Below are 56,640 nucleotides of genomic sequence, written 5' to 3' on the forward strand. Positions count from 1 at the left end.
ACGTAGACGATGCCGCCGACCCGAGGACGCCAGTCGCCCAGGACCTCGACGACCGCCTTCACCAGCGGGACCGGGACCGGGCCGTCCTGTGCCGACTCGGCCGACGGGGGGTGACTTCTCGGCTAGATCTGCCACCAGACGGTCGTGTCGCCGGGGAGGTCGGCGGTGGCGTCGGTGACGGATACGGCGCCCGAGGAGGAGAGGAGTACGCGGCCGGGGGCGGCGATGCGTACGGGTTCCTTGGTGGTGTTGACCGTGCAGGCGAAGCCGTCACGCTCGAACCAGAGGACACCGGCGGGGGCCTCGTCGTGCCAGGTCACCGCGTCGCCGGCGCCGAGGCCGGGGACCTCGCGGCGGGTGCGGATGGCGGAGCGGTAGAGCTCGAGGGTCGAACCCTCGACGCCCGTCTGGGCCTCGACGCTCAGCTGACCCCACTCCGCCGGCTGCGGCAGCCAGGAGCCACCGTCGCCGAAGCCGTAGGACGAGCCGGAGCGGGTCCACGGCAGCGGCACCCGGCAGCCGTCGCGGAAGCCGTCCTGGCCGTTGGCGCGGTGGAAGGACGGGTCCTGGCGGACCTCGTCGGGCAGGTCGGTGACGTCGGGGAGGCCGAGCTCCTCGCCCTGGTAGACGTACGCCGATCCCGGCAGCGCGAGCATCAGCAGCGTCGCCGCGCGTGCGCGCCGGAGCCCGAGCTCACGATCACCGGCCGTCCGGATCTGGGTCCCCGACCCCGGCGGGTTCGCGAACCGGGTGGCGTGTCGGGTGACGTCGTGGTTGGACAGCACCCACGTCGCCGGAGCGCCGACCGGGCGCATCGCGTCCAGGGAGCTGTCGATGACCTTACGCAGCGCCGCGGCGTCCCAGGCGGTGTCGAGGTACTCGAAGTTGAAGGCCTGGTGCAGCTCGTCGGGGCGTACGTAGTTCGCCGACCGTGCCACCGTCGGCGTCCACGCCTCGGCGACGAAGATCCGGCCCGGGTAGTCGGCCAGGACCCGGCGCCACGAACGGTAGATCTCGTGGACGCCGTCCTGGTCGAAGAACGGCATCTCGTCGTTGCCGAGCAGGTGGAGCTGCTCCGCGTGGCCGATGGACGGCAGGCCCTCGGCCTTGACCAGGCCGTGGGCGACGTCGATGCGGAAGCCGTCGATGCCGAGGTCGAGCCAGAAGCGGAGGATGTCCAGGAACTCCGCGTGCACCTCGGGGGAGTTCCAGTTGAAGTCGGGCTGCTCGGGGGCGAAGAGGTGGAGGTACCACTCGCCGTCCGGAACCCGCGTCCACGCCGGACCGCCGAAGATCGAGTCCCAGTCGTTCGGCGGCTCCTCACCGTTCTCACCCCGTCCGGGCAGGAAGTGGTAGCGCGACCGCATCGACGACCCCGGCCCTTCGGCGAGCGCCTGCTGGAACCACACGTGCTCCGAGGAGGAGTGGTTGGGGACGATGTCGGCGATGACCTTCAGACCCAGCTCGTGGGCAGCAGAGATCAGCGCGCGAGCGTCGTCCAACGTCCCGTAGCGAGGGTCGACCGCCCGGTAGTCGGACACGTCGTAGCCCCCGTCGGCCTGCGGTGAGGCGTAGAACGGGCTCAGCCAGATCGCATCCACGCCCAGGTCACGGAGGTAGGGGAGTCGGGACCGAATCCCGGGAAGGTCACCGGTGCCGTCGCCGTCGCTGTCGGCGAAGCTGCGGGGGTAGACCTGGTAGATGACGGCGTCACGCCACCATTCGGTGCTGCTCATGGAGAAAGTTGCCCTTTCAGCCCTTGACGCCGCCGGCGGTCAGACCGGTGACGACGTGTCGTTGGACGAGGTAGAAGAAGATGGTCACGGGGATGGCGATGAGGACAGCGGTGGCGGCCATCAGGTTCCACTGCGCGTCGTGCTCGCTGACGAAGCTCTGCAGTCCGACCGCGAAGGTGTACTTCGAGTCGTCGAGCAGGAACGTCGAGGCGAACGCGACCTCCGCGAAGGCGGTGATGAAGGCGTAGAACGCGGCCACCGCGAGACCCGGGCGAGCCAGCGGCAGGATCAGCCGCCAGAACGTACCGAACGGGGTGAGCCCGTCGATCATGCCGGCCTCGTCGAGCTCGACCGGGATGGTGTCGAAGTAGCCCTTCAGCAGCCAGGAGCAGTATGGGACGATCGTGGTGCAGTTGACCAGGATCAGGCCGAGGTGGGAGTCGACCAGGCGGAGCTGGGAGAAGATCTCGTACATCGGCACGATCAGCACCGCGATCGGGAACGCCTGCGTCAGCAGCAGGACCCACATCAGCGGCCGGTGGCCCGGGAACCGCATCCGGGAGACCGCATAGCCGGTCGTCGCCGCCGACATCACGCCGAACAGGGTCGTGCCCCCGGCGACCACCAGCGTCGACCACAGCCAGTTGAAGAAGGCGGTGTTGGTCAGCACGAACGAGTAGTTGTCCAGCGTCGCCTTCGCGAAGATCCCGCCGGGGTGGAGGTAGTCGTCCTTGTCGGGTCCCAGGGACAGGTAGACGAGCCAGACGATCGGGAAGACCGCGATCAGCGACGCCACGGTGAGCGTCAGGTGCGTGCCCACCCGCGCGACCGGGCCGAGTTCTCCGCGGCGGCGCTGGGTCGTCCTGGGCGCGTTGAGGCTAGGCGAGCTGGTCATTGCGTTTCAACCACCGGTAGTAGAAGGACGTGAAGACGATCAGGATCGCGAGCAGGAGCACGCCGTACGCCGCCGACATGGCGAAGTCGCGAGGCTGCTGCCCGAATCCGAGTCGATAGGCCCAGGTGACCAGGATCTGCGCGTCCGGCGCGGTGTTGCCGAAGAGCAGGAAGATGATCGCGAACTGGTTGAAGGTCCAGATCACGCCGAGCAGCACGACGGTCGAGCTCACCGACGACAGCCCCGGCAGGGTGACGTGGCGGAACCGCTGCCAGGCGTTGGCGCCGTCGATCTCGGCCGCCTCGTAGAGGTTCTCGTCGATCGACTGCAGCCCGCCGAGCAGGGAGAGCATCATGAACGGCACGCCGCACCAGGTGTTGACCATGATCGCGGCCGTACGCTGCCAGGTCGGGTCCTCGAGCCAGCTCGGCGAGGCGAGCCCGATCGTGTCGAGCATCGAGTTGATGACGCCGGCGTCGGCCAGCATGATCCGCCAGGCGAAGACGGTGACGAACGTTGGCACCGCCCAGGGCAGGATCAGCAGCAGGCGGTACGCCACGCGTCCGCGCAGCCGCTGGTTGAGCAGCATCGCCAGCCCGAGGCCGATTGCGTAGTGCAGGACGACGCAGGTGACGGTCCAGACGATGGTCCACACGAAGTGGGACCAGAAGCGGTCGTACGCCGCCGGGCCCCACAGGATCTCGGCGTAGTTGTCCAGACCGATGAACTTGTACGTCGCGTCGATCGTGTTGACGCCGATGGTGCGTGCCGAGTTGAGGCTGTTGGCGTCGGTCAGAGTCAGGTAGAAGCCGCGCAGGAGCGGGTAGCCGACGAGCACGCCGAGCACGATCACGACGGGCGCGACCATCGCGTAGGCGTACCAGTAGCGGCGGTAGGAGTCACGCACGCGCTGGACGGGGCGGGGCGCCCGCCGCCGAGACCGCGGGGTCTCGGCGGCGGGCGCTGGTGCTGTCAGGGTCATGAGATGACGGGCTCTTCCCAGCTCACTTGGAGAATTCGGGCAGCAGGTCGGCGAAGGCCGTCTCCAGCGTGGCCAGACCCTCGTCGAGGGTCTCGGCGCCGGAGGCGATCTTCGGCAGCTCCTGGTCCATCGGACCCCACAGCGAGGAGTACTCGGGCAGCTCGGGTCGCGGCTGGGCGGCCGGGAGCACCGTCTGGAAGCCGGCGATGCCCGGGTCGGCCTTGACCTCGTCGGTGTAGGCGTCGTCGCGGGTCGGCAGCGTGGAGTTCTTGAGCGCGATCTGGGCCTGGGTCTCGGCCGAGGTCATGAACTTCACGAACGCCGCGGAGGCCTCCTGGTGCGCCTCGTCCGAACCGGCGTAGATCGACAGGTTGTGACCGCCGGTCGGGGCGCCGGCCTCGCCGGTCGAGCCGGCCGGGACGGTGGCGATGCCCAGGTTGTTCTTGTCCTGGAACGCCGAGCCCTTGTAGAAGTTCGTGATCTCCCAGGGACCCTGGATGATCGCGGCGACCTTGCCGTTGACGAAGGCGTCCTGGATGTGGGCGTACGCGTCGGCGGTGGTGTCCGCCTTGTGCAGGCCCTCGCCGTCGAAGAGACCCTGCCAGGTGCTCAGGCCCTTCTTGGCCTCAGGCGAGGAGATGGTGATCTTCTTGGCCTCGGCGTCGACGGTGTCGGTGCCCTCGCCGTAGAGGAACGGCTGCGCGTAGTAGGCGGAGGTCGAGCCCCAGTAGCCGTCGACACCGGTCTTGGACTTGATCGTGGCGGCGTCGGCCTTGAGCTCGTCCCAGGTCGTGGGCGCCTCGGTGATGCCGGCCTTCTCGAAGAGCGCCTTGTTGTAGACCAGCGCGAGGGTGTCGGTGACGAACGGGACGCCGTACGTCTTGCCGTCGAACTCGGCCTGCTTGATCAGGTTGGGCTGGAAGGCGTCCTTCTCCTCGAGCGCCTCGGTGTCGTCGAGGGGAGCGAGGAAGCCCTTCTGCGCGAACGCAGGCGTCCAGCCGACCTCGGCGCGAAGTACGTCGGGAGCGCCGCTGGCGCCGGCCGCGGTGTCGAACTTGTTCTGGGCCTGGTCGAAAGGCACGTTGACGTACTTGACCTTGATGTCCGGATTGGCCTTCTCGAAGTCCTTGACGAGGGCCTGGTACGTCGGCGCCTCGTTGGTTGCGTTCGAGGTGTCCCACCAGGTGATGGTGACCGGGCCGTCGCTGCTGTCGCCGCTGCCACCGCCACATGCCGTTGCCGCCAGGGCGAGCGATGCCGCCACTGCGGTGGCCACGATGCCACGTCGCATGAGTTCTCCTTCGATATGGGGCCGGGCGAGGAATCCGCCCGGTGGTGTGACGAAGGTAACCCCGCGTCGAGGAGAATGTAAGAGTCTTTCAGCAAAAGTTGCAAACTTGCTGAAAGTTCTTGCAGGCCGTGTAGGGAGAGGGCATGATGTGATCGTGCCCATAACACCAGCCTCTGCCCGACTTGCTGACATCGCGGCCCATGCGGGCGTGAGTGAGGCGACGGTCAGTCGCGTCCTCAACGGCAAGCCCGGGGTCGCCGCGGCCACGCGGGAGGCGGTGCTGGCGGCGATCGACGTCCACGGCTACGAGCGCCCGGTGAAGCTGCGCCAGCGCAGCGAGGGGCTGGTCGGCCTGATCACGCCCGAGCTCGACAACCCGATCTTCCCCGCGCTCGCGCAGGTCATCGCGCAGGGCCTGACCCGGCAGGGCTACACCCCGGTGCTCGCCACGCAGACGCCCGGCGGCTCGACCGAGGACGAGCTCACCGAGATGCTCGTCGACCGCGGTGTCACCGGGATCATCTTCGTCTCCGGCCTGCACGCGGACACCACCGCCGACATGACGCGCTACGAGAAGCTGCGCGCCCAGGGCGTTCCCTATGTCCTCCTCGACGGGTTCACCCCCGACATCAAGGCGCCGTTCATCTCGCCCGACGATCGCGAGGCGATGCAGCTGGCGGTCACCCACCTCGCCACGCTCGGCCACTCCAAGATCGGCCTGGCTGTCGGTCCCCGCCGCTTCGTCCCGGTCCAGCGCAAGATCGAGGGCTTCGTGACCACCATGGCCGACCGCTTCGGGCTGAGTGCCGAGGAGATCGAGAAGGGCCACATCCGCGACTCCTTCTTCACCCTCGAGGGCGGCCAGGCCGCGGCCTCCGCGCTCCTCGACGAGGGCTTCACCGCGATCGTGTGCGCGAGCGACATGATGGCGCTGGGCGCCATCCGTGCCGCCCGCTCGCGTGGTCTGCGGGTCCCGGAGGACGTTTCCGTGGTCGGCTACGACGACTCCCAGCTGATCGCCTTCACCGACCCGCCGCTGACCACCGTCCGCAAGCCCGTCCACGCGATGGGTCAGGCCGCGGTCCGCGCCATCCTCGACGAGATCGCCGGCACCGGCACCCCGCACTCGGAGTTCGTCTTCCACCCCGAGCTGGTCGTCCGCGGCTCCACGGCTTCCGGTCCCCGCGTCAACCCCTGACCGCCCGGAGCGGGTCGGCACGCGGCTGGCAGGATGGGCGCGTGACGATTGTGGCTGCTGCTGACGGTTCGGCGCTCGGGAACCCGGGGCCCGCGGGGTGGGGTTGGTATGTGGACGGGTCCACCTGGGCCTGTGGCGGCTGGCCGCACGGGACCAACAACCAGGGCGAGCTGACCGCGGTCCTCGACCTGCTGCGGCAGACGGCGCACACCGGCGAGCCGCTGCTGATCTACTGCGACTCCAAGTACGTCATCAACTCGGTCACCAAGTGGATGGCCGGCTGGAAGCGCAAGGGCTGGAAGAAGGCCGACGGCAAGCCCGTCCTCAACGTCGAGATCATGAAGGATCTCGACGCGGCGATGCAGGGCCGCGACGTCCGGTTCGAGTGGATCAAGGGCCACTCCGGACACCCGCTCAACGAGGCCGCCGACAGGCTCGCGAACGGTGCCGCGCTGGCCTACCAGGCGGGTCGTACGCCGGACCCCGGGCCGGGTTTCGCGGGGGCCGTCGAGGCGCCCGCCGTCGCGCCCCAGGTCGTGCGACCCGAGCCCGAGCCGGACGACCTGCTCGGGCTGCTGAGCGCGGAGCCGGCGACGAGCGAGAAGCCCGCGGCGTACTCCTTCTCTGCCGACCAGAGCCGGATCGACCCCGACTGGGTGCATCGGATGCTCGCGCAGTCCTACTGGGCCAGCGACCGGACGCGCGAGGTGCAGGACGCGGCCAACAAGGGGTCGCGCTGCTACGGCGTCTACGACGCGGCCGGGAACCAGGTCGCCTTCGCCCGCGTGGTCAGCGACTTCGCCGCCTTCGCCTGGCTGTGCGACGTCATCGTCGACCCGGGTGCCCGCGGCCAGGGGATCGGCAAGCTGCTGATCGAGGGCGTGGTCGCCGACCTCGAGCCGTACCGCATCCGCCGGACCCTGCTCGCCACCGAGGACGCCCACGAGCTCTACGCGAAGTACGGCTGGGAGCCGCTGCCCGCGCCCGAGCGCTGGATGATCCGGGAGGGCTGAGCCCGGTCGGGGGTCCCGCTCACCCCGCGACACTGTGCAGTCGACTGTGGTCCCGAGGGCACCTCAGAACCGACTCCGAGCGGCTGGCCGACCTGTGCGACACGGTCGAGGCACGGATGTCACGGGCGGATCTGCACCACGTCGAACTCGGTGCCGGGAGGTGCTCCAGGACCGAACGGCGGCGGGAAGCCGAGGTCGAACCGGCCGTTGACCACGGCGAGCGTGCTGCCGTGTAGGTCGACCGTGGTCGGCACCCGGAACAGGTCGGACTCGATCACCTCGACGACCTCGCCGCTGGTGAGGTCCGGCGAGAGCTTCACGCGGGCCACGGAGTTGGCGAAGTTCTGCACCACCCAGGCGGTGCGGCCCTCGAGCTGCAGCCCGTCGAGGGTGCCCGGCACCAGAGCGGGGCCGGTCAGCGGGATCTCCTGGCTCACGCCGGTCTCCGGGTCGACCAGCGCGAGGATGCCGAGCGCGCTGTGGTTGACGATCAACCACCCTCGGTGGGTCGAGTCGATGCCGTTGAGCCCGAAGCCGCCGGTCTGAGCGGCAACGCCGGTCACCTCGATCGGTTCCGTCGCGCCGAACGATCCGTCCGGAAGGATCGGGACCCGGTAGATTCGGGCAGCGAACGTGTCGGTGAAGTACAGCGCGTCCCTCGTGATCGCGACGTCGTTGCTGAAGGTGGTCGCGGCCGGGCCGAGCTCGAGCTCGGCGACGGTCGACCCGTCCCGGGTGTCGTAGACCCATGCACGGCCGGTCGCACCGCCGGCCACGACGAGCCAGTGGCGTGCCTTGTCGACCCGCATGCCGACCGCCACCCGGCCGTCCTCGGGTTCGAGGTCGATGAAGGTCGAGCCCTCACCGCTACGAAGGTCGCCGCGGTAGATGTCGCCGTCCAGCAGCGAGCCGACGTAGAAGGTGTTGCCCTCGCCGATCGCGATGCCCTCGGGCTGGAAGTCGTCGGGAAGGGGGATCGAGGACGGACGCGGCGCGGCCACGGCGGGCGCGACGAGGAGCATGACGAGAAGCGGGACGACTGCTACTGACAGCAGTCTGGTGGGGAGACGCATGGTTGAGCTCCGATCGCAGGAAGACCTCGCCTTCACGATGCGCCCCGCGAGCGGTGATGTGAATCCCCTATTCGGGGCACCCTGCTGCCGGAACGTCTAGCCGACCGCCACCGGCTCCGGTACGTCGCGCCGACGCCCGATGGCGACGACGCCCCAGGCGACGAGGGTGAACGCCGCCGCGATGCCGACGACGTAGAAGGAGATCACCAGGTAGCCGTCCTGCAGGTGCGGGTTGAGGAACGGGTACGGATACCACCAGTCGTCCCCGGTGAGCGGGGACACGACGTACTCACCGCGGATCAGGGTGTAGACCACCCACACGATCGGGAACGCGATGATCGCCGCGACGGCCCGCCAGGGCAGCCGTCGGCGCGGGGGAGCGAAGAGCAGGTCGACGACCAGGAACACCGGGCCGATCAGGTGGAGCACCTCGTTGGCCCAGGGTGTCGTGGCGAGCGCCAGCCCGCGCAGCAGCAGGTTGTATACGATCCCGGTGATGGCCATGAACGTGGTGGCCGCCGCGAAGAGCACCGCGATCCATTCCGGCTCGCGAGTCTTGCGGGTCAGCGCCCACACCGCGCCGGCGACCAGGGCGGCCAACGCGAAGAGGTTCGACTCGATCGTGAAGTAGCTGAAGAAGTTCACCAGGATCGTCGCGGTGCTGGAGCCTTCCGCCGGATCGGTGCTGATTGCGTTGCGGAACTCGGCCAGGACGGCCGCGAGAATGAGCGCCGCCATCACCAGGCGCAGGATCGACCAGGTCTTCGTCACCCGCTCACCGTAAAGCCACGGACGCCCGTTCGCGGCGCCATTCGGCGATGAGCGGAGCCGTGTCCCGTGCTAGCGTCGTCGCGATCGTGATCCGACAGCAGGAGGTGAGTCCCGTGTACGCAACATCCACCGCGGGTGCTCCCCGCCGTCCACGATCGCGCGACTGAGCCCAGTTCCGGGCGGAGTCGCCGGGAGCGCCTGAAGAACTCCCGAAAGGCGACTCCCATGAACGCGACAACGAACACGCCGACACGACCCCGGCCCACCGACGAGCGTGCACTGGTCCTCGGCGGTGGTGGATCGGCGGGCAACGCCTGGCTGATCGGCGTCATCGCCGGCCTGCTCGAGGGCGGGCTGGACGTGACCGAGGCCGATCTGGTCATCGGCACCTCCGCCGGCGCGACCGCCGCGGCCCAGATCAGCGCCGCGAGCCCGGCCGACCTGCTCGCCGGCGTCCTCTCGACACCGGTACCCCAGGCCCCATCAGGACCGCGCGGCCCCATCTCCTGGGCGCACCTCGACCGGACCGACGCCATCATCGCGGCATCGGCCGACCTGCCCGACATGCGGCGCCGGATCGGCGCGGACGCGATCGAGCTCGCCGCGACCGCGGGTGCGGCCGGGCGGGAGCGCTGGCGCGAGACCGTCGCGGCTCGACTGCCGCGCCCGCACTGGCCGGAGAGCAACATCCTCCTCACCGTGGTCGACGCCGACACAGGTGAGCCCGTCGAGCTCGACCGCGACAGCGGCGTCGACCTGGTCGACGCGGTCGCGGCCAGCTGCGCAGGTGGCCCGGCGTATGCGATCGGCGGGCGTCGCTACATCGATGGCGGCTACCGGCGCTCGAGTGAGAACGCCGACCTGGCGGCGGGGTACGAGCGAGTGCTCGTGCTCTCGCCGCTGGGCGGCCGGACGCGTCACCCGGCCCGATGGTGCAGTGACCTCGCCGCCCAGGTCGAGGAGCTGCGCGGAGGCGGGAGCACCGTCGCGACGGTTCTTCCCGACGCGGACTCGCTGGAGGCATTCGGCGACAACATGATGAACCCGGCGACCCGACCGCCCGCGGCTCGGGCGGGTCATCGCCAGGGCCTTCGTGCTGCCGAGAAGATCGCCGAGTTCTGGAGGCGATGAGGGCAGCCGCGGCGTACGTTCTTCCCGAGGACCTGTCGAAGTCGGCCGGACCCGTTCGTGGAGCGAGTGAGGGGTGGCGATCAGCGCTGCCCGAAACCAGGAGGTGGCTGATGAGCAGGTATCTGATCTCGTTCCGCGACGAGGCGATGGACTACCGCGAGGAGGAGGTGGCCGACATCGCCGCGGCCGCCTCCGAGATGACCCGTGAGGCCATCGCCGCCGGCGCGTTCGTCTTCGGCGGCGGGATCAAGGGTGGTCACGAGGACGCCTGGACGGTCGACGAGGCCGGCGTGGTCACCGACGGTCCCTATCCGGAGAGCAAGGAGCACCTCGGTGGTTTCATCGTCGTCGACGTCGACACCCTCGAGGAGGCACTGATGTGGGCGGGGAAGTGTGCCTCGGCGTGCCGCGCCACCATGCAGGTCCGCGAGATGCTCCCGGGGGCTGAGGCGCAGTGACCACGACCGGAGTCGTCGGCGGTGGGATCGTCGGGCTGGCGGTGGCGCGGGAGATCCTGCGCCGCCGCCCGGCCGAGACGGTGATCGTCTTCGAGAAGGAGGCCGCCCTCGGCACCCACCAGACCGGCCACAACTCCGGGGTCGTCCATGCCGGCATCTACTACAAGCCCGGCAGCCTCAAGGCCCGGCTCTGCACCCGCGGGCGTGATCTGCTCGAGGAGTTCGTCGCCGAGCACGAGATCCCCTACGAGGCGTGCGGGAAGCTCGTCGTCGCGGTGGACGAGTCCGAGATGGGGCGCTTCGACGCGCTGGAGAAGACGGCCACCGAGAACGGCGTGCCCGGCCTCAGGCGAGTCGGCCCCGAGGAGATCGAGGAGATCGAGCCGTACGCGGCGGGGCTGGCCGCCCTGCACTCGCCGAGGACCGCGATCATCGACTATGTCGCCGTCGCCGAGGCGCTGGGCCGCTCCATCACCGGCAGCGGGGGAGAGGTACGCCTCGGCGAGGAGGTCACCGGCATCCGCCGCGTCACGGGCGGGATCGAGGTCGAGACGCCCGCCGGCCGGACCTGGGTCGACCACCTGGTCGTCTGCGGCGGCTTGGAGTCCGACCGCCTCGGCGAGCTGACCGGCGGTCCCAAGGCGCCCCGGATCGTCCCGTTCCGGGGTGAGTACATGCAGGTCAGTGCCGCGAAACAGGATCTCGTGCGGGGCATGGTCTATCCGGTCCCCGACCCGCGCTACCCGTTCCTCGGGGTGCACTTCACCCGTCGGGTGAGCGGTGGTCTCGAGGTCGGTCCCAACGCGTTCCTGGCGCTCAGCCGCCGACGCTACGGTCGGACGTCGCTGACTCCCCGCGACCTCGTCGACACGCTGGCGTGGCCGGGGTTCTGGCGGTTCGCCGCGGAGCACTGGCGCACCGGATTCACCGAGCTTCGCGGCGTACTGTCGAAACAGGCCTACATGCGCGAGGCCCAGCGCTACGTGCCGGAGATCGGCGCGGAGGACGTCACCCGCGCGGGGCTGGGGCTGCGCGCCCAGGCCGTCGAGCGGGACGGCTCGCTGGTCGACGACTTCGTCATCCACCAGGCCGACGGCATCACATCGGTGCGCAACGCGCCGAGCCCGGCCGCGACCTCCAGCCTCGCCATCGCCGAGTACGTCGTCGACCGGATGTCCTAGTCGACGGTGTCTCCCGCGGGCCACTCGGCCGGGTAGTCCTTGGCCAGGCGGTCGTGCTCCTTGGTGAGCTTCTTGCGCGCCTTGGCGGAGATGCGGTCACCGAAGACGGTGCCGTTGGTGTGGTCGGTCTCGTGCTGCAGGCACCGGGCCAGCAGGCCGTTGCCCTCGAAGTGGACCGGCTCCCCGTCGAGGCCGAGACCGTCGACCGCGGCCCAGTCGGGACGGGCGCAGTCCACGAACGCGCCCGGGAAGGAGAGGCAGCCCTCCAAGTCGACGTCGAGGTGGCGGTCCTCGCCCTCGGGCAGGGTCAGGACCGGGTTGCAGACGACGCCGACGGTGCGCTGCCCGGTGGCGTCGGGGCAGTCGAAGACGAAGATCGCGACGTCCTCGCCGATCTGGTCGGCGGCCAGGCCCACGCCCTCGGCGGCGTACATCGTCGCGACCATGTCGGCGGCCAGCTCGGTGAGCGCGGCGTCGAAGACCTCGACCTGCTTCTTCGGCCGATGCATCACGGGCGTGCCCCAACGGGTCATCGGCCGCACCGTCCCGCCTTCGGGCAGGGCGCCGTGAGGCGCGAGGGGCGGAGCGGATTCGAGGGAGGAGTCGGCCATGTGCAAACCCTATAAAGAAGACGTACGTCGTTTGTTACCGCCATCACCACCCAGAGGTGTAGACCGCGTTGTAACTCCCAGTTACAGTTCTACCCATGAGTATCCTCCAAGGCCTACGTGGCGGGATCGCGCACGGCGTCCCGTCCGGCGAGTCGCGCGATCCGATCGGGTTCGCCGTGGCCGGTCTGCGCAAGCTCTCGCAGAGCCCCGCGCTCGACCGGCTCGGTGTCCGCAAGCAGACCGAGCAGGTCGTCTTCACGGTGACCCGCGGCGGGTTCAAGACGATCGCGGCGACCAGCCGGGCGTTCAAGAAGAAGGGCAAGCGGGGCGCCCCGGGCGTGCGCGTGCCCAACGCCATCCCCCAGGGCGTCTTCGACCTGACCCCGAGCGAGGACGAGCAGATGCTCGTCGACGTGGTCGCCGAGTTCGCCGCCGAGGTCGTACGTCCCGCCGCTGCCGAGGCCGACGAGGCCTGCGCCGCGCCGGACGAGCTGCTCAAGTCGAGCCTGGAGATCGGGCTGCCGATCCTGGGTGTCCCCGAGGAGCTCGGCGGCATCTCCGAGACCCGCTCCGCGGTCGCCGGCACGCTGGTAGCCGAGGCGCTCGCCAAGGGCGACCTCGGTCTGGCCGTCGCCGCCTTGGCACCTGGTTCGGTCGCGACCGCGCTGGGACTGTGGGGCACCGACGAGCAGCAGCAGACGTACCTGCCGTCGTTCACCGAGGGCAACGTGCCCGCGGCCGCGTTCGCCCTCAACGAGGACAAGGTCCTCTTCGACGTGCTCTCTCCGTCGACCACGGCGACCCGGACCGCCGACGGCTACGTCATCAACGGCGCCAAGTCGCTGGTCGCCCGCGGTGCCGAGGCCGAGCTCTTCGTGGTCGGCGCCGCCCTCGACGGCAAGCCGGTGCTGTTCCTCATCGAGTCCTCGACCGACGGCCTGATCATCGAGTCGGAGCCGGCGATGGGCGTACGCGCCGCCTCGCTGACCAAGCTGACGCTGACCGACGTGAAGGTGCCCGCCGCGGCGGTCCTCGGCGAGACCGACGGCTCGACCTACACCGAGGCCGTGCGGCTCTCCCGCCTCGCCTGGTGCGCGCTGTCCATCGGCGTCGGCCAGGCCGTCCTCGACTACGTGACGCCCTACGTCAAGGAGCGCGAGGCCTTCGGCGAGCCGATCGCCCACCGCCAGTCGGTGGCGTTCATGGTCGCCAACATCGCGATCGAGCTGCAGGCGATGCGGCTGGTGACCTACAAGGCCGCCAGCCGGGTGGCGCAGGGTATCGACGCGACCCGCGAGATCGCGCTGGCTCGCAAGCTGTGTGCCGACAAGGGCATGCAGATCGGCCTCGACGGCGTCCAGCTGCTCGGTGGCCACGGCTTCGTCAAGGAGCACCCGGTGGAGCGGTGGTACCGCGACCTGCGTGCGATCGGGATCATGGAAGGCACGGTGCTGGTCTGATGGCCATCAATCTGGAAGACCCCAAGAAGCTCAAGCCGCTGCGCGAGCAGGTGCACCAGGTCGCGATGAACATGCTGCGACCGATCTCGCGCAAGTACGACAAGGCCGAGCACGAGTACCCCACCGAGCTCGACATGCTCGCCGCCATGGCGGACGGCCTGGCCGAGTCCGGGCAGGGTGAGGGCGCGGGCGCCACCGGCGTACGCCGCGACTCCAAGCCCGACGACGGCAAGGTAAAGAACGGCGCCAACATGTCCTCGGTCCTCTCCGTCTCGGAGATGTGCTGGGGCGACGTCGGGCTCACGCTGGCGATGCCGCGCCAGGGCCTGGGCAACTCGGCCATCGCGTCGGTCGCCAACGACGAGCAGCACGAGCGCTTCGACGGCATCTGGGCCTCGATGGCGATCACCGAGCCCGGCACCGGCTCCGACTCGGCAAACATCAAGACCACTGCCACCCTCGACGGCGACCACTACGTGCTCAACGGCGAGAAGATCTTCGTCACGTCCGGTGACCGCTCCGACGCGGTCGTGGTGTGGGCGACGCTCGACAAGGAGCTCGGCAAGGCTGCGATCAAGTCGTTCGTGGTCGAGAAGGGCACGCCGGGGATGAAGGTGGAGCGTCTCGAGCACAAGCTCGGGATCAAGGCCTCCGACACCGCCACGATCACCTTCACCGACTGCCGGGTGCCTGCGGAGAATCTCCTCGGCAGCCCCGAGATCAACGTCAAGGAGGGCTTCGCCGGTGCGATGGCCACCTTCGACAACACCCGTCCGCTGGTCGCCTCGATGGCGGTCGGCTGCGCCCGTGCGGCGCTCGACTACACCCGCGACCTGCTCGAGAAGGCCGGCGTCGAGATCGACTACGACCGGCCCGCTCACCTGCAGTCGGCGGCCGCGGCGAAGTTCATCCAGCTCGAGTCGGACTACGAGGGCGCCTACCTCCTCATGCTCCAGGCCGCCTGGATGGCCGACAACCGCCAGCCCAACTCCAAGGAAGCCTCGATGGCGAAGGCCAAGGCCGGCCGGATGGGCTCGGACGTGACCCTGTCCTGCGTCGAGCTCGCCGGCACCATCGGCTACTCCGAGGGTGAGCTGCTGGAGAAGTGGGCCCGCGACTCGAAGATCCTCGACATCTTCGAGGGCACCCAGCAGATCCAGCAGCTGATCGTGGCACGACGGGTCCTCGGGCTCTCGTCGGCGGAGCTCAAGTAGAACCCGGGCCGAGTCGGCTCATCCTGACCGGAATTCATGCCGAGTCGGCGCGTTGGAACGCGCCGACTCGGCGTCTGGTTCTCGGGGCGACGGTAAGGTCAGCCGCCGTGAGCGTACTTGTGGTGTCGGCGACCAAGGCCGAGGCGACGCATGTTCCTTCCGGACTCAAGGTGGTGATCACCGGGATGGGGAAGGTGGCGGCCGCCTCGGCCGTCTCGCGTGTGCTGGCGTCCGACAAGACCATCCGGGAGGTCGTCAACATCGGCTCCTGCGGGGCGCTGCGCGACGGCCACACCGGCACCTACGAGGTTGGGACCGTGCTCAACCACGACTTCTCGTCCGCCGCCATCCGGGCGCTGGGTCACCCGGTCGAAGACGTGCTGGAGGTCGGCGAGTCGGACATCGTCTGCGCCACCGGCGACCTCTTCGTGACCGACACGGTCGTACGCGCCGAGCTCGCCCAGCGCGCTCACCTGGTCGACATGGAGGCCTTCGCCGTCGCCTGGGCCTCCCGGGAGGCCGGCGTCCCGGCACGCGTCGTCAAGCACGTCTCCGACAACGCCGACGAGTCCGCCCTCGACTGGGCCAACGTCGTCGACCGCTCGGCCCGCGACCTGGGAGCCTGGCTCGCCGCCAACGTGTGACGTGCGCCCCTGTCCGGGCGTGTCGGAGCGACCCGATGCCACGTCCTACTCCCCAGTAGCATCACAATCCAGGGGTGGACGCATTGCAATCGGGAGTGGTCGAGCTGCTCCGGTCCCGTCGTGGCGGGGACAGTCGGAACAAGGATGACGGGGCGACCCTGGCCCTCGTGATCGAGGGTGGCGGGATGCGCGGGATGCTGTCGGCGACGATGGCCGCTGTGCTCGCCGACCAGGGCCTGGTGGACGCGGTCGATCTGGTGGTCGGCACCTCCGCCGGCGCGGCCAACGCGACCGCGGTCGCGGCCGGGACGATCGGCGCCTTCAGCGAGTCGTACGCCTCGGTGTTCGCCTCGCCCGAGTACATCGGCGCCGGGCGGATGCTGCGGCGCAAGTCGATGGTGGACACCCGCGGGATCACCGCACGTTCGGCGGAGTTGTTCGAGTGGTCGCTGGCGCTGCGCGACGGGGCACCGCGGCTGGCCGCGGTGGCCACCGACGTGGTGACCGCGAAGGCGGTCCCGCTCACGGACTTCAGTGATCCCACCGACCTCGCCGACTCGGTGATCGCCTCGAGCCAGCTGCCCCTGGCCGGAGGGCTTCCGGTGACCGTACGCGGCCGCCGCTGGCTCGACGGAGGGCTGATCGAAGCGGTGCCGGTCGCCTCGGCGGCCGCGCTCGGGGCGACGCACGCGATCGTGCTGGTGACCCGCCCGTTCGGGACGGCGCCCAGCTACGGTCCGGCCGACCGGGTCATCGAGCGCTACCTGCGCCGGGTGAACCCGGAGCTCGGCGAGCTCTACCGGACCCGCCCGGAGCGCTACCGCAGCACGGTCGCCGAGATGAGGGCCGGGAACTGTGCGGGCGTACACACGCTCACCTTCGCGCCCGATGCGGGCGACCCGATCCCGGGTCGTACCGAGACCGACGTCGATCTGCTTCGCGCGGCCCGTCAGGCTGCGACCGGCACGGCGACCCGGATGCTGGCCGAGGCGGGGCTGGTCTGAGTCGGCGGGCGGGCCGGGATGCTCACCGAGGCAACCCGGTGAACATCGCGCCCGCCGACGGCTCGGCGATGAGGTGGCCCGGGGCGCCGTAGCCGGCCCCGGCGAAGGCCTTGTCGACGGCGGCACTGACCGCCTCGACCGCATCGCGGGGCAGGATCGAGACGATCGATCCGCCGAAGCCGCCACCGGTCATCCGGGCGCCGTCGGCGCCGGCGTCGACCGCGGTCGCGACGGCCAGGTCGAGCTCGGGGACGGAGATCTCGAAGTCGTCGCGCATCGAGGCGTGCGAGGCGGCGAAGAGCTCACCGATCGCGGCCCAGTCGCCGCCGCCGAGCGCGGTCACGGTCGGCTCGACGCGGGCGATCTCCGTGACGATGTGGCGCGCCCGGCGGCGTACGACCTCGTCGTCGAGGGACTCGACCTGGTCCAGGGTGGCCTCGCGCAACGAGCGCAGCCCGAGGTCGGCGGCGGCCTTCTCGCACTGGGCACGCCGGGAGGCGTAGCCGCCGTCGGTCAGCTGGTGCTTGACCCGGGTGTCGGTGACCAGGATCGTGCGCTCGCCGAGGGCGAGCGGGACGCTGCGGTGCGCGCCGGAGTCGAAGTCGATCAGCAGGGCACCGCCGGCCTCGGCGAAGACCGCGACCGACTGGTCCATCCCGCCGGTCGGCGCCTTGGCGACCTCGGTCTCGGCCCGGATCCCGGCCGCGACGACCGCCCGCTGCAGGTCCTCGTCGAGGCTCCGGCCGGCGATGCCGAGCGCCGCCACGGCGGTGGCGCACTCGACAGACGCCGACGAGGACAGGCCCGCGCCGAGCGGGACCGACGACTCCAGGTGCATGTCCAGGCCACCGGTGACGAGACCGGCCTCGCGCAGCGTCCAGAGCACTCCCGCGACGTACGCGGGCCAGCCCTCGATCTCCGGACCGAGCTCGTCGATGTGGCCGGTGAACAGCTCGGGCTCCTGGCCCGTGGCGATCCGGATGACGCCATCGGTGCGTGGCGCGGCCGCCGCGTAGGTGGCGTGGGGGAGTGCGACCGGCAGCACCAGGCCGGCGTTGTAGTCGGTGTGCTCGCCGATCAGGTTGACCCGTCCCGGCGCCCTCCCGACCACTGTTGCCTCGGCGCCGAAGGTGGTACGCAGCGCCTCGATCGCGCGCGCGGAGAGGTCGGTCGGTTCGAGCATGGGGGAAAGTCTGCCGCGTGTGCGCGGCCCGCGCGGACCCGGGTCGCTCAGTAGACCGCGATCACCCGGACGGTCGCGGTCCGGTCGGCCGTGCTGAGGTTGCGGAGCACGCCGACCACGACCACGTTGTCGCGGTGCTCGAGCTCGTCGAAGTCCTCCTGCTTCCCGCGACTGCCCACGTGCATGGTGATGGTCAGCCCATGGCTCTTCTGCTCCAGCGTCCCGGTGTTGTCGCGCCCGTCCGTGGCCGGCGCCGGGACCGCGAGGATCGCCTGGCGCACGTCCGGTCCGGCGACGGTGAACTGCAGGAACTGGTCGTCCGAGGCGGTCTGCGCGACCAGGCCGGCGACCCGGTCGAGCTCGCCGTCGGGCTCGTGCAGCAGCCCGCGCTGCTGCAGCTCGGCCAGCACGTCGCCGACCAGGGTCTCCCGGGTGGGGCGAGCCTCCTGGGCGTACTTCCTGGCGACGTCGCGGACGTACTTGGTCACCGCCTTGACCGGCGGAACGTCGAGCCCTGCCTCCGCGCTGCCGGAGGAGCTCCTGACGACCTCGCGAAGAACGGTTCCGACCTCACCGCGGAAGAGCTGGGCGTGCAGCATCGCGATGCGGGTCTCGGAGAGGAAGTAGTAGGTGTGGATCGGTCGCCCCTCGATCCCGCGCGGTGGCGGCGGCACGGACCCCGGCCGCTCGCGGCGGTACGCGCGGACGGCGGCGGAGGCGGCGCCGATCGCGACCGCGCCGACCGCACCGACGGCCCAGCCCCACGCGCTCGTCGCGACGGCGGCACCGGCCAGCGGCACGGCGAGAACCGCTCCGGCGGCGGTGAAGCCGGAGTTGACCATGGTGGCGAGCGACGACTCCGACCTACTGGTAGTCACGGATCTCCTGGAAGATCGTGCGGAGGTCGGCGGCGTCCTTGGCGACGACCTCGCGGCCGCCGGTGTGCTCGGCGAAGCCGACCAGCTGCTCGATGCTCGCGTCGGCCGAGGTGGCGGCATCGCCGACGAGCACCACGTAGAGCGGCACCCCGAGGTCGCGGTAGGCCGCCTCGTACTTCTTGCTGAGCTGGGCATGGGACTGCCCGCCGTTCTGCTCGCCGTCGGTCATCAGCACGATCGAGGTGGTGGCGCCCTCCTCGGGTGAGGCCAAGATGTCGGCGTACGCGGTGTCGATGGCGTCGTAGTAGGCGGTGCCGCCGTGGCCGGTCAGCTCGCCGACGCGGTCGATGAGGCGGGTGAGCGCCTGGTCCCGCTCCGGCTGGTCCTCGACGACGAGAGACCCGAGGGACCTCGTCTCGTCGGCGTAGGTGTAGACCGAGAGCCGCTCGCCCTTCCGGAAGCGCTTGAACTGCCCGCTGATCGAGGTGTCGTCGCCGGCCAGCCCCTCGAAGGCCCGCCGCAGCTGGTTCATCTTGATCTCGTCCATCGAGGCGGACGTGTCGAGCAGATAGGTCGTCCGCGTCTTCGGTGCGAACTCGTCGAAGTAGGTGAAGATCAGCTCGTCGATGGTGCCGAGATCGTCCGGCAGCGGGAGCGTCTTGACGTCGTTGTCGGGTACGCCGGGGGAGGGCGTCACGCTCGTGCGACCCGGCCTCCGCCCGCTCTTCTCGCTCAGCTCCTCCTGGACCTCGGCCGTGCGCAGCCACGCGACCGCCGTCTCGTACGCCTTCTGCTTCTCGGCGTCGACGAGCGTGAGCGGGTAGGTGGCCTCGGTGGTGCCGTCGCTGGGATAGACGATGTCCAGGTCCTCGACCTGCTCCGCGAGCGTCAGTAGCTCGGACTCGTAGTTGAAGATCGCGTCGTAGGCCGCCGGGTTCTCCCGGAACGTGTCCGAGAGCCATCCGGAGCTGGCCGCGCGGCCGAGCTGGCCGCTGAAGAGCTGGCGTACGTCGTCCTGGACCAGGCCGACGTCCTCGCTCTGCAACGGTGGCTCGGCGTCGAAGGCGGTGGCCACACCGGCGAGCGTCGACAGGCCGGAGTTGGAGGAGGCGGGGCTGGTCATCAGGAAGCCGAGCTCGCCGTCGCCGGCGCGGCGGGCGATCTCCTCCCAGGAGACATCGGCGTCGCCGGTCCAGCCGAGCCGGGTGGCGACGTCGTGGTGCACGCCGAGCACCACCGGTGAGCGCATGATCGGGTCGGAGGAGGTCAGGTCATCGGTGCCCTTGGCGGCCAGGGCGAGGCGCAGGTAGTCGTCGGAGGCGAACCAGGCCGCGTCGTAGCGGTCCGGGTCGGCCACGATCGCGTCGGCGGCCTCGAGGGTGCCGATGAACTCCGGCCGGAGCTCGACGTTGGTCTCCTCCTTCAGCCGCTTTACGAGCTTGCTGGGCTCACAGCGCACCGGCGTGCCGGTCGACTCCTCGGCCTTGCTGGTGCCACCGGCGCACAGGACGTCGTCGAGCTCCGAGCCGGCCGCGACCTTCAGGGTCACCGGGTCGGCCAGCCGGTCCGGCCCGGAACCGCCGGGGAGCGCGTTGGCGACCAGGAACCAGGCGAGCAGGACCAGGCCCAGACTTCTTGCGACGACGGTCGTCCACCCCGTGCGGTTCACCTGAAAACGCCTGCCTTCTGTCTGGATCGGGCAGAGTCTAGGGACGAGCCGCGGCACCGCTGGGTGGAATGGGATCCGGGCGAAGCAGATGTCGCCAGGCGTTCACCCGGCATTTGCCGGGGGCCTCAGTGGCGAGAGGAGTTCCGCGAGCGGCCGCGGACGATGCCGATGAAGGTCTGCACCCGCTCGTCGTCGTTGTCGATCAGCCAGGCCAGGCCGACGGTCGTCGGCTCGATGCCGGTCACCGGGCGGGAGACGGCGTCCTTGCGGTGGTAGAGGCGGGCGATCGACATGGGCAGGATCGCGATCCCGGTGCCGGCGGCGACCGTCTCGACGGCATCCTTCTCGCTCATCGCAGGCCACGTCATCTGCTCCGCGGACGGCGTCCAGCCCCCGCGCTCCGGGAGGACCAGCTGCTCCTCGGCGAGGTCGTCGAGGGTGACCTCCTCGAGCAGCGAGAGCAGGTGCTCATGGCCCATCACCGCGACCGGCTGCTCCTCGTAGAGCGGGATGCAGTGGAGGCCGTCGCGGTCCACGGGAAGGCGTACGAGGCACATGTCGAGCTCGCCCTCGCGCAGCAGCCGCTCCTGGTCCTCCTCGGTGACCGGGACCAGCTCGAGCCGCTCACGGCTGCGATCTCGCCAGATCCGGGCCCACTTGTCGGGGGTGGCTCCGGTGACGAAGCCGACGGTGAAGGTCACCTGCGCATCCTCTCATCGATCGGTGCTGAGTCCCGTGCTGAAGAACGCGGCGTTCCATGTTGCCGCCAAGTTTCTATCGTGTGACAGGTTTGCTAAGGTCGAAGACGTCAGCCGAGACCGGCTGCCGGACGAGGGAGCCGTACCCGGAAGCGCGACAAGACGGCCGTCTGGAGTGGTCATGTCCTGGCTTTTTCTTGTGGTATCCGGCGTCCTCGAGGCCGTGTGGGCGCTCGCCCTGGGCCGGACCGAGGGGTTCTCGCGGCTGGTCCCGTCGATCGTCTTCGGCGTCGCCCTGATCGGCAGCCTGGTGGGCCTCGCGATGGCGATGCGCACCCTGCCGATCGGCACCGCCTACGCGGTCTGGGTCGGGATCGGCGCCGCGCTCACCGTCGGCTACTCGATGGTGGCGGGAGATGAGGCGATCAGCCCCGTACGCGTCGTGCTGATCGTCGCGCTCGTCGGCTGCGTCGTCGGGCTCAAGCTCACGCACTGACCGGTTCCACGGAGGACACGTGCTCGGGCGCTTGACTCTTTCGATATGAGTGCGAAACTTACCCTCTCCAACGTTATCTATCGCACGACAGAAAAAGGCGATGCCACGGTGTCACAGATCTCGCCGCGCCCGGGTCGCGGCCGTCCACGGCTGCTCCCCGGAAAGATCGCGGCGAACCCCCGAGATCAGATCCTCGCTGCCGCTGCCGAGCTCTTCGTGAGCCGCGGCTATGCCGGCACCACCACCCGCGAGATCGCGGACGGTGCCGGGCTGAGACAGGCCTCCATCTACTACCACTTCGGCAGCAAGGAGGAGATCCTCGCGGTGCTGCTCGAGCGCTCGGTCCAGGACCGGGTCGAGCAGGCCGGGAAGATCGAGGCCGGGATGGGGTCGGTCACGCCCGACGTCGGCCTCTACGCCCTCGCCGTCAGCGACATGAGCGCACTGGTCGCCATGCCCTACAACATCGGCATGCTCTACCGCCTGCCCGACGTCATCGCCTCACCCGTCTACGACCGCTACGGCCATCTCCGCGGTGACCTCGTCGCCGGCTACAGCCGGGTCGCGGAGCGCGCCGCGGGGGAGCGGGTCTCGGCGAGCAGTGGCGAGCCCGGGCTCGGCGAGCTCCTCGTGCAGATGGTCGAGAGCGTGGTCAGCCTCCGCCGCGAGGACCGCGTCGGCAGCACGACCGTCGCCACGATCGCCTCGGCCTGCCTGCGCCTGTGCGGGGTCGCCGAGGACGCGATCGAGCAGGCGCGGGAGGCGGCTCTCACCGCGCTCGCGCGGGCCTGACCTCAGCGAGCCTCAGTGCATCCCGGGCTCGTGGGCCAGGTGCGTCTCGGGCTCGAGCTGGAAGGTGGAGTGCTCGACGTCGAAGTGACCGGCCAGGCAGGCCTGGACCCGGTCGAGGACCTGCGGCGCACTGCCGTCGAGGAAGCACTCGGGCAGCAGGGTCAGGTGGGCGGAGACCGCGGGCAGACCCGAGGTGACCGTCCAGGCGTGCAGGTCGTGCACCTCGACGACATGGTCGACCTGGAGCAGGTGCCGGCGCAGATCCTCGACGTCGACCTCGGCCGGCGCACCCTCGAGCAGGATCCGGCCGCTGTCGCGGAGCAGACAGACACCGGCGTACGTCATCAGGGCGACGACCACGAGCGAGGCGACCGGGTCCGCGCGCGTCCAGCCGGTGAGCAGGATGATGACCGCGGCGACGAGGGTGCCGATGAAGCCGTAGAGGTCGGAGAGGACGTGCTGGTAGGCGCCCTCGACGTTGAGCGAGGTGCGGTTGGCGCGCGCCATCAGGGCGGCCGCGAGGATATTGACGCCGCAGCCGACGAGCGCGACCACGAGCATCGGCCAGCCTTCGGCGTCGGGCGGGTCGATCAGGCGCCGGATCGCCTCCACGCCGACGACCGCGGCGAAGACCAGCAGGGTGATGCCGTTGAGCGCCGCGGAGAGGATCTCGGCGCGCTTCCAGCCGTAGGTCCACTGGCCGTGCGCCGGCCGCGCCGCCAGCCGCATCGCCCACAGCGCCGCCGCGATCGCGCCGACGTCGGTCAGCATGTGGCCGGCGTCGGCCAGCAGCGCGAGCGAGTCGGCGAGGATCGCGACCGTCACCTCGCCGATCAGGAACACACCCAGCAGCGACATCGCGGCGATCAGGTAGCGCCGGTCCGCCGCGGGTGAGATGTGCTCGTGATCGTGCCCCATGTTCGATGAGTCTAGGTCGGATTCTCGCGTGCGCTCAGCAGGCGGTCGTGGGATGGTGCAGCCATGTCGAAGGCCGATGAGTTCTTGTCGCTGCACGTCCCCGGAAGCCCGCTGCTGATGCCCAACGCCTGGGACGCCGGCTCGGCGAAGGTCCTGGCCTCGCTGGGCTTTCCGGCGCTGGCCACCACCAGCAGCGGGTACGCAGCGACCCTGGGCCGTCTCGACGGCCAGGTCACCCGCGACGAGGTGATCGCGCACGCCACCGCGCTGGTCGAGGCGGTCGAGGTGCCCGTCTCGGCCGACCTGGAGGCGGGCTTCGCAGGCACCACGGCCGAGGTCGAGGAGACGTTCCGGCTCGCCGTGGCCGCCGGCCTGGCGGGCGGGTCCATCGAGGACTACGCCGGGAACGAGAAGGACACGATCTACTCCATCGAGGAGGCCGCCGAGCGGGTCGCCGCCGCGGCCGGGGCCGCTGGTGACCAGTTCGTCCTCACCGCCCGGGCCGAGAACCACATCCGTGGCCGCGACGATCTGGACGACACGATCGCCCGCCTCCAGGCCTATCAGGAGGCCGGCGCCGATGTGCTCTTCGCGCCCGGCGTCATCGCCGTCGAGGACGTACGCCGCCTGGTCGACGCCGTCGACCGCCCGGTCAACGTCCTGCTGCTGCCGGGCGGCCCGTCGGTCCCCGAGCTGGCCGAGGCCGGCGCGGCGCGCATCTCGGTCGGTGGCGCGTTCGCGTTCGCCGCCCTCGGAGCGGTCAAGCGGGCCGCGGAGGAGCTGCTCGGCGCCGGCACGACCGGCTACTCCGAGCTGGCGGCCGAGGGTGCCAAGGCGTTTCGCAGTGCTGGTTGACTGGCCCCGTGATCGATGAGCTGAAGGTCGTACGAGCGGGGTTCGCGCCGATCAAGGGGACCAAGCACCTGCCCCACGACCGAGTGGAGCTCGACGCCCAGGGGGTCGTGGGAGACCGCGGCTTCGCGCTGGTGTCGGTCGACGAGACCGACCCGGCCCACGGGCGGGTACTGCGGACCGTGCAGCACCCCTCGCTGGTCGCGGTCCGGGCGGACCTGGCCGGCGACCGGCTCGAGGTCGAGCTGCCCGACGGCGAGACCGCCACGGCGGAGCCGGCCGCGACCGGCGAGCGGCTCACCTGCGACTACTGGGGCCGGGAGGTCGAGCTGGAGCTGCTCGGCGGCCCGCACGCGGCGCTGTTCTCGAGGTGGCTCGACCGGCCGGTGCGGCTGGCCCGTGCGCGCCGCGGCGACGTGGTCTTCGCCGGTTCTGTGTCGGTGGTGACCACGGCGTCCCTGCGCGACCTCGCCCGCCAGGCGGGCGCAAACGATTTGGAAGCGGCGCGCTTCCGGCCCAACCTCGTGGTCGAGACCGACGAGCCCTACGCCGAGGAGACCTGGCTCGGCCGGGAGATCCGGGTCGGCGGGGCGACGCTCCGGATCGGCGTACCCATCCCACGCTGCGCCGTGATCGACAGCCATCCGGAGACGGGGGAGAGGGACGTACGTCTGCTGAAGACGCTCGCCTCCCACCGCCCGCTCAACCGGGCCGGCGAGCCGGCGTTCGGGGTCTTCGCCGAGGTGGTCATGCCCGGCGCCGTGGGCCCGTAGCCGGCCGCACAGGCCACGCACAGGAACGGGCCAGCGCGGACTCAGGTGGAGTGCGTACGCTCCTGATGTGGATATGCAATCGCTGTTGTCGCGCGACTCCGTGAAGGTCGCCCTCGTCGTCAACGCCGGCTCGCGCCGGGGACAGGACGCGCTGGCGTCGTCGGAGGAGATGCTGCGGTCCGCGGGGATCGAGGACGTGCACTCCTACGCAGTCCACTCGGGGGAGGAGCTGGAGGCCACGCTCGACACGGTGGCCGCCGACAAGCCCGACCTGCTCGTCATCGGCGGCGGCGACGGCTCAGTGGGTGCCGCCGCGGCCCGGATCGCCGGTAGCGACGTCGTGCTGGCGGTGCTGCCGCTCGGCACCGCCAACGACTTCGCGCGCACCCTCGAGCTCGACCAGGACCCGCAGACCGCGGTCGAGCAGATGCTCGAGGGGAAGGTCATCAACGTCGACATCGGACGGGCCAACGGCCACGCCTACCTCAACGTCGCCTCCTTCGGTCTCTCCGTGGCGGTGACCCAGGCCCTGAACCCGCGCCTGAAGAAGCTGATCGGGCCGGCGGCCTACCCCGTGGCGACGCTCCAGGCCTACCGCCACCACAGGCCGTTCACCGCGCGGCTGGAGTTCCCCGAGGGCGACCACGACACGGTGGAGCTCGACGACCTGCTCCAGGTCGCGGTCGGCAACGGCCGACACTACGGCGGCGGCAACACCGTCTCGCCCACGGCCTCGGTGGACGACGACCTCCTCGACGTCTACGCCATCGTCCGCGGCCGCATGCGCGACCACGTCTCCATCGCTCGGCTGCTGAAGAGCGGCCACTTCATCGAGCACGACCAGGTGCACCACGTGACCACCTCGGCCGTGCGGATCACCACCGACACGGCGATGCCGGTCAACCTCGACGGCGAGATCGTCACCGAGACGCCGACCGACTTCACCCTCGAGAGCAACGCGCTCCACGTCGCCGTACCGATCCGCAGCCGCGCCGGCCGCCTCGACGGCCCGCCGCCGGACGTCCAGAGCTGAGGACGATCGGGACTAGGGGCGTCCCGCCCGGGGCACGTCGACCCGGATGGCCAGCAGCCGTGCCTCGGTGTTGGCCTTGCGCGGCTCCTCGAAGAAGTCGGGCGCGGCACAGACGTACAGGGTCCTGCCGTCGCTGCCGCCCAGCATGCAGGCGAAGACGCCGCCACCCGGCTCGATCTGCTCGAGGATCTCGCCGCCCTCGGCGACCCTGACCACCCGGCCGAAGACCGCGTCGGCGGTCCACACGGCGCCCTCGGCGTCCAGGCAGCAGCCGTCGGGCGCGAGCACGGCATCGCCCATCGCCTCCGCGAACGCGGTGTGCGTGCTGAGCTCACCGAACTTCGCCCAGGTCCGCCGGTTGCTCAGCGACCCGTCCTCCGCGATGTCGAACGCGCTGATCCGGTTGCCGCAGGTCTCGTCGACGATCAGCGTGCCGTCGTCGGTGATCACGCTGCCGTTGGGGAACCACATGTCGTCGGCGACCTCGGCCACCGTCCCGTCCGGGTCGACCCGCAGCAGCACCGTCGGCGCCACGTCGGCGCCGGCCATGATGTCGAAGCCGAAGTTCCCGACGTACGCCCTGCCCTGCTCGTCCACCACCATGTCGTTGAGGTGGTGGCTGACATGATCGCTGAGGTCGGCGTGGGTCACCAGCGAACCGTCCGACTCACGGCGGAGGATCCGGCGGTCGCGCATCGAGACGACCAGGAGGTGCCCGTCGGGGAGCCAGCCCAGCCCCGACGGCTGCCCGGGCACGTCCGCCTCGACCCGGAGATCGGACCCGTCCTCCTGGGCCGAGTAGACCTTGTGGGAGTAGAAGTCCACGAACCAGATCCGGTCCTGGTGCCACCGCGGGCACTCCAGATAGTGCATGTCCTCCACAACGGTGGTGATCTCTCGGGCCATGTCCATGCTCCTCGGGTCGTCGTCGACTGCCCCCATCATGCCGAGAAGTCAGGTACGCCGGGCGAGAAGTCACTCACGCGAATCGAGATGGCACGCGGTGACACATCTCGGCCGACGGGGGTGACGGCTCGGCTACTCCTCCAGCCGCCAGGCCGCCTTGAGGGAGAGCTGGCCGCCGGTCTGGAGCAGGGCGCGGCTGTAGAGGCGCTCGGCGAGGCGTACCAGGGCGACGCCGAAGGCGAGGAGCAGGACGACGGCGATGATCGGCTCCCACCAGGCCGCGGTGCCCTCGACCAGGCGCATCGGCATGAGCACGGCCGAGAGCGGCGGGACGTACGAGCCGATCTGCTCGCCGACGCCGTCGAGGTAGAGGGCGCCGAAGAACATCACCATGAGCAGCATCGTGATCGGGGTGGAGGAGGACTGCAGGTCCTCGGTGCGGGAGGCGAGCGCGCCCGCGACCGCCCACAGGGTCGAGAGCACCACGAAGCCGATCAGGAAGAAGACCACGAACCAGCCGATCGCACCCGACAGGGCCGGCAGGGCGAAGCTGAAGTCGGTCAGGCTCAGCCCGACGAGTCCGACGGCCACATAGATGAGCATCTGCCCGACGGCGATGACGGCGTTGCCGATGATCTTGCCGGCGAGGAGCTGCCGCAGCGGTACGGCGGCGGCGATCATCTCCACGATCCGCGACTGCTTCTCCTCCACGACGCTGTTGGCCAGCGTCATCCCGAACATGATCGAGGCGAAGTAGAAGACGATCGCGAGCGCGTATCCGACGACGTAGCGGATCGCGGACAGCTCGCTGTCGCCCTCGAGCTGCTCGACTCCGACCGCCGAGCCCTCGGTCAGCTCGGCCGCGGTCGTGCCGGCCGCGTCGGCGTTGCCGGCCAGGACGATCGCCTCGACCGACTGGCTGACCACGTCGCGCAGCTCGGAGTCGGCATCCTCGAGCGTGACCAGCGTCCAGCCGTCGGCGGCCGGACGCAGATAGGCGTCGGCCTGCTCCTCCTCGAGCGCTTGTCGGGCGGCGTCCGCGTCGTCGACGGCGACCGGCACGATGCGTACCTTCTCGTCGATGTCGGAGGCGCGCTCGGCGATGCCCTCGACCATCGCCTGCGAGGCCGTGGTGGAGTAGGCGAGGTCGTAGGTCTTCTCGCGGCTCTCGCTCCACGCGGTGAAGCCGAGCACGCCCACGATCACCGCGAGCATCACGGCGGTGCCGATCAGGGTCGACTTGTCGGTGGCGCGGACCGCGATCTCGCGGCGCGCGACGATCTGCCACACGGGCTGGCTCCGGGGGGTGGACGTGGTCATGCGGTGACCTCCCGGTAGATCTCGGACAGGCGAGGTACGACGCGGTGGAAGTCGAGCACGTTCCCGCGGCTGGTGGCCTCGGTGAGCAGCTTCTGCTCGGCACCGGTGGAGACGACCTCGATCTCGGCCTCGGGGCCCGAGACGTCGCGGACGTGGAGCCCCGGCAGGTCGCGTACCCAGCCGGCGTCACCGTCGAGCACGAGCCGGTAGCGGAGCGCCGCGTCGGCGCGCAGCTCCTCACCCGTCCCCTGGATGACCACCCGGCCGCGGGCCATCACCACCAGCCGGTCGCACAGCCGGTCGACGAGGTCGAGCTGGTGGGAGGAGAAGACGACGGGTACGCCGTCGCGAGCATGCTCGCGCAGCAGGTCCGCCATCGCTTCGATGGCGTCGGGATCGAGCCCGGAGAAGGGCTCGTCGAGGATCAGCGCCATCGGCGCGGGGACGAGCGCGGCGATGATCTGGACCCGTTGCTGGTTGCCCAGCGACAGCTTCTCCAGCGGATCCTTGGTGCGACCGCCGAGCCCGAACCGCTCCAGCAGCACGGTGATCTCCCGACGCGCGCCGGCGGTGGACATGCCGCGCAGCCGCGCCAGGTAGACCAGCTGGTCCAGGATCGGCTGCTTCGGGTAGAGGCCGCGCTCCTCGGGCATGTAGCCGAACCGCCGCCGGTCCTCGCGGGTGACCTCGTGCCCCTGCCAGGAGACCGTCCCGGCGTGCGCGGCCAGCACCCCCATGATCATCCGCATGGTGGTGGTCTTCCCGGCACCGTTGCCGCCCACGAACCCGGTGAGCCCACCGGACGGGACCGGGAAGGACACGTCGTCGACGGCGACCATCTCGCCGAAGCGGCGGGTCAGCCCGCTGACCTCGAGCATCGAATCTCCTCTGCGTTGGAAACGAACGGGACCCACGCTATTTCAGCGCCGCGCCGGGCGGATCCGTCGCGAGGATGAGCTCGACCTCACCCGTTGGGCGGGCCGGCGGGGAGCAGGCCGTGACGGTGGATGAAGACCACGGTCTGCACCCGGTCGCGCAGCTGCAGCTTGGCCAGGCAGGCCGACACGTGGGTCTTCACGGTCGCCTCGGTGAGGAACAGCCGGCGGGCGATCTCGTTGTTGCTCAGTCCCTCGCCGATGAGCAGCAGCACCTCCCGCTCGCGAGCGGTGAGCAGGTCGAGCTCCCGGGGCGGCTTCGGTCTCGGCGCCGACGGGGCGTTGTCGCTGGTCACCCGGCCGATCACCCGCATCGTGACCTCCGGGGCGAGCAGCGCATGCCCTTCGGCGGCGGCCCGCACCGCCTCGGCCAGGGAGTCGGGGTCGGCGTTCTTGAGCAGGAAGCCGCTCGCGCCGGCGGCCAGCGCGTCGAAGAGGTAGTCGTCGCGGTCGAACGTGGTCAGGATGATCACCTTGGCATGCCCCTCGGCGACCACCGTGCGCGTCGCCTCGATGCCGTCGGTGCCAGGCATCTGTACGTCCATCAGCACCACGTCGGGCCGCAGCTCGCGCGCCTTCGCGATCGCGTCGGCGCCGTCAGAGGCCTCACCGACCACCGAGATGTCGTCCTCCATCGAGAGGATGAGACGGAACCCCGAGCGCACCAGCTGCTGGTCGTCGGCGAGCAGCACCCGGATCATCGCGCCGCTCCCGCCGACGTGACGAGGGAGTCGAGCGGGAACCGCACCCGCACCCGGAAACCCTGGACGGCCCTGGGCCCGATGTCGACCTCCGCCTTCCGGACGGCCGCGCGTTCGCGTACGCCCAGCAGACCCAGGCCGCTGCCGGAGGTGCCGTGCCGGGGCCGGCCGTTGTCGGTGATCTCGACCTCGGCGTACGGCGCGGCCGCCGCACGGTCGACGCGGAGCACGACCTGGGCGCGGTCGGCGGTGGAGTGGCGGCGTACGTTGGCCAGCGCCTCCTGGACGATCCGGTAGACCGAGTGCGCCAGCGGAACCGAGAGGTCCTCGACCGGACCGACGGCCTCGTAGTCGACCTGCAGCCCGCTCTCGCGCACCTCGTCCAGGAGCGCCGGCAGGTCCTCGAGGCGCGGCTCGGGACGGCGTACTTCCGGGCCCTCGGTCTCCTCGTCGCCGGCCGGGTCGCGCAGGGTGCCGAGCAGCGAACGCATCTGGGTGACTCCCTCGCGCGCGGATGCCTCGACGTTGCCGAGCGCCTCGGCGGCGCCCTCGATGTCATCGGGACGGCCGCGTTCGAGCAGCTTGCGCCCGGCGGCGGCCTGGACGCCCACGACCGCGACGTGGTGGGCGACGACGTCGTGCAGCTCACGGGCGATCCGCAGCCGCTCGTCGATCACGGCGCGGCGCTGGAGCTGCCCGGACTGGGCGGCGATGGTCGCGGCCTGCTCGGCGAGCTCGGCCTTCTGCCGTGCGCCCCGCCAGGCGACCTGGCCGCCGACGATCGCACCGGCGAAGTAGAGCAGGTTCATCAAGGTGGTGAGCAGCACGTAGGCGGTCACCGGCCCGATGAGCGAGGAGCCCTCCGCGTCGGCGGTCGACTCGCGGATCTCGTCGATGCCGCTGCCGACCGCGAACTGCCAGGAGAGCCAGGCGAACATGAACAGGGTGATCAGCCCCATCACGATCACCATGTCCCGTCGGCGCCGTGCCCAGGCTGCTCCGGCGAAGAAGGCGACGAAGTAGATGATCTGCATGGGCAGCAGCCCCATCACGGTCGGGAGCCACACCCCGGTGACGAACATGTGCAGCCCGGCCAGGAGCGCGATCGTGAGCGGGAAGCGCCGCCTGAAGACGAGCAGCGCCGCGCCGATCACCACCGCCGTCCACTCGACCCAGGTCGGTGCGTCGCTGGAGTCCAGCGTCCCGACTCCTCGGATCAGCTCCAGGGTGACCAGGCTCGCGACCAGCACGACCGCACCGACCAGCCAGTCGCCGAGCGTGATCGAGCCTTCCCGCTCCCAGTCGTCGTCGGTCGCGAAGAAGGTCGCCAGCTGGCCGGAGGAGCCGTCGTCGTGCACAGTCACCCGGCCACCCTAGTTCGGCAGACGGGCGGGGTCCTCAGTCTCGAGTCGGAGTCCGGCAGGTGGCTGGCGGGGTAGTCCGGGAGCGAACTGCCCAAATACTGGCCGGTAATAGGCAGTTCGCTACCGGACTACCCGTTTTCAGCGCGAGCCAGCAGCCCGCTGACGCTTGCGGGCACGCGAGCCGGGGCGGCTCTTCCGGTTGCCGGTGCCCTCGCCGGCGGGGCGGCGCGGGGGCTGGGCGACGACCGGCACGAACGGGCCGGGCCGGGTGCGCTCGCCGGGAGCCAGCTCGACCAGGATCGGGTGTGAGGGCCCGTCGAGACGGGTGGTGGTCGGCTTGATCCCGGCGGCGCGGGTGAGCGTACGGACGTCCTTGACCTGGTCGGGCAGCATCAGGGTGACCACGGTGCCGGAGGCGCCGGCGCGGGCCGTACGGCCGGAGCGGTGCAGGTAGGCCTTGTGCTCGGCGGGCGGGTCGGCGTGGACGACGAGGGTGACGTCGTCGACGTGGATGCCGCGGGCAGCGATGTCGGTGGCCACCAGGGTGGTCGCCCGGCCGGAGTGGAAGGCCTCCAGGTTGCGCACCCGGGCGTTCTGGGAGAGGTCGCCGTGGAGCTCGACGGCCGGGATGCCGGCGCGGCCGAGCTGGCGGGCGACGCCCTTGGCGCCGTGCTTGGTGCGGGTGAAGACGACGGTGCGGCCCGGGGCGGCGGCCAGGTCGGCGAGCACCGGGATGCGGTGCTCGCGGGCGGAGAGGTGGAGCACGTGGTGCTCCATCTCGGCGACCGGCGACTGCGCCGAGTCGGCCTCGTGCACGACCGGCTGCTGGAGGAACTGCTTGACCAGCACGTTGACGCCCTTGTCGAGCGTGGCGCTGAACAAGAGTCGCTGGCTGCCCTTCGGCGTCATGGTCAGCAGGCGCCGCACGGCGGGCAGGAAGCCGAGGTCGGCCATGTGGTCGGCCTCGTCCAGGACGGTGACCTCGATCGAGGACAGGTCGGCGTGACGCTGTGCGATCAGGTCCTCGAGCCGGCCGGGGCAGGCGAGGACGACGTCGGCGCCCTTGCGCAGGCCGATGACCTGCGGGTTCTGCCCGACACCACCGAAGACGGTCTGCACGCTCAGGCCGGCCTCCGCGGCGAGCGGCCGCAGCGACTCCTCGATCTGGCGGACCAGCTCGCGGGTCGGGGCGAGCACGAGCGCCCGCGGCTTGCCGGACTTCGCCCTGGCACCACCCGCGAGGCGGGCGACGAGCGGAAGCAGGAAGGCGTACGTCTTGCCCGACCCGGTCCGCCCACGACCGAGCACGTCGCGCCCGGCGAGGGAGTCCGGCAGGGTCGCGGCCTGGATCGGGGTGGGGGTGGTGATGCCGTGGTGATCGAGGACGGCGGTGAGGTCTGCGGGCACGCCGAGCGCGCTGAAGGACTGCTGAGACAAGGAGTCAACTTTTCAAGCGATGTGTCTCGCCATAATGAGTTGATACCGAGAGCGGCCGGGGGCAAGACCGGAACGGGCCGCTGATGGATCAGATACTACCGGTAGGTGATCCGTCCACCAGAATCGTCGGTGCCGTGTCTCGGGTCACGTCCACGGATCGACGAGGATCTTCGCGTGCGTCTCCGGGTCGGCCAGGTCCGAGAAGGCCTGGGCGACGCCGTCGAGGCCGACGGTGCCGGTGTGCAGCGGCGAGGGGTCGACCTTACCGCCGGCGATGAGCTCCAGCGTGCGCGCGAACTCCGCGGGGTCGTAGCCGAACACGAACCGCAGGTCGATCTCCTTGTGGATCGCGATCGCAGGCCGGATCGTGTCCGGCTCCATGCACACCCCGACGACCACGACGCGCGTGTGCAGGGGCGCCGCGGTCATGATCTGCTCGAGCATCCCCGGCACCCCGACGCACTCGAAGACGACCGGACCGGTCGGTGACTGGCCGAGGCGGTCGGCGTTGAGTAGCACCGTCTCCCAGGGGAGCAGCGGGATGCGGCGTACGACCTGCATCGCGTCGATCCCGAAGCCCAGGTAGTCGGTCAGCGAGCTGACCGGCCCGCGCTGCTTGTAGGCGTCCCACGGCGAGGACTCGCGCGGGTCGACGACCACGTCGGCACCGCACTTCACCGCGAGCGCGCGCCGCGCGGGTGAGAGGTCGGAGGCGACCACCGTCTTCACCCCCTGCGCCTTGAGCATGAGGATGACGGCCAGCCCGATCGGACCGCAGCCGATGACGACGGCCGGGCGCCGTGCCGAGATCGCGCCGCGGCGTACGGCGTGGAAGGCGACCGCCAGCGGCTCGGTGAACACGGCCTGGTCGGGCGAGACGCCGTCGGGCACCGGGAAGGTGAAGGCCTCCTGGACGACGCAGTACTCCGCGAAACCACCGGGGGAGTCGACGTCGAAGCCGACCATGTGGACCGCCCCGTCCGTACGCAGCACCGGCAGCGCCGTCACCGAGGTGCCCGGCTCCCAGCGACCGCGGGTCTCCGGACCGTAGGCCACCACCTCGCCGAGAAGCTCATGGCCCAGCACGATCTCCTGATCCGGCGTCATCGCGGTGGTGTAGCCGATCTCGGTGACCACCTCGTTGAGCTCGTCGGCGTGCTCTCGGACGTGCAGGTCGGAGCCGCAGATCCCGGCGCGCAGCACCTTGATCAGCAGCTGTCCCGGCCCGGGCTCGGGACGCGGGACCGACCGCACGGAGAGCTCACCCTTGTGGACCACGGTTGCGCGCATCTGGTTCATCGGCGCCGACGCTACCTCACCCCGTCCCCACCCGGTCTCAACCAGTCGGCAGCGATCCGGTGGACGAGATCCGGTGCAGGTGAGCGGTGAACGAGTGCTGGTGGTCGACGCGCGGCAGTCGAAGCGCGGCGCCGGTGACCAGGTGCAGCGTGACGTCGATGCGCGGGTTGGCCTTGCGCTCGTCGACGACACCGGTGTCGATGCTGGTCACGTCCTCCCAGAGGATGACGTCGGTGTGGCGGGCGTACTCCAGGACCAGGCCGCCTTCATAGAGCCCGAGGTCGACCGCGACCGGGCGCTGCAGCCCGAGCCAGGCCAGCCGGAACCCGAGGATCAGCCCGGCGAGCGCAACCAGGCCCCCGGCCAGCACGAGCACCATCGGCAGATTCGGCCGAGTGGCGACCCAGGCCCCGAACGCGATGAGCGCCGGGCCGAGGACCAGCCCGACCGGTGCCAGCCACGCCCGTCCGTGCGCGGGGTGGGTGCTGAGCCGGATGCCGAGGTCCTCGGTGAGCGTCTCCTCGCCAGGCGTACGCAGCCACGCCCGCCGCCTCGGCAGCACCACCAGTCCGAGCACCGTGAGCGCGATCCCGCCCCAGAGCACCGGCTCTCGGCCCATCCCGAGGATGCGGGCCGGCCACGGGTTGATCGCATGCTCTCCGTAGGCGTCGGAGTCGACCACCCACATCCGGAAGGTCGCCTTCGACGGGTCGGGGTCGCGCCCGATGTCGCGCAGGGTGCCGTGGATGCTTCCGGTGACCCGCTCGCCGTCGACGCGCCACTGGCCGCGGCAGGAGGTGATCTCGCCGGTGCCGCCGTCGAACTCGCACCGCTCCACCACGCTCACCTCCGCCCACTGCCCGCTGTTCCACCGGTCGGCCGCGTGCTGCGCCACGACGGTGGCTGGGAGCAGCATCGCCAGGGCGCCGAGGCCCAGGGTGATCAGGACGGTCGCCGCCGACGTGAGCCGCTGTAACCGGCGCACCCGGCGAGAAGGGTCGATGAGACGGGACTTGGGGCCGGTGGTGGGGAGCACGAGGCCTTTCACATCAAGGACTGGGATGGACGTCGATCGAGGCTCGGAATTCTAGCCGCATGCCCCCACGGGTTCTCGTCGACCGGGTCGAGGACTCGGCACCGTCCGGGCCGCTGCGCGCCTGTCCCACGACCGTATCTGACACGGGTTCACCCATTCGCAGTCCGCCGCCGGCGGCGGATACGATCGGAACGCCGCGCGAGCATCGCGGTCCACACACCACTGGAACCCACAGGAGCATCCGTGTCCGAGATCAAGATCGCCGTACTCACCCCCGACGGGCGCGAGGAACGGGCGGTCACTACGGGCACGAAGGCGTGGGAGCTCTTCGCGGACAACCCCGACGTGATCGCGGCCAGGGTCGGGCAGGACCTGAAGGACCTCTCCTACGAGCTGGTCGACGGCGACGCCGTCGAGGGCGTCCTGATCGACTCCAAGGACGGCCACGACATCCTGCGCCACTCGACCGCGCACGTGATGGCGCAGGCGGTGCAGGAGCTCTTCCCGGAGGCCAAGCTCGGCATCGGACCGCCGGTCACCGACGGGTTCTACTACGACTTCGACGTCGAGACCCCGTTCGTGCCCGAGGACCTGGTCAAGATCGAGTCCCGGATGAAGAAGATCATCAAGGCCAACCAGAAGTTCTCCCGCCGGGTCACCACCGACGACGACGCCCGCGTCGAGCTGGCCGACGAGCCCTACAAGCTCGAGCTGATCGGCCTCAAGGGCTCGGCTGCCGACGCCGCCGAAGGTGCCAGCGCGGAGGTCGGCGGCGGCGAGCTGACCATCTACGACAACCTCGACCGCAACGGCGAGATCGCGTGGAAGGACCTGTGCCGCGGTCCGCACCTGCCGACCACCAAGCGGATCCCGGCCTTCAAGCTGATGCGAAGCGCCGCGGCGTACTGGCGCGGCGACGAGAAGAACAAGCAGCTCCAGCGCATCTACGGCACCGCCTGGGAGTCCAAAGAGGCGCTCGACGCCCACCTGGCCCGGATCGAGGAGGCCGAGCGCCGCGACCACCGCAAGCTCGGCCGTGAGCTCGACCTGTTCTCCTTCCCCGACGAGATCGGCTCCGGCCTCCCGGTCTTCCACCCCAAGGGCGGGATCATCAAGCGGGAGATGGAGGACTACGTACGCGCCAAGCACATCGAGCACGGCTTCGAGTACGTCGGCACCCCGCACATCGCCCGTGAGCAGCTCTTCCACACCTCGGGCCATCTGCCCTACTACGGCGACGGCATGTTCCCGGCGCTGGACGTGGACGGCCAGGACTACCGCCTCAAGGCGATGAACTGCCCGATGCACAACCTGATCTTCCGTTCGCGCGGGCGCTCCTACCGCGAGCTGCCGCTGCGGCTGTTCGAGTTCGGGTCGGTCTACCGCAACGAGAAGTCGGGCGTCATCCACGGGCTGACCCGCGTGCGTGGCTTCGCCCAGGACGACTCGCACTCCTACTGCACCAAGGAGCAGGCGCCGGCTGAGGTCAAGCACCTGCTCGACTTCATGCTGACGGTGCTCAAGGACTTCGGTCTCGACGACTTCTACCTGGAGATGTCGACCCGCGACGACTCCAACAAGGACAAGTTCGTCGGCAGCGACGAGGACTGGGCCGAGGCCACCAAGATCCTCGAGGACGTGGCGTCCGAGACCGGTCTCGACCTCGTGCCCGACCCGGGCGGCGCGGCGTTCTACGGGCCGAAGATCTCCGTCCAGGCCAAGGACGCGATCGGCCGGACCTGGCAGATGGGCACGGTGCAGTACGACTTCAACCAGCCCGCCGCGGACCGGTTCAACCTGGAGTACCAGGCCGCCGACGGCACCCGCCAGCAGCCGGTGATGATCCACTCGGCCAAGTTCGGTTCGATCGAGCGGTTCCTGGGTGTGCTGGTCGAGCACTACGCCGGCGCCATGCCGCCGTGGCTCGCCCCGGTCCAGGTCGTCGGGATCCCGGTCGCCGACGCGTTCGACGACTACCTCTACGAGGTCGCCGCCAAGCTGAAGGCCAAGGGCATCCGGGTCGAGGTCGACGAGTCCGACGACCGCTTCCAGAAGAAGATCCGCAACGCCCAGCTCCAGAAGATCCCGTTCATGCTGATCGCCGGTGGCGAGGACGTCGAGAAGGGCGCGGTCAGCTTCCGCTACCGCGACGGTCACCAGGAGAACGGCATCCCGGTCGACGAGGCGATCGAGCGGATCGTCGCCGCTGTGGAGTCGCACGAGCAGGTCTGACCCGAGACCTCTCGAGGGCGGTGCGTGACATGTCACGCGCCGCCCTCGCGGCATTTCCGGCGGGCCGCTGAGCGGCCGAAAGATAAACGTGACACGAAGTCGCGCGTACTCTTGTTATCGGGACGCGTGTCCGGGTAACGTGGGTCACGTCGTTAGCAGCTCAACGTAGAACTCAACGGTGAAGGAGCGATCGTCATGACCGCCGTTCAGGATGAGAAGTCCACTGGATACGTCCGCCAGGGCAAGCAGGCCTACCTCGACACGCTTCGTACGCTGTCCGAGGCCTCGGTGGAGGTGCACTTCGACCCGTTCAAGGACATCGACTGGGACTCCGACGAGCTCGCGGTGCTGCCGGGCGACGAGCGCTGGATCCTCAACGACGCCGACGAGATCGGTGCCCACCCGTGGTACAAGGCGCTCTCCAAGGAGCGCCAGATCGAGATCGGGATGTACCGCTGGGCCCAGGTCGCCAAGGTCGGCCTGCAGTTCGAGCAGCTGCTCATCGGCGGCGTCATGAACCACCTGGTCTGGTCGAAGAACAACAACCCGGAGTTCCGCTACGCGACTCACGAGGTGACCGAGGAGACCCACCACACCCAGATGTTCCAGGAGCTCGTCAACCGGGTGAACCCGGACGTGGCGGGTGCGCCGACCTACTACAAGGTCCTGGTGCCGCTCCTCGCCTCGGCGGGTGCCTGGTTCCCGGAGGCGTTCTTCACCGGCATCCTCGCCGGTGAGGAGCCGATCGACCACCTGCAGAAGGGCGCGATGCGCGCCGGCGGCAGCCACCCCGTGGCCAACCGCGTGATGCAGATCCACATCGCCGAGGAGGCGCGCCACATCGGCTTCGCCCACCAGTACCTCGAGCAGCACGTGCCCGAGCTCGGCCGGGTGAAGAAGACCCTGCTGGCCTACCTGTTCCCGATCATCATGCGCCTGCTCTGCGACGTGATCATGGTCCCGAGCAAGCAGGCCCGCCACGACATGGGCATCCCGGACGAGGTCGCCCGCGAGATCTGGTGGGACTCCGAGGAGTCCGAGAAGCTGCTGCGTGACCTCTTCGGTGACGTACGCCTCCTGGCCGACAACCTCGGCATCCGCAAGGGCCCGGCCAAGCTGCTGTGGAGGATGACCGGCATCGACGGCCGCGCCTCGCGCTTCCGCGCCGAGCCGCGCGCGGCGTCCTACTGATCCCCTGAGCCCGACGCCCTAGAACGGTAGTCCCAAAGTGCCTCATGTCGTCACTCAGTCGTGCTGTGCGGACGCCTCGTGCGTGGTCGCCTGCCCGGTCAACTGCATCCACCCCGCCCCGGGCGAGCCCGGCTTCGGCGAGGCCGAGATGCTCTACGTCGACGCCAAGAGCTGCGTCGACTGCGGAGCCTGCGTCACGGCCTGCCCGGCCGACGCGATCGTCCCGCACACGACCCTGACGGCCGCGCAGACGCCGTTCCTGGCGATCAACGCGGAGTACTTCGAGGTCTTCCCGCACAAGGACCGCACCCCGCTCGCCCTGGTCCACCCCCAGCGTCGGCTGACCCGCACCGGACCGTTCCGGGTCGCGGTGGTCGGCGCCGGGCCGGCGGGGATGTACGCCGCCGACGAGCTGCTCAAGCACCCGGAGATCTCCGTCGACGTCTTCGACCGGCTGCCGACGCCGTACGGCCTGGTCCGGGCCGGTGTCGCGCCCGACCACCAGAACACCAAGCAGGTCGAGAAGCTCTTCGCGCAGATCGAGTCGCAGCCCGGGTTCCGCTACTTCCTGGGCGTCGAGGTCGGCAAGGACGTCTCCCACGCCGAGCTGACCGCTCGCTACCACGCGGTCGTCTACACCGTGGGCGCGGCGAGCGACCGCGCTCTCGGGATCGAGGGCGACGACCTGCCCGGCTCGCTGAGTGCGACCGACTTCGTCGGTTGGTACAACGGCCACCCGGACAAGCAGGACCTGCCCGTCCACCTCGATGTGGAGTCCCTCCCGTCGCGACGGGTCGTCCTGGTCGGCAACGGCAACGTGGCGCTCGACTGCGCCCGGATCCTCGCCGAGGACCCCGAGCGGCTGGCCCGGACCGACGTCGCCGAGGGACCGCTGGCGGTGCTGCGCGACAGCGCGGTGAGGGAGGTCGTCGTCCTCGGGCGCAGGGGGCCCGGGGAGGCGGCCTTCACCGTGCCCGAGCTGGTCGGGTTGATGGGCCACACCGGGATCAACGTCATCGTCGATACCGGGGACCTGCCGATCGAGGAGGCGCTCGCCGGCGGCGACACCACCACCCGGCTGCTGCGTGAGCTCGCCGGCCGCGAGGTCCGTCCGGAGCTGCGTACGATCATCCTTCGCTTCCTCAGCTCGCCGGTGCGCGTGCTGGGTGAGGGCCGGGTCACCGGGGTCGAGGTCGGCCGCAACCGCCTCGAGCGCGACGAGAACGGCGTCGTCCGGGCGGTTGCGACCGGCGAGACCGAGGTCCTCGAGACCGGGATGCTGCTGCGCGCGGTCGGCTACAAGGGGCTGCCCGTGGCCGACCTCCCCTACGACGCCGCGACCGGCACCGTCCCCAACGAGCGCGGCCGGGTTCTGCCGGGCGTCTATGTCGCGGGCTGGGTCAAGCGTGGTCCCAACGGCTTCATCGGCACCAACAAGTCCGACGCCGAGGAGACGGTCGAGCAGCTGCTCGACGACCTCGACACGGACCGCATCCCGGCTCCGGTCGGTGACGCCGGCGAGATCACCGCGGTCGTACGCAGCCGCCAGCCCGGCATGGTCGACCTGGCCGGCTGGCAGGCGATCGACCGCGAGGAGAAGCGACGTGGCGCCGAGTCCGGCCGGCCGCGGGTGAAGATCACCGATGTCGAGGAGATGCGGGGCATCGCCGCGAAGTCGCGGAAACCCCGATACTCTCTTGGGCGTCGCAAGGAGCGCTGAGAACGCTCTCGACAAACGTCACGGGATCAGGGGGAGAAGCGGGTGGCCGGGGAGAAGCGCGATGGTCGGCAGGACCGGTGGAGCAAGCACAACGAGCAGCGCCGCCAGCAGATCATCGACGCCGCGATCGCGGTGATCGAGGCCGGTGAGCCCGGCGCCGACGTGCAGGTGCAGCAGATCGCGGTGCGCGCCGGGCTGTCCCGCACGGTCATCTACCGCCACTTCGAGGACCGCGCCGACCTCGACCGGGCTGTCCAGCAGGCGATCCTCGACGGGCTCTGGTCCGATCTGCTGCCAGGGATCACCCTCGACGGCACGGTCCCGCAGATCATCGAGCGGATCATCGGCACCTACATCCACTGGGCGCGGGCGCATCCCGCCCTCCACCTCGCTGCCGACCACGACATCGAAGGCGGCGACGACGAGGGCCCGTTCCAGCAGGGCATGGAGCAGCTCGCCGGACGGATCTCGGCGATCGTCGGCACCGCCGTCCTCGCCCTCGGGGGCACGCCCACCGAGGAGGAGGCCGAGGCCCTCGACCCGCTGATCTACGGTCTGGTCGGCGCGGTCTTCGGGGCCGTACGCCGCTGGCTGACCCGCACCGGCGACCGGCTGCCCGCCGAGACGCTGGAGCGGCTCACTGCTCGGTCCATCTGGTTCGTCATCGACGGCCATGCCCGCGGCTTCGGGATCGAGCTCGATCCCGACCTTCCTCTGGAAGAACTCCTGTCCAAGGACATCCTCGCGGTATAGCCTCCCGGTATCACCCGGCCGCACGGCCGTTCATTCCAGGAGAAGACCATGCCCCACATGCGCAGACTCTCGATCGCCGTCACCGCCGGACTGGCGGCCACCGCCGGGTTCGCCGTCCCGCTGAGCCCGGTGACCGCGGCCCCGGGCAGCGGCTCCTCCGAGGGCACCGCCCGCGTGTTCATGGTGAACCCGGTGCAGTCGAGCAACGACCAGAACCTGACCGACCAGAAGGACGCCGCGAGCGCGGTCCCGGACAGCGCCTACGCCGAGGTGCCGCTCACCCACCTGGACGGCTCGGGCTACCTCCGCGGCGACTACGCCGTCGTCGAGTCGAGCACCGGCACGCCTGCGTACTCCACGACCAACAGCTACTCCTACGACCGCCACCAGGACCAGTTCGAGCAGGTCATGGGCTACTTCTGGGTCACCCGGGCGCAGACCTACCTGCACACCCTCGGCTTCGGCGAGACGCTCCCGGGCGTCCTGAACCAGCCGTTCTCGGTCAAGATCAACCAGTACGGCGGCGACAACTCCTATCAGACCGACAAGCCCTACCGGATCCGGCTGGGCAAGGGCGGCGTCGACGACGCCGAGGACGCCGAGGTGATCGTCCACGAGTACGGCCACGCCGTCCACGCCAGCCAGGTTCCCGGCTACGGCAGCAGCCTGGACGCCGGCGCGATCGGGGAGTCGTTCGGCGACTACCTCGCCGTGACCGTCGGGCTCGACGCCGCCTCGGAGTTCGGCTGGCCGGTCGCCGCCGACCCCTCCTGCCCGATGGACTGGGACGCGACCTCCTACACCGACGCCCCGCACTGCATCCGCAGCTTCCACCTCGACCTGACCCTCGAGGACCGCCGCAACCAGGTCCACTACGACGGCCAGATCTGGAGCCAGGCGCTGTGGGAGATCCGCGAGGGCTACGAGGCACTCGGCCTCTCCACCCGCGACTGGGACACTACGCTGATCTACTCCCAGTTCTCCTACGCCCCGGACACCAGCTTCCAGGCCGCCGCAGCCGAGACGTACGCCGCAGCGGCTGCTCGCGACGGCCAGGCCGCCGCCGACCTGGTCCGCGACCGGTTCGCCGCCCGGGGGATCACCTTCTGATCATCAGCGGCGCCGCCAGACGTGCCAGTCGCCGTAGCTGGCACGTTTGGCGTAGTGCCGCTGGAGATACTGCTGCGCGTGGTCGCCGTCGAGCCCCCAGGTGTCGAGACTGTCGCCGTGGACGACGACCCACTGCGGCGCCGAGGGCCCGGCCATCACGCCGTGCAGCTGGGCCAGGTGTGGGTCGCGGACACGCGCCGGGAGGCTCCACAGATTCTCGTACGGGCTGTCCAGTCCGCTCGCAGCGATGATCTCGGGGTGCCCGAAGCCGACGACGACACCGTCGGTGGGGCGCGCGTGCTCGCGCAGGTAGGAGGAGACTCGGCTCTCCGGTGTGACCTGCGGTGGCGCGATAACCCATGACGTCCAGACCGCGACGGCGGCCGCGGCCGAGTAGGCCACTGCGCAGCTCAGTGCCGGACCGGACCGCGGACCGGGCCGGGCGATGGCGACCAACAGCACGAGGCCGGGAACGATGCCGGTCAGGTAGTGCAGCCAGTAGCTCCCGCCCGCGGCGATCGCGAACAGCTCCCACGCGGTCATGGCGAGCACGGGCCTGGCCAGCGGCGCCCCGCGGGTGAGGACCGCGGCGACCGCGATGACGAGCACCACGGCGGCACCGCTGCCCAGCGACGCCGCCGCGAGCAGCATGCCCCGGGCAACGGTCTCTGACGATGCCGAGCCGTCGATCGTCGCCACGGCCTCGATACGGAAGACCACGACCGCGCTCCACAGCTCAGGCACGGACGTCCCCCGGGCCCAGGCTCCGAGGACGGCCGCGCCGAGCAGCACCGCGGCGCCGCCCGCGAACGTGGCGGCCCGTTCCCACAACCGGGGAACCCGCCCGTGGGACACCGCGACGAGAACGGCTGTGAACACGAAGACGTCGATGAAGTTCTGCTTCACCAGCGCGGCCGCCATGCCGGCTGCCCCCGCCCCGGCGGCGAGCACGGCCGTACGCCAACCCCATGACCTGCGCATCGCCGTCACCGCCCACACCAGACCGAGCAGGACGAACGGCACCGCGAGCAGCTCACCGTTGACCGCTGACATCCCGCGCAGCGGGCTCGACAGCAGTGCGGCCGCCAGCACGACTGCCGTGAGCCGCGCTGAGCGATGGCCAGGGGACACCTGGCTCGCCAGGACGCCGGCCAGGACCACCGACATCCCGCTGGCCACGGCGCCGAGCAGCTTGAGCCCGGGGGCGACGAGCCCGGAGGTCGTCACGTCCGCAGGCCCGAAGTGGCCTGCGATGGTGAACAGCCACAGCAGCAGAGGTGGCCGGTCGACCCAGTAGTCCCCGTACAGCGAACGGCCCGGCCTCCACTGCTCGGCGAGCATCAGGAATCCACTCTCGTCCGAGGTCAGCGGCCGGTCGAGGAAGGGCAGCCACGCGGCTGTCGCCAGCAGAGCAGCGACGAGCACGATCGCGGTGTCTGTCCAGCCGCTGCCTGCGAAGCGTGCGGCGCTGCCGCCGGGCCTCGCGGGCGCCGACGCAGAGGTGCGGTCGCTGACGGGAGTGGTCACTTCGGCACGCTGGGTGAGGCTGGATCAAGGGCGATGGAGCCGCTTGCGCGCGACGTCGTGGGGTGTTCCCACTCTATGACCGCCACCCAAGCGAGTGCCGGGGTTGGTCGGTCTAGGCCTCGCGCAGGTAGGCGAGGACGGCCGAGACGCGTCGGTCGGTGGTGGGGTCGAGGCGGAGCTTGGCGAAGATGTTGCCGACGTGCTTGCGTACGGCGGCCTCGGAGACGAAGAGCGCGGTGGCGATGCTGCCGTTGGTACGCCCCTCGGCCATCAGGCCCAGGACCTCTCGCTCGCGCTCCGAGAGCACCTCGAGCGGACCGTCCGGCTGGTGCCGGTTGAGGAGGCCGCGTACGACCTGCGGGTCGACGACGGTCTCGCCGCCGGCCACCCGGTCCAGGCTGTCGAGGAAGTCGCGGACGTGGCCGACCCGGTCCTTGAGCAGGTAGCCGATGCCGCCGCCACCGGTGGTGTCGAGGAGTTCGGCGAGGTAGGCGTCGGCGACATAGGCCGAGAGCACCAGGACCGCCAGGTCGGGGTGCCGCCGGCGGAGCTCCGCGGCGGCACGCAGGCCCTCGTCGGTGTGGGTCGGCGGCATCCGGATGTCGGTGATCACCACGTCGGGTCGGGTGTGGTCGGTGAAGGCGAGCAGGGCGTCGGCGTCGCCGACCGCGGCGATGACCTCGTGGCCGGCGCGCTCGAGGATGGCGAGGAGCCCCTCGCGCAGCAGCGCGGCGTCCTCGGCCAGGACGATCCTCAGGGGAGCATGGTCGGGCACGTCATCCTCACTTCCGTCGGTCCGCCCGGTGGGCTGGTGACCTCCAGGGTGCCGTCCAGGGCGGCCAGCCGGGTGGCCAGGCCGGCGAGCCCGCCCCCGGGACGCACGGTGGCGCCGCCGGCCCCATCATCGCGTACGCAGACCTGCAGCCGGTCACCGGTGACCTGCCCCTGCACGCGCGCGGCGCGGGCACGGGCATGGCGGACCGCGTTGGTGAGCGCCTCGGCGACGACGAAGTACGCCGCGGCCTCGACCGGCGCGGGCAGCCGGCCGTCGACCCGCAGGTCGACCGAGACCGGCAGCCCGGCGGCGTCGGCGAGCTCGCGGACGGCAGCGGTGAGCCCGTGGTCGACCAGCACCCGCGGATGGATCCCGCGGACGGTGGCACGGAGCTCGGCGAGCGCCGTCTCGGCCTGGGCGTGGGCCTGCCGGACGAGGTCGAGTCCGGCACCCTCGGGCACCTCCAGCTCGGCCAGGCCGAGCGTCATGGTCAGCGCGACCAGCCGCTGCTGGGCGCCGTCGTGCAGGTCGCGCTCGATCCGGCTGCGCTCGGTCTCGAAGGCGTCGACGAGGTCGACCCGGGACCGGCGCAGGCCGGCGACGGCCGCGGTCAGCCGGGCCTGGGCCGGTTCGAGCAGGAGCCGCGCCAGGCTGGCCTGGGCGGCGGCGAGGAGGGTGGCGGCGTACAGGCCGGCGATCAGCAGCACCAGGCCCGGGGCCACCGCGATCCAGGCCTCGGTGGGCGTGGTGAGCTGCCAGGGTCCGAAGGCCACGGGACCGTCGATCCGGACCAGGGCCGGGGCGAGCACGAGCACGCCCGGGATGGTGATGATCAGGTTGAGCGCGACGGCGTCGACCAGCCACATGACCGTGGCGAAGAGCACCGTGTAGCCGACCTCGGGTCCGGAGATCCGCAGCCGGCGCAGTGCCCGGAGCCGGTCGCTCCACGCGATCGGCGCAGGCTCGGCCGATCCCGGACGTGCCTCGGGCAGGACCAGCCGGAGGCGTACCCGCTCCACGTCGGCGACGAGCGCCGCCAGCAGCGGAATCCCGGCGAGCACCAGCACCCCGACCACGATGATCAGGGTGAGCAGTCCGACGCCGACCAGCACGAACAGCAGGACGGCGACGACGAGACCGACCAGAGCACCGGAGGCCAGGTAGGCCAGGGCGCGCCAGGGCCAGCTGGAGGCGAGCAGCCGCCAGGGCGAGGAGCGCAGCGCGGCCCAGACGTCGGGTGGAGGTCTCATGACCCTCGAGCCTAGGCACTCACGACCCCGCGGCGGGGTAGCGCACGCGCTACCTCGCCGTGGCGTCTGCGCCCGTGTGCGCGGCGCGTAGGAGGCGTTTGCTGGAGATCATGACCGCCACCATCCCGGACGCCGTCCACGCTCCCCGGCCGCCCGGCCCGCCCGCCGTCGTGCTCGACGACGTCACCCGCACCTATCGCTCCCGCTCCGGCAAGGTCGACGCACTGCGGGGCGTGAGCCATGCCTTCGCCGCCGGGACCTTCACCGCGATCATGGGGCCGTCGGGATCGGGCAAGTCCACGCTCATGCAGATCGCCGCCGGCCTCGACCGGCCCACCCGGGGCAGCGTCCGGGTCGCAGGCACCGCCCTGGCCGGCCTGAACCGGACGACGCTAACGAAGCTGCGCCGACAGATGATGGGCTTCGTGTTCCAGCAGTACAACCTGCTCGACGCTCTCACCGCGTACGACAACGTCGCCCTGCCCGCCCGCCTCGCCGGGCGGCGTCCGGATCGCGCTCAGGTGATCGGGGCGCTCGAGCAGGTCGGTCTGCACGGGCTCGCCAGGCGGCGGCCGCCGGAGCTCTCCGGCGGCCAGCAGCAGCGCGTCGCGATCGCGCGTGCGCTGCACGCCCGGCCGGCGGTGCTCTTCGCCGACGAGCCCACCGGTGCGTTGGACCGTCACGCCGGACGCGAGGTGCTCGAGCTGCTGCGCGACCTCGTCGACGCGCCTGTGACCCACGGGCCGGCGCAGACGGTCGTGATGGTCACCCACGACCCGCTCGCCGCCTCGTACGCCGACAGCGTGCTGTTCCTCGCCGACGGCCAGATCGTCGGGCAGATGGAGCGCAGTGACGCCGCCCGGATCGCGGCCCGCATGGCCGAGCTGGAGCCCGTGCGATGAGCGTCGTCTCGCTGGCCGCGCACAGCCTGAAGAGCCTGCGCCAGTCCTGGCCTCCGTACGCCGGGGCCGCCGTCGCCCTCGCCGGTGGCATCGCCCTGATCACCCTCGCCACCAACATGCTGGGAGCGCTCGGCACCGCCACCGACGGGCTGGACCCGCAGACCCGGACGCAGATCGACGACCTCGGGTCGCTGTTCGGCATCATGGCCGGGATCTCCCTCTTCCTGGCGCTTTTCGTGGTCTCCTCGACCTTCGGGTTCGTGGTGGCCACCCGGCGCCGCGAGCTCGGCCTGCTCCGTCTGCTCGGCGCCACCCCGCGCCAGGTGCGGACCCTGCTGCTCGGGGAGGCGCTCGCGGTCGCGGTCGTCGGCACGGTCGCGGGCTGCCTGCTCGGCACCGCGGTGACGGTGCCGGTGCTGCGCATCCTGCACCAGGCCGAGGTCACCCCGGTCCTGCTCGCGATGCCGAGCCAGGGCACCGGATGGGTGATCGCCGCCTCCTGCGGTGTCGGGGTCGCGCTGGTCGGGGCCTGGCGCGCGGGCGCCCGCGCGGGACGTACGCAGCCTGTCGAGGCGCTCCGCGACGCGGTCCTCGAGCGACGACGGCCCACGGTGGTCCAGGCGCTGGTCGCGCTCACTGCGGCCGGCGCGCTGGTCGCGACCGCCGTGCTCGCTCCCGAGATGCCGCTGCTGTTCGCCCTGCTCGTGGGCATGTTCCTGCCGATCGTCGCCGTGATCGGGGCCAACGCGGTGGGCGGCCTGCTCTACACGGAGCTCGCGGCGTACGCCGGTGCCACGGTGGCGCACCGGGACCCGGCGGCACACCTGGCCCGTGACCTCGCCCGCACCAGCAGCCGGATGACCGCCGCGGTGGCGGCGCCGGTGGTCGCCATCATGGCAGTGGCCGGCTCGATGGTGCTCGCGGTCGGGGCGACCGCGGACTGGAGCGAGGGCGCCGACCGGGCCGCGCTCAGGTCGGAGCTGGTCGTCGAGCAGGCAGAGCGCCCCGAGCGGATCCGGGACGTGCCCGGGGTGGGGGTGAGCGACGTACGCCGCACGGCGCGGGTCGGGTTCGGCGGCGCCCCCGAGGACGTCGAGGTCGTCGACGTCGCCAGCGCAGCTGCCACCCGGAGCCTGCAGGCGACCCAGGGGAGCCTCGACGACCTGCGCGGCCGGACGATGGCGGTCACTGCCTCCTACGTCACCGACCTCGGCGGCCGGGTCGGCCAGGTCCGCCGGATGCGTATCGACGGCCGGGTCGTCAAGGTGCGCCTGGTCGCCGTCGTCCCCGACGCCCCGAACCTGTGGAGCGACATCATCGTGCCCGACGACCTGCCACGCATCGACAGGGTCGCCCGCGACACCGGCACGGTGTTCGTGCGCACCGACGCCGGCGCGGACGTCACCGGGACCGCACGGTCGATCCGGGAGACCGGGGCCGAGGTGAGCACCGGCGAGGAGTGGGTCGGCACGGTCTCGGCCGAGGCGCGCGAGATGAACACGGTCGTGCTGTGGGTGATGCTCGGCCCGGCCGGCGTCTACGCCGCGATCGCGGCCGTCAACGCGGTCCTGATCGGGGCGAGCCAGCGCCGCCGCCAGACCGCCACCGCCCGGCTCGTCGGCGCCACCCCTGCCCAGGTGCGCCGAACCGCGCTCTGGGAGACGGTGTTCACCGGCGCCGGCGCTCTGCTGGTCGGCGGCGCGGTCACCGGGTTCACCGGTTGGCTGATGCGGCAGGCGGTCGTACGCGACGTGCCCGAGGCGCCGCTGACCTTCCCGTGGCAGGCGCTGTCCGGGATCACGGCGGCCTGCCTGGTCGTGCTGCTCGCCGCCGCCGTCGCCGGGGCGTACGCGCTGCGGGGCGGGGAAGGGCCCGACTGAGCCTGTCCTGAAGGGGCCTGTGAGGGGTTAAGTAGTGTTTGCCGCGTGACAGAGATGGACGGCGTACTCACCCAGGACGGCATCGGCGAGGGCGACGGTCTGGAGCGGCTGTGGACGCCCTACCGGATGGCCTACATCCGCGGCGAGAACAAGCCCACCGACCCCTCGGAGACGGAGTGCCCGTTCTGCCGGGTGCCGACGCTCGAGGACGCCGAGGGCCTGGTCGTCCACCGCGGCGAGACCTGCTTCGTGGTGCTCAACCTCTATCCGTACGCCCCGGGCCACATGATGGTGTGCCCCTACCGTCACATCGCCGGCTACGTCGAGACCAGCGACGAGGAGGCCGCCGAGATGGCGGTGCTGACCAAGCAGGCCGTACGCACCCTCGCCGGCGTCTCGCGGGCCGAGGGCTTCAACATCGGGATGAACCAGGGCACCGCGGGCGGCGCCGGCATCGCCGCGCACCTGCACCAGCACATCGTGCCCCGCTGGGTCGGCGACCAGAACTTCATGCCGATCATCGGCCGCACCAAGACCCTGCCGCAGCTGCTGACCGACACCCGCGACCTGCTCTCGCAGGCGTGGGCGTCGGCCTAGCAGCTCGGCCTGGGGGTCAGACGATCGCCCAGGCCACGGCGGCGGCCGCGAACCCGACGATCGAGAGCACCGTCTCCAGCACCGTCCAGGTCGCCAGGGTCTGCTTCACGGTGAGGTTGAAGTAGCGCGAGACGATCCAGAAGCCACCGTCGTTGACGTGGCTGAGGATGATCGACCCGGCAGCGATCGCGACCGCGATCACCGCGAGCTCGGGCTGCGAGTAGCCGGTGCCGAGGGTCGGCGCGATGATGCCGCCGGTGGTCACGATCGCCACGGTCGCGGAGCCCTGGGCGATCCGGAGCGCGCAGGAGATGACGTAGGCCAGCAGCAGGATCGGCAGCCCCGCGTCGGAGAGCACCTCGGCGAGCGCGGCGCCCACGCCGGTCGCGGAGATCACCGCGCCGAAGAAGGCGCCGGCGCCGACGACGAGCAGGATCATGCCGACCGGCCGCAGCGAGGCGCCGGTGAACTCCGAGATCTCCTCGATGCTCATCCCGCGCCGGATGCCGAGCAGCCAGAAGGCGAGGAGCACGGCGATGGTGAGCGCGACCGCCGGGTTGCCGAGGAAGGTGAGTACGTTGAGCAGCCGGCCCGGCTCGAGCAGCATCGTGCCGAAGGTCGCGCCGAGGATCAGGATCAGCGGCACCGCGATGACCCCGAGGACGAGCGGCAGCGCGACCGGGGTGGTGGGCGTCTTGTCCTGCTCCGCCTCGGTCTCCGCGACCAGGAACTCCTCGGGCACCGAGACCTGGACGCGTGGGGCGACCCACATGGGGAAGAGGATCCCGGCCGCGGCGAACGCGGGCAGGCCGCACAGCAGGCCCATGATGATCAGCCAGCCGAGGTCGACGCCGAGGAGGCCGCCCAGCGCAGTGGGGCCGGGGTGTGGAGGCAGGAAGGCATGCGTCATCGACAGACCCGCGAGAACCGGGAGGGCGTAGAGGACGAGCGACTTGCCGCCTCGGTGAGCCGCGACGTAGACCAGCGGCGCGAGCACGAAGATGCCGATGTCGAAGAAGACCGGGATGCCGAAGATCAGGCCGACCAGGCCCATCGCGACCGGCGTGCCGCGTTCGCCGAAGATGCCGATCAGCCTCGCGGCGAGGACGTCGGCGCCGCCGGACCGCTCGAGCAGCGACCCGAGGACGGTGCCGAGACCGATGATGAGCGCGATGTGGCCCAGCACCCCGCCGAAGCCGGTCTCGATGAGCGACTCCTTCGAGGAGAGGGCGGTGCCCACCATCTGCTCGACGGACAGGCCGGCCGCGACGGCGAGGCCGATGCCGCTGATGAAGAGGGCGATGAAGGGTTCGAGCTTCACCTTGATGATCAGGAAGAGGAGCACGGCGATCGCCGCTGCGCAGAGCAGCAGCAGGCCGGTGGTGCTTGTCTGGAGCCAATGCATGGTTGGTTCTCCCTCGGGTCAGGGGTGGGGGATGGACTCAGCGCAGAGCTGCACGGAACCGGGCGGCGTTGGTGGTGATCTGCTCCCACCGGGCCTCGTCGACGTCGGCGGGCTGGACCACCGACGTCCCAGCGGTCACGGCGATGGCGCCGGCCCGCAGGAACTCCGCGGCGTTGTCTTCGTCGACTCCGCCGGAAGGGATCAGGGCGACCTCGGGGTACGGCCCCCGCAGGTCGGAGAAGTAGCGCGGGCCGACGGCCCGCGCCGGGAAGATCTTGACCGCGTCGGCGCCGAGCGCGGTCGCGGTGAGGACCTCGGTCGGGGTGAGGGCACCGAGGACGACGGCCGCACCCGCGGCGTGACCTTCGGCGACGATCTCCGCCGCCTCCGGCGGCAGGCCCGGCGTCACCAGGAACCGGGCGCCGGCCGCGAGCGCGGCGCGAGCCTGATCGGCGCTCAGCACCGTTCCGGCGCCGACCACGATGGCGTCGGCGTCGACCCGGCCGCTGACCTGGGCGAGGAGGTCGGTGAGGCCCGGGGTCGTGTAGGTCAGCTCGACGGTCCGAATGCCCCCGGCGGCCAGTGCGTGGCCGAGCGCGACCGGGTCGTCGATCCGGGAGGCGCGTACGACGACCAGCGCCTGGTCGGCCCGCAGCGTCTCGATCACGTGGTTGCTCATCGGGGTCGGGTCCCTTCGTCGGTGCGGCGCAGCGCCCGTCCGGGAAGCGCGTCGGTGCGGTGGCCGTCCTCGATGACGGCGGTGCCGTTGACCAGCACCCAGTCGATGCCGCGTGCCTGCTGCCGTGGCTGCTCGAAGGTGGCGGTGTCCTGGACCGTGTCGGGGTCGAGGAGCACCAGGTCGGCGGCGTACCCCTCCCGGACCAGGCCGCGCTCATGCAGCTTGAGCCTGGCCGCGGGACGGCCGGTGAGGTGGTGGACGCAGTCGACCAGGTCGAGCACGCCGAGCTCGCGCACGTAGCGGGCGAGGTAGCGGGGGAAGGTGCCCCACGCGCGCGGATGCGGGCGCTCGCCGACGAGGATGGCGTCGCTGCCGCCGCAGTGGGTGCGGTGCCGCATGATCGTCTGCACGTTCTCCTCGTGACCGACGTGCTGGAGGATCGTCGTGGCCAGCCGGTCGCGGACGAGCAGGTCGAAGAAGACGTCCGTGGCCACCTGGCCGGACTCCGCGGCGATCTCGGCGACGGTCCGGCCGACGTGACGCGACAGCTCCGGGTTGCGTACGCCGCTGATCTGGATCGTGCGCCAGTCGGTCACGCAGCCGTGGCAGCCGTCGGTGCCGACATGGTCGAGCTCGTGCGCGATCCGGGCACGGTCGTCGGGGTCCGCGATCCGCGCGAGCAGGGCGTCGGGGCCGCCGGAGGTCGACCAGCTGGGCAGCACGGCGCTGAGCGTCGTGGCACCGGGGAGGTAGGGGTAGGTGTCGAGGGTGATGTCGACCCCGTCGGCCAGCCCCGCGTCGATGATGTCGATCAGGTCCCCGGCGCGCCCGCGGTTGGGCTCGAAGTTCATGGTCGCGTGGGTCAGGTGCAGCGCGCACCCGGAGGCCCGGGCGACCTCGATCATCTCCGCGTACGCCTCCAGCGCACCGGCCCCGTAGGACCGGTGGTGCGGGCTGTAGTAGCCGCCCGCCTCGGCGACGACCCGGCACAGCGTGGCCAGCTCCTCGTCGTCGGCGAACATGCTGGGCGGGTAGGTCAGGCCGCTGCTCATCCCCACCGCGCCCTCGTCGAGACCGACCCGGAGCAGCCGGGCCATCTCGGTGATCTCGGCGGCGGTCGCCGGCCGGTTGTCCGGACCGACGACCATCAGCCGCAGGGTCCCCTGCGGGACGAGGTACGCCGCGTTGCACGCGATCCCGCGGTCGAGCCGGTCCAGGTAGCCGGCGACGGTGTCCCAGTCGAAGTCGAAGTCGTCGGGCTCGCCGTTCCAGCCCGCGATCTGGCGGCGCAGGTGGGCGCGCGTCGCCGTGTCGGCCGGCGCGAACGAGAGGCCGTCCTGCCCGACGACCTCGAGGGTGACGCCCTGGCTTACCTTCGCGGTGTGGTCGGGGTTCACCAGGATCTGCAGGTCCGAGTGGGCGTGCATGTCGATGAACCCCGGGGTCAGCGCCCGCCCGGCGGCGTCGATGGTGCGCCGCGCGACCGGTGCCGGAGTATCGGTGTGGATGCCGGTGATCCGCCCCGCGTCGATGCTGACGTGGGCGTGGAAGGCCGGAGCGCCGCTGCCGTCGATGACGGTCGCGTCGCGGATGAGCAGGTCGGTCATGGCGGGTCCTCTCAGAACCAGGTGCGCACGAGGTCGACGACGACCGGGTCGTCGGCGTCGGCGTCGTCGAGGACCGGGATCAGGCCCCACTTGTCGAAGGCGGTGCACGGGTGCGAGAGCCCGAGACGGAGCTCGTCGCCGATCAGGACGGGCGCCTCGGTGGCGGGGTCCCAGCGGAGGAAGCCGTGCTGGTCGTTGAGCGCGGTCACGGCGACCCCCGAGAGCGGGGTCGCGGGGGAGCCGGGCGTCCGTGCCCGCAGCAGCTGCGCCTCGGGCAGACCTTCGTCGAAGGGCAGGTCGCGCTTGCCCGCGTCGAAGAGCGCGAGCCCCGGCTCCGGCTGGGAGGAGATCCGCACCCAGCCGTGGAGAGCGCTGCGCAGGCCGGGACCGGTCGTGCGGGGCGCGCTCCCCAGCGGGGAGATGCCGCGGTAGAAGCCGTCGTCATGGGTGATGTAGGCGCCGCTGCGGAGCACCACGCGGGCCTCCTCGCCGGCTACCAGCGGCGCGAGCGCGTCGGCGACCTGCTCGAAGTAGGCGCTGCCGCCGGCGCTCACCACCGGCGTCCGACCGGCGGGCAACAGGCCGGAGATCCGCCGGTGCAGGGAGACCAGGCTGTCGACGTACGCATGGACGACGCCGAGCGCGGCCTCGTCGGTGGTGTGCGCCAGCGCGCCCTCGTAGCCGGTGACCCCGGCGAGCTCCAGGTGGGGTGAGGCCGCGACGGCCTCGGCCACGGCGACCGCGGTCTCCTCGTCACGGGCACCGGTGCGACCGCCCGTGGCGCCGCGCTCGACGAGGACGCCGAGCGGTCGGCGTGGCCCGGCCTCGGCGGCATGGGCGGCGAGCGCCTCGTGCATCAGGGCGACCGTCCGTGGCGAGTCGGCCCACACCAGCACCTCCAGCTCCGCGTCCTCGGTGATCTGGTCGGAGATCCAGCGCAGGGTGAGCGGGGAGACGATCGCGTTGGCCACGATCACCCGGGAGACGCCGAAGGCGCGGGCGACGGCGAGCTGGGGGAGGTTCGCCACGGTGATCGCCCAGGCGCCGGCGGCGAGCTGCTCGGCCCACAGCTGCGGAGCCATCGTGGTCTTGCCGTGCGGAGCCAGGGCGATGCGGCGCTCCGTGCACCAGGCGGCCAGCACGTCACGGTTGTGGGTCATCGCGACGCGGGAGAGGGAGAGCACGGGCGTGGGCAGCTGCGAGAGCCGGGGCGCCGCCTCGAGCACCTCGGCGACCGTACGTCCCCACAGCGCGGGCGGGATCGCCTTGTGGCGCCAGTCGACCCGCTCCTCGCGCAGCGCCGCGACGGCCGCTGTGTCGATGTGGGCTGCCGGGTGATCCATGGCCCGTCCTTCCTTTGTTGCACATTATGCAACGGTGATTGCGTAATTCGATTCGTTAGTTGTAGCATCGGGCACACCGGGCGTCAACGGCTCGGCCATGAACCAACAGGGGAGGAGCTCCATCCGTGGGCAGTAGCGGAGACGTGCGAGTGGTCTGTCTCGGGGAGGCGATGGTCGTCCTGCGTCCGGAGGGCGACCAGCCGCTCGCCGGAGCGACGACCCTGCGCCGTTCGGTCGGTGGTGCCGAGGCCAACGTGGCCGGCGCCCTGGCCGCCCTCGGGGTGCGGACCGCCTGGGTGTCCCGGCTCGGTCAGGACCCGTTCGGCGACGTCGTGACCGACGACCTGACCGGCCGCGGCGTGATCGTCGAGGCCGATCGCGATGCTGAGCGCCCGACCGGGCTCTACGTCAAGGACCCCGCCCCCGGCGGCAGCCGCATGCACTACTACCGAGCCGGATCCGCGGCGGCCGCGATGGACGCCGCCCTGCTGGACCGGCCCGGCGTCATGGAGGCGCTGGCCTCGGCCGAGGTGGTGCACACCTCCGGGATCACCCTCGGCATCCTCGAGGAGGGATCGACGCTGGTCACCCGCCTGCTGGCGCTGCGCGACGAGCTCGGCTTCCGGCTCAGTGTCGACCTCAACTGGCGACCGGCCCTGTGGGCCGGGCGCAGCACCGCGCCGCTGATCGACCTGCTGCGCGCGGCCGACATCGTCCTGCTCGGGGCCGACGAGGCACGCGCAGCGCTCGGCGCGCATGGTCCGCAGGACCTCCGCGACCTTCTGGGCGAGCTTCCTCGGCTGGTGGTCAAGGCCGACTCCCACGCGGCCGGGGAGTACGACGCCGACGGAAGCGCCACCCAGGTCCCGGCGCTCCGGGTCGACGTCGTGGAGCCGGTCGGCGCGGGCGACGGGTTCGCGGCGGGCTATCTCGCCGCGCTCGTCGACGGGACCGGCCCGGTCGGCCGGCTGCGTCAGGGCCACCTGGTCGCGGCGGGGGTGCTGGCCGCGACCGGCGACCACGCGCGGCCTCCGGCCGCCGATGTACGTGCCAGGCTGCTCGACTGCTCCGAGGACGACTGGGCCGCGACCCGGGTGAGCGCCGCCGGCATCGACTCCCCGGCGATCCGTGAGGCGGCCCGATGAGCCAGAGTCTCTCCCGCGCGCTGCAGATCCTCATCGAGCTCGGTGAGGGCGAGCGCTCCCTCGACCAGGTGGCCGCCAGTCTCGGCGTGCACAAGACCACCGCGATGCGGCTGCTGCACACCTTGGAGGCGGACCGCTTCGTACGCCGCGACGACCGCCAGCGCTACCACCTCGGCTCCCGGCTGTTCGCCCTCGGCACCGCGGCGCTCTCCCAGCACGCGATCCGCGACGTGGCCCAGCCCCACCTGACCCGCCTCGCGGCCGAGACGGGCGGCCAGGCCGTCCACCTGGCTGCCTATGAGAACGGCACGGCCATCTACCTCGCCAAGGTGGAGAGCACCCACTCGGTGCGGATGTACTCCCGGGTGGGTCTGCCCGCGGCGCTGCACGCGACTGCCGTCGGCAAGGTGCTGGTCGCAGGGCTGCCTCCGGGGGAGCAGGAGGCGGTGGTCGCCGGCATCGACTTCCGGCCCTTCACCAGCCGCACCATCCCCGACGCGGCCAGCTACCGCGAGGTGCTCGCCCGGACCCGCGAGCAGGGCTGGGCCGAGGACGCCGCCGAGCACGAGGACTTCATCAACTGCGTCGGGGCGCCCGTACGCGACGAGGCCGGGCGCGTCGTCGCCGCGGTCTCCGTCTCCGTGCCCGACGTCATCCTGCCCCGCGACGGAGTGCGAGCCCTGGTGCCGCAGCTCCTCGCGGCCACCGAAGCGATCTCCGCCGACTGGGCCGGCCGGAGCTCATGAGAACACCCCGAGAGGAAACCCATCCCATGTCCGACGTCCGCATCTCCACCGACCAGGCCCCGGCCCCCGCGCACACCTTCTCCCAGGGCGTGGTCCGCGGCGGCCTGATCCAGGTCTCCGGTCAGGGCCCTGTCGACCCCGCCACGAACGAGTACCTGTTCCCCGGCGACGTGAAGGCCCAGACCGTACGCACCCTGCAGAACGTGGAGGCGATCCTGGCCGCCGCCGGCGCGGGCTTCGAGGACGTGCTGATGCTCCGGGTCTACCTCACCACCCGGGACGACTTCGCCGCGATGAACGACGCCTACGGGGAGTTCATCGGCTCACGCGTCGCCGAGGGCGGCATCCTTCCGTGCCGCACGACCGTGATGACCGGCCTGCCGCGCGAGGAGATGCTCGTCGAGATCGACGCGCTCGCCGTCGCCCGTTAGTCGACGACCCGGGCGAGCTCCCGGCTGAGGTAGGGCGCCAGGGTGCGGGCGTAGCGCGAGGTGATGTGGTTGCCGTCGCGGTAGACGATGACGTTGCCGATCACCGCCGGGCAGACCTCCTCCCCGCAGAACAGGTGGGTCAGGTCGACCAGGTGCGCGTTGGGGTCGCGGGCGACCGCGTCGCGGTGCGGGTCCTGGACGAGTACGTCGGTGCGCGGTCGCCCGCACGCCTCGCCGGCGGTCTCGGGGGAGTGTCGCTGGATGCAGCCCAGCGTGGTGCGGAGATAGGCGGCGTTGTCGGGCTCGAACATCGGGTTGTCGACGAGCGCGATCACCGGGACCTTCTTCGAGGGCCGGTGGCTCCAGGCCTCGACCAGACCGTTGACCGTCGACTC

At 71.0% G+C, this 56,640-nt stretch carries 53 protein-coding genes and 1 riboswitch (1 of these 54 only partly in view); of the genes, 25 read left to right on the forward strand and 28 right to left on the reverse strand.

Annotation, left to right across the window (positions count from 1 at the left end; all coding sequences use genetic code 11):
- Nucleotides 1-122: 122 nt before the first annotated feature.
- Genes ABTX24_RS26350 through ABTX24_RS26365 form a run of 4 tightly spaced genes read right to left on the reverse strand, consistent with a single transcriptional unit; the run spans nt 123 to nt 4,904 of the window.
- Nucleotides 123-1,736: a glycoside hydrolase family 13 protein gene (locus ABTX24_RS26350; RefSeq protein WP_350843857.1), complete on the reverse strand. Its 1,614-nt coding sequence runs from the start codon at nt 1,734-1,736 to the stop codon at nt 123-125.
- Nucleotides 1,737-1,752: 16 nt separating this feature from the next.
- Nucleotides 1,753-2,631, reverse strand: coding sequence for a sugar ABC transporter permease (locus tag ABTX24_RS26355; RefSeq protein WP_350843858.1), 879 nt, complete (start codon nt 2,629-2,631; stop codon nt 1,753-1,755).
- Nucleotides 2,615-3,613, reverse strand: a complete 999-nt coding sequence (locus ABTX24_RS26360; RefSeq protein WP_350843860.1) for a carbohydrate ABC transporter permease — start codon at nt 3,611-3,613, stop codon at nt 2,615-2,617. The genes ABTX24_RS26355 and ABTX24_RS26360 overlap by 17 nt, the downstream gene beginning before the upstream one ends.
- A 22-nt stretch (nt 3,614-3,635) precedes the next feature.
- On the reverse strand, nt 3,636-4,904 hold the full coding sequence (locus ABTX24_RS26365) for an extracellular solute-binding protein (RefSeq protein WP_350843862.1): 1,269 nt from the start codon (nt 4,902-4,904) through the stop codon (nt 3,636-3,638).
- Between the two features lie 208 nt (nt 4,905-5,112).
- Between ABTX24_RS26365 and ABTX24_RS26370 the strand changes: the two genes are divergently transcribed.
- Nucleotides 5,113-6,102 (forward strand): LacI family DNA-binding transcriptional regulator, encoded by a 990-nt coding sequence (locus tag ABTX24_RS26370; RefSeq protein ID WP_457163902.1) that lies wholly within the window; start codon nt 5,113-5,115, stop codon nt 6,100-6,102.
- Between the two features lie 41 nt (nt 6,103-6,143).
- The gene (locus ABTX24_RS26375; protein WP_350843866.1) at nt 6,144-7,115 is read left to right on the forward strand and encodes a GNAT family N-acetyltransferase; all 972 of its coding nucleotides are present in this window, start codon (nt 6,144-6,146) and stop codon (nt 7,113-7,115) included.
- A 119-nt stretch (nt 7,116-7,234) separates the two neighbouring features.
- Here ABTX24_RS26375 and ABTX24_RS26380 read toward each other — a convergent pair whose 3' ends face one another.
- Together ABTX24_RS26380 and ABTX24_RS26385 are read right to left on the reverse strand one after the other, a co-directional pair.
- Complete coding sequence (locus tag ABTX24_RS26380; RefSeq protein ID WP_350843868.1) at nt 7,235-8,188, reverse strand: NHL repeat-containing protein; 954 nt, start codon at nt 8,186-8,188, stop codon at nt 7,235-7,237.
- A gap of 96 nt (nt 8,189-8,284) precedes the next feature.
- Nucleotides 8,285-8,959 (reverse strand): Pr6Pr family membrane protein, encoded by a 675-nt coding sequence (locus ABTX24_RS26385; RefSeq protein WP_350843870.1) that lies wholly within the window; start codon nt 8,957-8,959, stop codon nt 8,285-8,287.
- A 225-nt stretch (nt 8,960-9,184) separates the two neighbouring features.
- Between ABTX24_RS26385 and ABTX24_RS26390 the strand changes: the two genes are divergently transcribed.
- From ABTX24_RS26390 to lhgD, 3 genes are all read left to right on the forward strand, one after another.
- A complete protein-coding gene (locus ABTX24_RS26390) occupies nt 9,185-10,090 on the forward strand; it encodes a patatin-like phospholipase family protein (RefSeq protein ID WP_350843872.1) in 906 nt (301 codons plus the stop codon).
- Nucleotides 10,091-10,200: 110 nt separating this feature from the next.
- A complete protein-coding gene (locus tag ABTX24_RS26395; RefSeq protein WP_350843874.1) occupies nt 10,201-10,548 on the forward strand; it encodes a YciI family protein in 348 nt (115 codons plus the stop codon).
- Nucleotides 10,545-11,729: an L-2-hydroxyglutarate dehydrogenase gene (gene lhgD, locus ABTX24_RS26400; RefSeq protein WP_350843876.1), complete on the forward strand. Its 1,185-nt coding sequence runs from the start codon at nt 10,545-10,547 to the stop codon at nt 11,727-11,729. Before ABTX24_RS26395 ends, lhgD begins: the two co-directional genes overlap by 4 nt.
- Here lhgD and def read toward each other — a convergent pair.
- Complete coding sequence (gene def, locus ABTX24_RS26405) at nt 11,726-12,340, reverse strand: peptide deformylase (RefSeq protein ID WP_350843878.1); 615 nt, start codon at nt 12,338-12,340, stop codon at nt 11,726-11,728. The two genes, lhgD and def, sit on opposite strands and share 4 nt — an antisense overlap.
- Nucleotides 12,341-12,435: 95 nt before the next feature.
- Here def and ABTX24_RS26410 point away from each other — a divergent pair, with 95 nt between their 5' ends.
- The 4 genes from ABTX24_RS26410 (at nt 12,436) to ABTX24_RS26425 (ending at nt 16,662) form a co-directional block, all read left to right on the forward strand.
- The gene (locus ABTX24_RS26410; RefSeq protein ID WP_350843880.1) at nt 12,436-13,800 is read left to right on the forward strand and encodes an acyl-CoA dehydrogenase family protein; all 1,365 of its coding nucleotides are present in this window, start codon (nt 12,436-12,438) and stop codon (nt 13,798-13,800) included.
- The gene (locus ABTX24_RS26415) at nt 13,800-15,014 is read left to right on the forward strand and encodes an acyl-CoA dehydrogenase family protein (protein WP_160022764.1); all 1,215 of its coding nucleotides are present in this window, start codon (nt 13,800-13,802) and stop codon (nt 15,012-15,014) included. Before ABTX24_RS26410 ends, ABTX24_RS26415 begins: the two co-directional genes overlap by 1 nt.
- Before the next feature lie 107 nt (nt 15,015-15,121).
- The gene (locus tag ABTX24_RS26420) at nt 15,122-15,658 is read left to right on the forward strand and encodes a nucleosidase (protein ID WP_350843882.1); all 537 of its coding nucleotides are present in this window, start codon (nt 15,122-15,124) and stop codon (nt 15,656-15,658) included.
- A 74-nt stretch (nt 15,659-15,732) separates the two neighbouring features.
- A complete protein-coding gene (locus ABTX24_RS26425) occupies nt 15,733-16,662 on the forward strand; it encodes a patatin-like phospholipase family protein (RefSeq protein ID WP_160022768.1) in 930 nt (309 codons plus the stop codon).
- 22 nt (nt 16,663-16,684) lie between these two features.
- On the opposite strand, the gene galK is transcribed toward ABTX24_RS26425, so the two are convergent.
- From galK to ABTX24_RS26445, 4 genes are all read right to left on the reverse strand, one after another.
- Nucleotides 16,685-17,845, reverse strand: a complete 1,161-nt coding sequence (galK, locus tag ABTX24_RS26430; protein ID WP_350843884.1) for a galactokinase — start codon at nt 17,843-17,845, stop codon at nt 16,685-16,687.
- Between the two features lie 47 nt (nt 17,846-17,892).
- A complete protein-coding gene (locus ABTX24_RS26435; RefSeq protein ID WP_160022772.1) occupies nt 17,893-18,723 on the reverse strand; it encodes a hypothetical protein in 831 nt (276 codons plus the stop codon).
- Entirely contained in the window at nt 18,710-20,392 is a 1,683-nt protein-coding gene (locus ABTX24_RS26440; protein ID WP_350843886.1) for a VWA domain-containing protein, read from the reverse strand. Before ABTX24_RS26440 ends, ABTX24_RS26435 begins: the two co-directional genes overlap by 14 nt.
- Nucleotides 20,393-20,517: 125 nt before the next feature.
- Entirely contained in the window at nt 20,518-21,093 is a 576-nt protein-coding gene (locus ABTX24_RS26445) for a LysR family substrate-binding domain-containing protein (RefSeq protein ID WP_350843888.1), read from the reverse strand.
- Between the two features lie 104 nt (nt 21,094-21,197).
- Nucleotides 21,198-21,261, forward strand: a riboswitch (guanidine-III (ykkC-III) riboswitch).
- Between the two features lie 10 nt (nt 21,262-21,271).
- On the opposite strand from ABTX24_RS26445, the gene ABTX24_RS26450 reads away from it, so the two are divergent.
- Both ABTX24_RS26450 and ABTX24_RS26455 read left to right on the forward strand, forming a co-directional pair.
- A complete protein-coding gene (locus tag ABTX24_RS26450) occupies nt 21,272-21,586 on the forward strand; it encodes a DMT family transporter (protein WP_160022778.1) in 315 nt (104 codons plus the stop codon).
- A 108-nt stretch (nt 21,587-21,694) separates the two neighbouring features.
- The gene (locus ABTX24_RS26455) at nt 21,695-22,378 is read left to right on the forward strand and encodes a TetR/AcrR family transcriptional regulator (RefSeq protein ID WP_160022780.1); all 684 of its coding nucleotides are present in this window, start codon (nt 21,695-21,697) and stop codon (nt 22,376-22,378) included.
- 12 nt (nt 22,379-22,390) lie between these two features.
- Here ABTX24_RS26455 and ABTX24_RS26460 read toward each other — a convergent pair whose 3' ends face one another.
- A complete protein-coding gene (locus ABTX24_RS26460) occupies nt 22,391-23,296 on the reverse strand; it encodes a cation diffusion facilitator family transporter (RefSeq protein WP_350843890.1) in 906 nt (301 codons plus the stop codon).
- 63 nt (nt 23,297-23,359) lie between these two features.
- Between ABTX24_RS26460 and ABTX24_RS26465 the strand changes: the two genes are divergently transcribed.
- The 3 genes from ABTX24_RS26465 (at nt 23,360) to ABTX24_RS26475 (ending at nt 25,954) form a co-directional block, all read left to right on the forward strand.
- Nucleotides 23,360-24,151 carry an isocitrate lyase/PEP mutase family protein gene (locus ABTX24_RS26465; RefSeq protein ID WP_350843892.1) on the forward strand — a complete coding sequence of 264 codons (792 nt, stop codon included), beginning with the start codon at nt 23,360-23,362 and terminating at the stop codon, nt 24,149-24,151.
- Between the two features lie 8 nt (nt 24,152-24,159).
- Nucleotides 24,160-24,921 (forward strand): MOSC domain-containing protein, encoded by a 762-nt coding sequence (locus ABTX24_RS26470; RefSeq protein ID WP_350843894.1) that lies wholly within the window; start codon nt 24,160-24,162, stop codon nt 24,919-24,921.
- Nucleotides 24,922-24,994: 73 nt separating this feature from the next.
- Nucleotides 24,995-25,954, forward strand: coding sequence for a lipid kinase (locus ABTX24_RS26475; protein WP_350843944.1), 960 nt, complete (start codon nt 24,995-24,997; stop codon nt 25,952-25,954).
- A gap of 12 nt (nt 25,955-25,966) precedes the next feature.
- Here the strand turns inward: ABTX24_RS26475 and ABTX24_RS26480 are convergent, their stop codons facing one another.
- The 8 genes from ABTX24_RS26480 to ABTX24_RS26515 all read right to left on the reverse strand — a co-directional run bounded on the left by ABTX24_RS26480 (nt 25,967) and on the right by ABTX24_RS26515 (nt 34,952).
- Nucleotides 25,967-26,860, reverse strand: a complete 894-nt coding sequence (locus tag ABTX24_RS26480; protein ID WP_350843895.1) for an SMP-30/gluconolactonase/LRE family protein — start codon at nt 26,858-26,860, stop codon at nt 25,967-25,969.
- Nucleotides 26,861-26,992: 132 nt separating this feature from the next.
- Nucleotides 26,993-28,180 (reverse strand): ABC transporter permease, encoded by a 1,188-nt coding sequence (locus ABTX24_RS26485; protein ID WP_350843897.1) that lies wholly within the window; start codon nt 28,178-28,180, stop codon nt 26,993-26,995.
- Complete coding sequence (locus tag ABTX24_RS26490; protein WP_350843899.1) at nt 28,177-29,058, reverse strand: ABC transporter ATP-binding protein; 882 nt, start codon at nt 29,056-29,058, stop codon at nt 28,177-28,179. Before ABTX24_RS26490 ends, ABTX24_RS26485 begins: the two co-directional genes overlap by 4 nt.
- A gap of 86 nt (nt 29,059-29,144) precedes the next feature.
- Entirely contained in the window at nt 29,145-29,816 is a 672-nt protein-coding gene (locus ABTX24_RS26495) for a response regulator (protein ID WP_350843901.1), read from the reverse strand.
- Nucleotides 29,813-31,180, reverse strand: coding sequence for a sensor histidine kinase (locus tag ABTX24_RS26500; protein WP_350843903.1), 1,368 nt, complete (start codon nt 31,178-31,180; stop codon nt 29,813-29,815). The genes ABTX24_RS26495 and ABTX24_RS26500 overlap by 4 nt, the downstream gene beginning before the upstream one ends.
- A gap of 138 nt (nt 31,181-31,318) precedes the next feature.
- Nucleotides 31,319-32,617, reverse strand: a complete 1,299-nt coding sequence (locus tag ABTX24_RS26505) for a DEAD/DEAH box helicase (RefSeq protein WP_350843904.1) — start codon at nt 32,615-32,617, stop codon at nt 31,319-31,321.
- 144 nt (nt 32,618-32,761) lie between these two features.
- Entirely contained in the window at nt 32,762-33,916 is a 1,155-nt protein-coding gene (locus ABTX24_RS26510) for a zinc-binding dehydrogenase (protein WP_350843906.1), read from the reverse strand.
- Nucleotides 33,917-33,953: 37 nt separating this feature from the next.
- Nucleotides 33,954-34,952, reverse strand: a complete 999-nt coding sequence (locus tag ABTX24_RS26515; RefSeq protein ID WP_350843908.1) for a hypothetical protein — start codon at nt 34,950-34,952, stop codon at nt 33,954-33,956.
- A 243-nt stretch (nt 34,953-35,195) separates the two neighbouring features.
- Between ABTX24_RS26515 and thrS the strand changes: the two genes are divergently transcribed.
- The 5 genes from thrS (at nt 35,196) to ABTX24_RS26540 (ending at nt 41,958) form a co-directional block, all read left to right on the forward strand.
- Nucleotides 35,196-37,184, forward strand: a complete 1,989-nt coding sequence (gene thrS / locus ABTX24_RS26520; protein ID WP_350843910.1) for a threonine--tRNA ligase — start codon at nt 35,196-35,198, stop codon at nt 37,182-37,184.
- Nucleotides 37,185-37,379: 195 nt separating this feature from the next.
- Entirely contained in the window at nt 37,380-38,375 is a 996-nt protein-coding gene (locus tag ABTX24_RS26525; protein WP_350843912.1) for an AurF N-oxygenase family protein, read from the forward strand.
- A 37-nt stretch (nt 38,376-38,412) separates the two neighbouring features.
- Nucleotides 38,413-40,095, forward strand: coding sequence for an FAD-dependent oxidoreductase (locus ABTX24_RS26530; protein WP_350843914.1), 1,683 nt, complete (start codon nt 38,413-38,415; stop codon nt 40,093-40,095).
- 42 nt (nt 40,096-40,137) lie between these two features.
- On the forward strand, nt 40,138-40,848 hold the full coding sequence (locus ABTX24_RS26535; protein WP_160022808.1) for a TetR/AcrR family transcriptional regulator: 711 nt from the start codon (nt 40,138-40,140) through the stop codon (nt 40,846-40,848).
- Between the two features lie 57 nt (nt 40,849-40,905).
- Nucleotides 40,906-41,958 (forward strand): M36 family metallopeptidase, encoded by a 1,053-nt coding sequence (locus tag ABTX24_RS26540; protein WP_350843916.1) that lies wholly within the window; start codon nt 40,906-40,908, stop codon nt 41,956-41,958.
- Between the two features lie 3 nt (nt 41,959-41,961).
- Here ABTX24_RS26540 and ABTX24_RS26545 read toward each other — a convergent pair whose 3' ends face one another.
- The 3 genes from ABTX24_RS26545 to ABTX24_RS26555 all read right to left on the reverse strand — a co-directional run bounded on the left by ABTX24_RS26545 (nt 41,962) and on the right by ABTX24_RS26555 (nt 45,510).
- Nucleotides 41,962-43,485 carry a hypothetical protein gene (locus ABTX24_RS26545; RefSeq protein ID WP_350843918.1) on the reverse strand — a complete coding sequence of 508 codons (1,524 nt, stop codon included), beginning with the start codon at nt 43,483-43,485 and terminating at the stop codon, nt 41,962-41,964.
- Nucleotides 43,486-43,597: 112 nt separating this feature from the next.
- Complete coding sequence (locus ABTX24_RS26550; protein ID WP_350843920.1) at nt 43,598-44,260, reverse strand: response regulator; 663 nt, start codon at nt 44,258-44,260, stop codon at nt 43,598-43,600.
- Nucleotides 44,239-45,510 carry a sensor histidine kinase gene (locus tag ABTX24_RS26555; protein ID WP_350843922.1) on the reverse strand — a complete coding sequence of 424 codons (1,272 nt, stop codon included), beginning with the start codon at nt 45,508-45,510 and terminating at the stop codon, nt 44,239-44,241. Before ABTX24_RS26555 ends, ABTX24_RS26550 begins: the two co-directional genes overlap by 22 nt.
- 110 nt (nt 45,511-45,620) lie before the next feature.
- On the opposite strand from ABTX24_RS26555, the gene ABTX24_RS26560 reads away from it, so the two are divergent.
- The 3 genes from ABTX24_RS26560 to ABTX24_RS26570 are packed head-to-tail and all read left to right on the forward strand — an operon-like array spanning nt 45,621 to nt 48,889.
- Nucleotides 45,621-46,412 (forward strand): ABC transporter ATP-binding protein, encoded by a 792-nt coding sequence (locus ABTX24_RS26560; RefSeq protein ID WP_350843924.1) that lies wholly within the window; start codon nt 45,621-45,623, stop codon nt 46,410-46,412.
- Entirely contained in the window at nt 46,409-48,292 is a 1,884-nt protein-coding gene (locus ABTX24_RS26565; protein WP_350843926.1) for an FtsX-like permease family protein, read from the forward strand. The genes ABTX24_RS26560 and ABTX24_RS26565 overlap by 4 nt, the downstream gene beginning before the upstream one ends.
- Before the next feature lie 54 nt (nt 48,293-48,346).
- Nucleotides 48,347-48,889, forward strand: coding sequence for an HIT family protein (locus tag ABTX24_RS26570; protein ID WP_350843946.1), 543 nt, complete (start codon nt 48,347-48,349; stop codon nt 48,887-48,889).
- Nucleotides 48,890-48,905: 16 nt separating this feature from the next.
- Here the strand turns inward: ABTX24_RS26570 and ABTX24_RS26575 are convergent, their stop codons facing one another.
- From ABTX24_RS26575 to ABTX24_RS26590, 4 genes are read right to left on the reverse strand one after another with little or no spacing between them, the layout of a single operon-like run.
- Nucleotides 48,906-50,294 (reverse strand): GntP family permease, encoded by a 1,389-nt coding sequence (locus ABTX24_RS26575; protein WP_350843928.1) that lies wholly within the window; start codon nt 50,292-50,294, stop codon nt 48,906-48,908.
- Nucleotides 50,295-50,331: 37 nt separating this feature from the next.
- Nucleotides 50,332-50,973 (reverse strand): bifunctional 4-hydroxy-2-oxoglutarate aldolase/2-dehydro-3-deoxy-phosphogluconate aldolase, encoded by a 642-nt coding sequence (locus ABTX24_RS26580; RefSeq protein WP_350843930.1) that lies wholly within the window; start codon nt 50,971-50,973, stop codon nt 50,332-50,334.
- Nucleotides 50,970-52,580 (reverse strand): N-acyl-D-amino-acid deacylase family protein, encoded by a 1,611-nt coding sequence (locus tag ABTX24_RS26585; protein WP_350843932.1) that lies wholly within the window; start codon nt 52,578-52,580, stop codon nt 50,970-50,972. The genes ABTX24_RS26580 and ABTX24_RS26585 overlap by 4 nt, the downstream gene beginning before the upstream one ends.
- 11 nt (nt 52,581-52,591) lie before the next feature.
- Nucleotides 52,592-53,923, reverse strand: a complete 1,332-nt coding sequence (locus ABTX24_RS26590) for an alanine racemase (protein WP_350843934.1) — start codon at nt 53,921-53,923, stop codon at nt 52,592-52,594.
- A 125-nt stretch (nt 53,924-54,048) separates the two neighbouring features.
- Between ABTX24_RS26590 and ABTX24_RS26595 the strand changes: the two genes are divergently transcribed.
- From ABTX24_RS26595 to ABTX24_RS26605, 3 genes are read left to right on the forward strand one after another with little or no spacing between them, the layout of a single operon-like run.
- A complete protein-coding gene (locus ABTX24_RS26595; protein WP_350843936.1) occupies nt 54,049-55,068 on the forward strand; it encodes a sugar kinase in 1,020 nt (339 codons plus the stop codon).
- Nucleotides 55,065-55,814 carry an IclR family transcriptional regulator gene (locus ABTX24_RS26600; RefSeq protein WP_350714954.1) on the forward strand — a complete coding sequence of 250 codons (750 nt, stop codon included), beginning with the start codon at nt 55,065-55,067 and terminating at the stop codon, nt 55,812-55,814. The genes ABTX24_RS26595 and ABTX24_RS26600 overlap by 4 nt, the downstream gene beginning before the upstream one ends.
- Before the next feature lie 26 nt (nt 55,815-55,840).
- A complete protein-coding gene (locus ABTX24_RS26605) occupies nt 55,841-56,245 on the forward strand; it encodes a RidA family protein (protein WP_350843938.1) in 405 nt (134 codons plus the stop codon).
- Here the strand turns inward: ABTX24_RS26605 and ABTX24_RS26610 are convergent.
- Nucleotides 56,242-56,640, reverse strand: partial view of an acyltransferase family protein gene (locus ABTX24_RS26610; RefSeq protein ID WP_350843940.1) — the final stretch only. 1,755 nt of this gene lie beyond the right edge of the window; the window shows 399 of its 2,154 coding nt (coding positions 1,756-2,154); the start codon falls outside the window, past its right edge; its stop codon occupies nt 56,242-56,244. The two genes, ABTX24_RS26605 and ABTX24_RS26610, sit on opposite strands and share 4 nt — an antisense overlap.

This window comes from Nocardioides sp. NPDC127514, assembly GCF_040302125.1.
Taxonomy (GTDB): Bacteria; Actinomycetota; Actinomycetes; order Propionibacteriales; family Nocardioidaceae; genus Nocardioides.

Bases quoted from the DNA above. Each gene is read 5' to 3' on its own strand.
- ABTX24_RS26350 (WP_350843857.1), bottom strand. From the start codon at position 1,736: ATGAGCAGCACCGAATGGTGGCGTGACGCCGTCATCTACCAGGTCTAC.
- ABTX24_RS26355 (WP_350843858.1), bottom strand. From the start codon at position 2,631: ATGACCAGCTCGCCTAGCCTCAACGCGCCCAGGACGACCCAGCGCCGC.
- ABTX24_RS26360 (WP_350843860.1), bottom strand. From the start codon at position 3,613: ATGACCCTGACAGCACCAGCGCCCGCCGCCGAGACCCCGCGGTCTCGG.
- ABTX24_RS26365 (WP_350843862.1), bottom strand. From the start codon at position 4,904: ATGCGACGTGGCATCGTGGCCACCGCAGTGGCGGCATCGCTCGCCCTG.
- ABTX24_RS26380 (WP_350843868.1), bottom strand. From the start codon at position 8,188: ATGCGTCTCCCCACCAGACTGCTGTCAGTAGCAGTCGTCCCGCTTCTC.
- ABTX24_RS26390 (WP_350843872.1), top strand. From the start codon at position 9,185: ATGAACGCGACAACGAACACGCCGACACGACCCCGGCCCACCGACGAG.
- ABTX24_RS26395 (WP_350843874.1), top strand. From the start codon at position 10,201: ATGAGCAGGTATCTGATCTCGTTCCGCGACGAGGCGATGGACTACCGC.
- def (WP_350843878.1), bottom strand. From the start codon at position 12,340: ATGGCCGACTCCTCCCTCGAATCCGCTCCGCCCCTCGCGCCTCACGGC.
- ABTX24_RS26410 (WP_350843880.1), top strand. From the start codon at position 12,436: ATGAGTATCCTCCAAGGCCTACGTGGCGGGATCGCGCACGGCGTCCCG.
- ABTX24_RS26415 (WP_160022764.1), top strand. From the start codon at position 13,800: ATGGCCATCAATCTGGAAGACCCCAAGAAGCTCAAGCCGCTGCGCGAG.
- galK (WP_350843884.1), bottom strand. From the start codon at position 17,845: ATGCTCGAACCGACCGACCTCTCCGCGCGCGCGATCGAGGCGCTGCGT.
- ABTX24_RS26450 (WP_160022778.1), top strand. From the start codon at position 21,272: ATGTCCTGGCTTTTTCTTGTGGTATCCGGCGTCCTCGAGGCCGTGTGG.
- ABTX24_RS26460 (WP_350843890.1), bottom strand. From the start codon at position 23,296: ATGGGGCACGATCACGAGCACATCTCACCCGCGGCGGACCGGCGCTAC.
- ABTX24_RS26465 (WP_350843892.1), top strand. From the start codon at position 23,360: ATGTCGAAGGCCGATGAGTTCTTGTCGCTGCACGTCCCCGGAAGCCCG.
- ABTX24_RS26475 (WP_350843944.1), top strand. From the start codon at position 24,995: ATGCAATCGCTGTTGTCGCGCGACTCCGTGAAGGTCGCCCTCGTCGTC.
- ABTX24_RS26480 (WP_350843895.1), bottom strand. From the start codon at position 26,860: ATGGCCCGAGAGATCACCACCGTTGTGGAGGACATGCACTATCTGGAG.
- ABTX24_RS26485 (WP_350843897.1), bottom strand. From the start codon at position 28,180: ATGACCACGTCCACCCCCCGGAGCCAGCCCGTGTGGCAGATCGTCGCG.
- ABTX24_RS26490 (WP_350843899.1), bottom strand. From the start codon at position 29,058: ATGCTCGAGGTCAGCGGGCTGACCCGCCGCTTCGGCGAGATGGTCGCC.
- ABTX24_RS26495 (WP_350843901.1), bottom strand. From the start codon at position 29,816: ATGATCCGGGTGCTGCTCGCCGACGACCAGCAGCTGGTGCGCTCGGGG.
- ABTX24_RS26510 (WP_350843906.1), bottom strand. From the start codon at position 33,916: ATGAACCAGATGCGCGCAACCGTGGTCCACAAGGGTGAGCTCTCCGTG.
- ABTX24_RS26525 (WP_350843912.1), top strand. From the start codon at position 37,380: ATGACCGCCGTTCAGGATGAGAAGTCCACTGGATACGTCCGCCAGGGC.
- ABTX24_RS26540 (WP_350843916.1), top strand. From the start codon at position 40,906: ATGCGCAGACTCTCGATCGCCGTCACCGCCGGACTGGCGGCCACCGCC.
- ABTX24_RS26555 (WP_350843922.1), bottom strand. From the start codon at position 45,510: ATGAGACCTCCACCCGACGTCTGGGCCGCGCTGCGCTCCTCGCCCTGG.
- ABTX24_RS26560 (WP_350843924.1), top strand. From the start codon at position 45,621: ATGACCGCCACCATCCCGGACGCCGTCCACGCTCCCCGGCCGCCCGGC.
- ABTX24_RS26565 (WP_350843926.1), top strand. From the start codon at position 46,409: ATGAGCGTCGTCTCGCTGGCCGCGCACAGCCTGAAGAGCCTGCGCCAG.
- ABTX24_RS26570 (WP_350843946.1), top strand. From the start codon at position 48,347: ATGGACGGCGTACTCACCCAGGACGGCATCGGCGAGGGCGACGGTCTG.
- ABTX24_RS26575 (WP_350843928.1), bottom strand. From the start codon at position 50,294: ATGCATTGGCTCCAGACAAGCACCACCGGCCTGCTGCTGCTCTGCGCA.
- ABTX24_RS26580 (WP_350843930.1), bottom strand. From the start codon at position 50,973: ATGAGCAACCACGTGATCGAGACGCTGCGGGCCGACCAGGCGCTGGTC.
- ABTX24_RS26585 (WP_350843932.1), bottom strand. From the start codon at position 52,580: ATGACCGACCTGCTCATCCGCGACGCGACCGTCATCGACGGCAGCGGC.
- ABTX24_RS26590 (WP_350843934.1), bottom strand. From the start codon at position 53,923: ATGGATCACCCGGCAGCCCACATCGACACAGCGGCCGTCGCGGCGCTG.
- ABTX24_RS26600 (WP_350714954.1), top strand. From the start codon at position 55,065: ATGAGCCAGAGTCTCTCCCGCGCGCTGCAGATCCTCATCGAGCTCGGT.
- ABTX24_RS26605 (WP_350843938.1), top strand. From the start codon at position 55,841: ATGTCCGACGTCCGCATCTCCACCGACCAGGCCCCGGCCCCCGCGCAC.